Source organism: Bacillus sp. DX4.1 (genome assembly GCF_030348195.1).
Taxonomy (GTDB): Bacteria; Bacillota; Bacilli; order Bacillales; family Bacillaceae_G; genus Bacillus_A.
Genome location: NZ_JAUCFT010000008.1, coordinates 4,941,168 through 4,994,481 on the forward strand (window position 1 = coordinate 4,941,168; position 53,314 = coordinate 4,994,481).

A 53,314-nucleotide genomic window follows, 5' to 3' on the forward strand; every position below is an offset into this window, starting at 1 on the left:
GTTTTATTATCGGAAAATAATGGAGTAAGAGTCAAGAAAGAAACTACCACGAAGAATATTATATAAAAATAGGATGTTTTCTTTCCCTTCCTTTTCTGTATAAATACAAATTAAAAAACTGACATAAAACCCTTCTTTTTAGGTGGGAGAGAGCATCCGGCCATGCATAGAAGCGGTCAGATCCTTTTCCTGCCCCATGCCAAATGAAAACAAAGAGAGAAAACGAGTGCGGGTCACCTTTTGTTCTCCATAGCCGCGGCTATATGTCGAAAAATCAAAATGGATTTATATGCATTAAAAACTGTTCCGATTATATCGGAAATATTCCGTAAAGCTTGCACTTCAGCACCTGCTTTTCCCAATAACTTCCCCGATTTTTTGCTAGGCTACTTCAATTCCATTTTCTATTTCCTCTGATGAATGAAGATATCTTCAAATGAGAAAGCAGCACTTTCCTATTTTTCTTCATATAGATTTGACAATAGGATAGAAGAGTGCTAAAAATAAGGTAATATAATTACAGTCCTTTAACACAGCCCTGTGAGGTTGAGAAGGAAGTCGGAATATAGATATGTGTCTTTATTTATAAGGATACATATGTTTTTTGGCCTTCTCACAATAATAGGTGAGAAGGCCTTTTTATTATTCTTCCATAGCGACTGTATGAAACAATGAGGAGGAGTAATGATGAACGTAACAGGTGAAGTACAAGAAATAGCAGAAGAATCGAGAGCAAAACGATATAAAACGTTGCTTGGTTCTGCACTCGGTTATGCGGCAGAGGGCTTAGATATGCTGCTCTTATCTTTTGTACTCGTTTATATTTTGAAGGAGTTTCATTTAACACCAGTAGAAGGTGGTAACCTTATGCTAGCAACAACAATTGGTATGCTAGTGGGCTCTTATTTATTTGGATTTATCGCTGACTTATTTGGTCGTATTCGAACAATGGCATTTACTATTTTATTATTTTCATTAGCAACAGCACTTATTTATTTTGCAACAGATTATTGGCAATTATTAATTCTTCGCTTTTTAGTAGGCATGGGCGTTGGTGGGGAATTTGGAATTGGTATGGCTATTGTAACGGAAACATGGTCAAAGGAAATGCGGGCAAAAGCAACTTCTGCAGTCGCACTTGGATGGCAATTTGGTGTTCTAGTTGCCTCCTTACTTCCTGCTTTCATCGTTCCGCATTTTGGCTGGAGAGCTGTATTCTTATTCGGCTTAATTCCAGCTTTATTAGCAGTATACGTTCGTAAAAGTTTAAGTGAGCCAAAAGTATGGGAACAAAAGCAACAGTATAAAAAAGAATTACTGCAAAAGGAGTCACAAGGAAACTTAACGTCTAACGAAGCAGAACAGTTAAAACATATGAAAAAATTCCCGCTGCGCAAATTATTTTCAAATAAAAAAGTAACAATCACAACAATCGGTCTCATTATCATGTCATTTATCCAAAACTTTGGATACTATGGCATTTTCACATGGATGCCTACGATTTTAGCAAATAAATACAACTATACATTAGCAAAAGCAAGCGGTTGGATGTTCATTTCAACAATCGGTATGCTAATTGGAATTGCAACATTTGGAATATTAGCTGATAAAATCGGACGCCGCAAAACATTTACGATCTATTACATTGGCGGTACAGTGTACTGCTTGATTTACTTCTTCTTATTCACAGATGCAACATTATTATTATGGGGAAGCGCCCTGCTCGGTTTCTTTGCCAACGGTATGATGGGCGGCTTTGGAGCTGTCTTAGCAGAAAACTACCCGGCAGAAGCGCGTTCTACAGCTGAAAACTTCATTTTCGGAACAGGCCGCGGATTAGCAGGTTTTGGCCCAGTCATTATCGGCTTGCTCGCTACAGGTGGTAACCTACTAGGAGCTTTATCACTCATTTTCATCATCTATCCAGTCGGACTGATTACAATGCTCGTATGTGTACCAGAAACAAAAGGAAAGGTATTGGACTAAATTTGAACAGAGGAAACTTCCAACCGCTCCCCAAAGGGAATTGAAAAAATTGTGATTTTATGAATCCTTTCCTCTTATTTACCAATACATTCTTACTACTCATGAAATGGAACCAAATAAAAAAGCATTGAAATCCTTGATTTCAATGCTTTTTTAACAAATTACTCATGAAAGAAATTCGGTGTAAAGATTTCATTCGGATAAGGTTTATGATATATATGCGTCGTAGCTGGAGATAACGGTGGGATTAACCAGACCCAATTTCCTGTTACAACACGTCCACAAGCTGCTTCTTGCTTCTCAAACTGTTGAAATTGCTGGGCTGCCGTATGATGATCAACAATACTTACCCCTTGTTTTTTGAATGAATGTAATACAGCTACATTCAATTCGACTAACGCCTTATCTTTCCACAATGTACTGTTTCGAGAAGTATCTAAACTCATGATTTCTGCAACAGCGGGAAGCAAATTATAGCGATCATGGTCAGCTAAGTTGCGAGCACCAATCTCCGTTCCCATATACCAGCCGTTAAAAGGAGCAGCTGTATACGAGATACCTCCAATTTCTAAGCGCATATCTGAAATCATTGGTACACCATACCATCTTACACCTAATGATGAAAATGGGTATTCTGGATGTTCAATTTCGATCTCTTTTACGTCTTCTTTAGGAACTGGTATGCATACAGGCTCGTTTCCATCAATAGAAAATACGAGCGGCAATACATCAAAATGTGTTCCTTCACCATTCCAACCGAGCTCTTTACAAGACGTTGTAAACGAAATTGAATTAGAATCACCAATGACCCCCGCTGCTGTTTCGTACCCCGCATAGCGAATCAACTGATGATTATAAATTCGAATGTTATTTTTTTCCCCACTATGCTGCTTAAAAATGGTAATGGTCGGCTTAATCTTCCCATCATTTGTTGCATAGCGAATATGATGAATTAATGCGTTATATACACCTTCTGTATCGTTTACTTCACGGGCATCTAATATGTGCATTTTGTTCCAAAAAAGACGACCTATGCAGCGATTGCTATTGCGCCATGCCATACGAGCACCATGAACAAGCTCCTCAAACGTATGCTCATACGTTCCTGTCTCCAATATTTCCGCTTCTATTTGAACTAAGCGTCCTTCTATATCAAGATCTTTACCAAGCTCTTGATAGCAAACTGTAATAAATTTTGTTGCTTCCTCTATTAATTGTTTCATTGTAATCATAGAAAATCTCCTTCTATATAAATACAAATTAAAAAACCGACATAACCCCCCCTTCTTTTTAGGCGGGAAAGAGCATCCGGCCATGCATAGAAGCGGTCAGTTCCTTTTCCTACCCCACGCCAAGTGCAAACAAAGAGAGAAAACGAGTGCAGGTCACCTTTTGTTATCCATAGCCGCGGCTTATATGTCGAAAAACCAGAATGGATTTATATACTTCATAAAGACATTGTTACCTTACAGTATAGCAAAAAGGGAGGTGGTAACAAACAAAATGAAGTTGTTTCACCTTCTTCTACAACCAACAAAATGTACGAATTTTTCCATAAAATTAATATAATTATACGTTTTATTGTTGACTTATATGTCTTCATTTCATTTACCCAAATTTTCATATGACTATGATGAATTGGGGCTGTATATGGAGACACTAATTATTCGTATAAGGTAATTTAGTAATATGAAAGTAGTATCATCGAAATCCTCCATGTCCCTCGGGTTGCCGCCAGAAGATATATGAATGATTACTAAATTATATCAATGTAACGTTCTAATAAGTTGTATATGTCGCCCTTCAATTCTCTAAATTGAAATCCTAATGCTTCTGCTCGTGTATTATCTACAGTGCAATTCGTCAATCCATTATACGGAGCTACATTCTCTCCCGTTTCTTGGACGATAGCTTCCACTCCTGTATTCTCTTCTATAAAATGAATCACTTCCTGCATCGTAATAACCCCATTATTACATGCATTAATGGGTCCTCTTACATCTACTGTACTTAGCCATGCTAGAAATTCTCCCGCTTCTTTTGCGTGTATAAAAGACATTTCACCTTCTATATCTTCTACTACAAAAGGCTTTTGCTTCACAATGTTATCAACATAGAAGTACAATCTTTTTGTGTAATCATCACCTCCAATTACAACAGGAAAACGAACTGAAACAACTGGAAATGTAGCATGTGTAAACAGCACGGCCTCCGCTAACCTCTTCCCTTCGCTATAAGAAAAATCATGCCTATTTCCATAGATGATGGGATATGTATATGGATTGAAATCTTCTTCATTTAAATAACGTGCTGGCTTATAAATAGCCATCGAGGATGTAACGATATACTTTTTTACTTTGCCGTGTAATACATTGCATATTATCTTTGCAGTATTTGGACTATAACAAAGGTTATCATACACAACATCATAACTTTCCCCTGTTAATTTTTCTTTTAGTGCTTTCTCATCTTCTCGATCTACGATAATTCTCTTTACTCTTTTACCAAATTGATCTCCTGCAATTCCTCTCGTTGCAATTGTTATATCATGCCCATCTTGCAAGAGCCTTTCAACTAGTCTTTTTCCAAAAAATCTTGTTCCACCCAATACTAATATTTTTTCAAATTCACCATTCTCCTAATCATTTGAGTTGTTCATGATGACTGAATAAGTTGTTGTTACTTTATTATAATTGAATTTATTATCATTTATATATATAAAAACAGGGATCTCATTTATAAGATCCCTGCTTTTTGATTTCATTTAACCGCATTCTCTCTAAACCATTAAAATTCATTTGTACATTCATCTCTTTATGTTTAACGTTTTAACGTTGCTTTTAATTTAAAAGTAAGATAACCAAAATAGATAATAGAAAGGATTGATACATATACCCATGCTTCGTATACAAATGGAGTTTCCCATACCCCCATGAAATATAGAAGAGATGGAAGTGTTAGTGTCACCCACGACTGTACAAATGCTATCCTTCCCAGGTATTGATTTATATCCTTTCTTTGTACATTTAATACATAGAACAAATACCAAAGGAATGCCCACATAAACCACGTTAATGCATTAACGATATCATGAAATTGGACAATCGATACAATCATATAGAATAGCGCAATGATAGCTACCCATAAGCAAAACCAGCCCAATCCATTACTACTCATTCCTGCAATGAAGGTGATTCCTACATATAAGTAAGTCAAACCAAATAAGAAAGTTGCGGCATATGAATAAACCGTCCAATTGCTTTGATCAGAAACTACAATTAAATAAAACGGAATTACAATTTGTAACACTCCTACAAACAAATTAAAAATGCCTACACTCTTTTCTTCTGCCTTTCCTAGTATAACAAGGCTATTTAGAAACAGTGCTGCACCTGAAAGTAATAATCCAACATAACCCATATGCATTCGAGTGAAAAGCAATAGTGCTCCCCTCTGCCTCCTCATATTATAAATTCGTCTTAAAAAGAATATAACAACAAAAAATAACGCCTCAGCTCCGATAACATGTAACAGAGGCATTTCCTTTTGTTGTAGAAGTTTCGCTTTATACACGCTTTAAATAAAACGCTTACAAAAAAACTTAACATATCGAATATTAGGTAGATTCTCTCTTCATCTACTACTGATCTAAAACTTCTCCTGAAAACGATACCATCATCATAACAGCATCAACTCAAAAAATAAATACTAAAAATACTGGAATAAAACGCCATAAAGTGAAACTTTAATCAGCCCTCGCCAATCGGACTTTTTTACAGGTAATTTATCCTCTACCTAACTTCTTTGCTTTTTGCTGAACTTTGAGATGGGATTATTACTGCCCGCGAATAGCGGGATAAATAATGAAGTCTATGCTTATTTACAATGTACATAATTGTTACGAAATAATAATTCAATTTTTGATGCAATTTTTCATATGTCCAATCATATAATTTATCAAACAAAATATTTCATACTATCAACTTCATGGAGGGAGGTGACATGATGAAAACAAGAAGTGCATTAATTGGATTAATTGGTTTATGGTTTATTATTGCGCCATGGGCTCTTGGATTCTCCGATAATGACAAAATGCTTTGGTCTAGTATCATTATAGGTCTTATTCAATCCATTGTTTCACTTTGGGGTTATGGTAAATTCGGATGGAATTCCTGGCAACATTGGGTATCCCTACTGACAGGAATTTGGTTCATTATTTTTCCATTCACTTATTCATTATCAAGCGGTGAATTCTGGGCAAGTATTATTTTAGGGGCTATTACAGTCCTATTTAGTCTGTGGAATTTAGGCTCCGCTGAACAAAGTACAGATTTGGAGTAAATGTTTATCCCGCATTAACAGGCAGGAATCCCCACTAAATAAAAGTCCCACTTTATATTAGCCCCTCTGATGAAATAATAGAGGGGCTTTTTAATTTGTATTTTCCTATACTTAAACAAGTCGTTCACTCAACAGGTGTATTAACGCGGAAAAACCTACATACCTCTTCCTAAATTACGTAGAAGTAAACACATAAAAAGTGAGCTAAACTTCCAAGTAAAACAAAAATATGAAAAATTTCATGATGACCCATATATTTAAATTCTAACCATCTTGGTTTGGCACCATAAATGAATCCACCAATTGTATAGAAGATCCCACCAAGCACTAAAAGCATAATGCCATTGCTACTCAAATTTTGTGATAACGGCGCAAAGAAGAAGATAATTAACCATCCCATGACAAGATAAATAGCTGTCGATAACCACCTTGGACAACTAAACCAAAACATTTTAAAAGCAATTCCACATACAGCGGTTGCATAAACTAGCGTGAATAATAGTAAGCCGTGTTCAGCTTGTAATGTAATTAAACAAAAGGGTGCATATGTGCCCGCAATTAACATAAAAATCATGGAATGATCCAGTTTTCTAAAGAAATAAATAACACGTTCATTTGCCACAACCATATGGTATACAGTTGAAGCACCATAAAGAATCATCATCCCCACTCCAAACAGAATAACCGCTGAAATTGTAGGAACAGAAGGCATTTTCACAGAAACTTTTACGACCATGGCAAGAAGAGCAACAAATGATAAAACTGCGCCTCCTAAATGCGTAAACGCATTAACTGGTTCTCTTACATAAGTATTCACATTAACAACTCCTTATATAATTACATGTAGTTTTGATAACTACATGTAATTATATAATAATCAAATGCAGAGGTCAACATTTACAAGTAATTCGTTTCGTAATACTATAATTGGATATATAGTGGTAATTACAGAGAGTTATTCCCACTAACTAAATTCACATTATTCCTATAAAGGTGAGGGTTTCATATGGAAAACGTAAACGATTTACTGGAAACATTACATTTAGAAAAAAAAATTACACTTGAAGATATTCCTAACGTAGATTTATACGTGGATCAAGTCGTTCAGTTATTTGAAAACAACTACAATCTGGCGACGAGAACCGCTGATGAAAAAGTACTAACAAAAACAATGATTAACAACTATGCAAAAGGAAAGTTATTCATCCCTATAAAAAATAAGAAATACTCAAAAGAGCACATGATCTTAATTAGCCTCATTTATCAATTAAAAGGCGCGCTCTCCATTAACGACATCAAAAACTCTTTAGCTGGTCTCAATGAAAAATTAGTAAACGAAGACGATTTTGAACTAGATGCACTTTACAAAAGTTACCTTGATCTTACAGAAACAAATGTTGAAAACTTTAAAAAGGACGTTAACAATCGGATAGACGAAGTAAAAGCAGAGGCAGCTACTTTTGAAGATGAAGACCTTGAGAAGTTCTTATTACTTACCTCTTTCGTAACAATGAGTAATATGTATAGACGCTTAGCAGAAAAATTGGTTGATGATTTGAAAGAATCTTAAACATAAAAGAAAGCCACCTATTTCTAGGTGGCTTTCTTACGTTATTGTTCTGATGCTAACGCTCGTTTTAATATGTATGTTTGTACTATCGGTTTTTATGAAAGTTTCACGCACAAAATCAATGGTCCACCATTGGAATGAATATCGCTATCCAATGTGGTTTATGAACGTCACTGCATTATTCGAGCTAGCCGGGGTAATTGGAATGATTGTATCATTTTGGATTCCAGGCATCTTACCGTATTCTGCAGCCCTTTTTATTGTTCTTATGCTGGGTGCCTTGCATGCTCATCTCTTTCGGGCAAAACATAAGCCTGTTATGGCACTTAATGCTTTCATCATGCTTGTGCTTCCTATTGTGGTTATTTTGTTTTAGAAAGACAAAATATACGATGAATAAGTACATCCTATAATAAAAAAACTACCCACCTGTTATAGTGGGTAGTTTCTTTTACTTAATGGCCTCATGAACTTTTAACTGCTTACCTTTTATCGTCGTATTCTTCATTACCTTTAAGACAAGAGGGCCTTTACCATTTAATATATCAACATACGAAACATTATCCTGTATCGTAATAATTCCAATATCATCCGCTGCCACTCCCGGAATTTTTGCAATGGTTCCAACAAAATCTACCGCTCTAATCTTCTTTTTCTTTCCGCCATTGAAATAGAGTTTCATGATTTCTTTATTTAATCCTGCACTCTTATCTTTTTTAATCGTTGGTCTAGCGTTGATTTTCTCCTCAAAAGCAGCCTTTCCTTTTGTAACGTCCTCTTTTGACGGAGCATCCATTTGCGGGATTTCAAAACCAATATACCCTTCAATTTCTGCTAAAAATTTCTTTTCGTAAGGTGTTACAAATGTGATTGCTTTTCCACTTTTACCAGCTCTACCTGTTCTACCTGTTCGGTGTACATAGCTTTCTTTCTCTAATGGAATATCATAGTTGATAACATGTGTAATATTATCAATATCAATTCCTCTCGCGGCTACATCTGTAGCAACTAAATAGCGGAATTCTCCTCTTTTAAAATCGTTCATTACATCAAAACGATCTTCCTGAACCATACCTCCGTGAATTTTATCACACGGATAGTTTGAATGATTTAATTGTCTAAACACATGATCCACTTGTTCTTGCGTCCGGCAAAAGATAATACAGCTATCTGGATTTTCAACAGTTGTTACATCTTTAAGAAGAGAAAACTTAGCTTCTTCTCTCACTTCTAAAAGGGCATGTTCAATTTTATCTGTCGTAATTCCAGTTGCTTTAATCTCAATATTCATTGGAGTTTCCATGTATTTATGAGATAGTTTTTCAACATCTTCTGGTAATGTCGCAGAGAATAGCATCGTCATTCTATCCGTAGGTAATTCCTCAATAATTGCCTCTACTTGATCAATGAATCCCATATTCAACATCTCGTCCGCTTCATCAATCACAAGATATTGTAAACGATCTAAAGCAAGTGTTCCTTTTTCAATATGATCTAACACACGCCCTGGAGTCCCCACGACTACATGTGTCTTTTGCTTTAATTCTAATTTTTGTCTAGCAAACGGTGATTTTCCATACACAGCAGTCGCTTTAATACGTTTAAATCTTCCTATATTCGTGATATCCTCTTTCACCTGTGCAGCAAGTTCCCTAGTTGGTGTAAGGATTAACGCCTGTGGTTTATTTTCTTCCCACTCAACCAGTTCACAAAGCGGAATACCAAAGGATGCTGTCTTACCACTCCCTGTTTGTGATTTCACAACAAGGTCTTTTTTTTCTAGTGCAACTGGAATTACTTTCCCTTGCACCTCCGTTGGATGTTCATATTTCAAGCTAGCAAGTGCTCTTACAATTTCTTTACTTAATGCATAATCTGCAAAACTTTTTTTACTCATGTAGTAACCTCATTTTGTTATATATTCTTTTATTTATTTTTCACCATCTTATAAACATCATATGCGTTATTGCACCATATTTCATTATACTTGAGTCTACCTCTAAATTGGGATTAATATATATTTCAAAATAAAAAGCAGACTTATCATTAAGTCTGCTTTCCCGCCCTATACAGCTTCTTTCGTCTCCCTCAATACTTTCATATTAGAAATAGCTTCTGCATGTTTTACTTCATCAAATTCATTTTCACTCTTTGCAACAATCATTGTAGCAATTCCATTTCCAATTAAGTTTACAATCGCTCTTCCCTCACTCATAAAACGATCCACACCTAGAAGCAATGCTAATCCTTCTAAAGGAATAACCTTTAATGCCGCTAACGTAGAGGCTAATACAATAAATCCACTTCCTGTTACACCAGCAGCGCCTTTAGATGTTAGCATGAGCACTAAAATAATTGTAATTTGCTGCCCAATCGTTAAGTCTACACCAAATACTTGTGCCAAAAAGACAACCGCCATCGATAAATAAATAGATGTACCATCTAGGTTAAAGGAATAGCCTGTTGGAATAACAAGGCCCACAACGGATTTTGAACATCCATATCGTTCCATCTTATTCATCATTCTTGGTAATACAGATTCTGAAGAACTTGTTCCCAATACGATTAATATTTCATCTCGAATAAACTTTAAATAATTCCATAAACTAAATCCATATATCTTACAAATAATATTTAAAATGACAAACACGAATAAGAACATCGTAATATATACTGACATCATCAATTTTCCAAGTGGTACGAGTGAAGCAAGCCCAAAATGACCAATTGTGTAGGCCATTGCACCAAATGCGCCAAGCGGAGCTGCCTTCATTACATAACCAATAATTTTAAAGAATACATGTGAAAGTTTATCCAAGAAATCGATTACTGCTTTTCCTTTTTCTCCAAGAGCCGCTAGCCCAACTCCGAATAAAATCGAGAAAAATAATACTTGTAAAATGTCACCCTTAGCGAACGCATCAACCATATTAGAAGGAACAATATGAGTTACAAAATCGATCCAATTGATACCTTGTCCCCCGCCTTGTGTATATTTTGATACGTCTCCTTTAGCAAGCTCATTAAAATTAAGACCTTCTCCTGGCTTCATAACATTTACGACAATTAACCCAATAATCAATGCAAATGTTGTTACAACCTCAAAATAAATAAAGGCTTTTCCTCCAACTTTACCAACCTTTTTCATATCTCCCATTTTGGCAATACCAAGTACAATTGTTAAGAATATAATCGGTGCAATTACCATTTTTACAGCATTAATAAATGTGTCACCTAATGGCTTCATCTCTTTTCCTACACTTGGCCAAAGAAGCCCGACTAACACACCTAGTGCAATCGCCGTTAATACTTGAAAGGTTAAATTTTTGAACAGTCGTTTCACCTTCAACTTTTCTCCCCCTTTTGTTTTGAAAACTTTCCTATCCCTATGTTTTAAATAATGATAGCGTTTTCAGTTAAAAGTGAGAAGTTTATGGTCATAACGAATGTTTTGGTCATTTTGGTCTCATTTTTTCACTTCACGAAATACATAACGATTAATTGGCCTTCCAACTCCGCCATATTGAACCGCTAAATGAATCAAACCGCTTTTTTCTAGATAATCTAAATAGCGCCTAGCAGTTACTCTAGCTATCCCAATTGCACTTGCAACTTCTTCTGCCGAACGCGGTTCATCTTGTGTTTTTACATAATCCGCAATTTCATTTAATGTAAATTCATTTAATCCTTTCGGTAAGTTACTTTCTATTTTCTTAGATCGCCCAGAATATAATAATAAATCAAGCTGCTCCTGCGAAATCGCCCCAGATTCTTTCAAACTCATCCTATATTGCCGGTATTTTTCTAAAGCTTGCTGAATTCGATACAATTTAAATGGCTTAATAATATAGTCCATAGCCCCATTTTGAAGCATGAGTTTAATTGTTTCTCTATCTTTTGCAGCAGACACAACAATGACATCTGGTTCTAACTCTTGTTTTCTAAATTCCTGTAATACTTTAATACCATCTTTTTTCGGCATAAAAATATCTAAAATCACAAGGTCTGGATTCATTTCTTTTACGAGGTCAATTCCTTCCTCACCATTACTAGCAACAGCGATTACCTGAAATCCACTTACACTTCTTATAAACTCTTTATTTACTTCCTGAACCATTGGATCATCTTCAATTAACAGTACTTTGATTCCCGCTTTACCTGTCATACAATTCCACCCCTATCTCCATTGGAAAAGTAATGATAAAAGAAGTTCCCTCACCATAAAAAGATGAGACTCTAATTTCCCCTCTCCCTTTTTCAACAATTTGTTTTACTAAAAAAAGCCCATAACCTGTACCACTAATTTTATTTACAGTAAATCCTTTCTCATAAATCCTTGGTAAGTATTCCTCACTTATGCCGCATCCACTATCCTCAATCAATATCGCGCATACATCTTCTGACTGTTCAATACTAATATCAATTCTTTTATTCTCTACCTCAGTTTGCTCAAATGACCCGAAGGCATTTTCGATTAAATTTCCTAATAATACAACGAAATCATGTTGGTCTAATTGATATGGGAATTTTTCTAAATAACTATTTTGATCAATACTCACCTGAATCCCAAGCTCTTTTCCCCTGCTTACTTTACTTAATAAAAGACCTGCAACAGCATCATTTTTAATTGTCTCGTTTAGAAAATTAGTCACACTCTCCTGCTCTTCTGATGTGTTATATGCAAGCTGTAATGCCTTATCAGCTTTTCCAAGTTGAATTAACCCCGCTATTGTATGAAGTTTATTCATATGCTCATGGCTTTGTACCCGGAGTGCTTCTACAAATGTCTTCACCCCAGTTAGTTCCTCAGCAAGTTTTGTAACCTCAGTGCGATCTTGGAAGATTGCTACAGCCCCAATCAACTCATTATCCTTCTTAATTGGTATACGATTGCTTAAAATAACCTTGCCACTTACTTTTATCTCTTCATTGTATACTGGCTGATTCTTCTCCACGATTTCTGGAAGCCTTGTATCCTCTAGCACTGTACGAATCGGCTTTCCTACAACATCTCCATCCACACGAAAAACCTGCCTTGCTTTCTCATTGAAAATCGTAATAATTTCTTGATTGTCAATTGCAATCACACCCTCATTAATTGAATGAAAGGTTGCTGTTCTTTCTTCTAGCATTCTTTTAATTTCAAACGGCTCCAATTGAAACATTTGCTTTTTAATATGATTAGCTAGCATTAATGAACCTATTAATCCAAATATTAAAGTTAATATAACAATAAAAGAGATCTCTTCTGCCAGTCCCAGCATAATCTCCCAAAAGTTTGGTACCTTATTTCCTACAACGACAACCCCAATTTGATTTAAATTTTGATCTTTAACAGGCATAAATGCACGAATTACAGTACCTATTTCTCCCTTTGCTTTTGAGAAATAAATATGCTCAGCAAATGCCGGCTCTTCATCCGCTCCCTTTGAAGGTCTCCCAATCATTTCTTTTACGGGATGAGAATATCGAACATGCTCCATATTCATTACTACAATATAATCTGTTTCATTAATCACCCTAATATTTTCAACAACAGGATTTAATGTAAACCAACCGTGTTTTTCCTGAAGAGATTTCTTTACATCTGATAATTCAGCTACCGTCCGTGCTGTATTCATCGATCTAATCCGGAGCTCTTTCTCTTCTTTTTGTTGAATATTTGCGATGATAACAATACCACCTATAAGCAATGAAAAAATAACTACTACATAGGATAAAATTGTAATTTTCCAGCGAATCGGTAATTGTTTCATTAACCATCCCCCTTTCATCTAAAAGCACCTTTACGAATTAAAATCTTCTCGGTATGCTTACCATAACAACCTAAGAGGAGGTTTAAGATGAAAAAAACAGCTATTATCATACTCTTTTTCATCGCTTTCATTGCTAGCTCTTTCTTTGTAGGGTACCATAACTTTTTTTCTCAAGATGCCATTTCGTATGACGATGATCAAGAAGGACTTAAAGAACAAATTGTTTTTAAATTTAGCCACGTTGTTGCAGAAAATACCCCTAAGGGACTTGCTGCCAGTAAGTTTGCTGAACTTGTTAATGAAAAATCAAATGGCGATATAAAAATAGAAATTTTCCCCAACGGAAGCCTATATTCCGATATAGAAGAAATCCGCGCATTAAAGGCTGGACAAGTTCATTTTATTGCTCCCTCTACATCAAAACTCGGCATGTTATCTCAAGAATGGGGCGTCTTGGATTTACCATTTGCTTTTCCGAATTATGAAGCCATTCAAGAAGGCTTAAATGGAAAAATTGGAGAACAATTACTTCAGTCCTTACAAAAAGATAACATTAAAGGTCTTGCCCATTGGTCAAATGGATTTAAACAAATTACCTCGAATAAAGGACCTATTTATACCCCAAAAGATATACAGGGACAGTCCTTTCGCATTATGCAAAGTGATGTAATTCAATCTCAATTTGATTTACTAAAGGCTGACGCCCATCAAGATTCCTTTAACTCCACATATAAATTAATTGAAAGTGGTAAAGTTGATGGTGAAGAAAATACAATTTCAAATATCTACTCTAAAAAATTCTATAACGTTCAGAACTATTTGACAATTAGTAACCATGGATATTTAGGCTATGCCGTAATGATGAATCAAAAAACATGGAGTCAACAGACTGAGAAAACGAAGCGAATATTACTTGAAGCAATGAAAGAAGCCACCGCTTGGAACAATCAACAAGCCAATCGAATGAATGAAGAACAACTCGAGCTTATTAAACAAAATTCACCCATCCAAATTCATAAACTAACTGATGCAGAAAGGAAAGAATGGGAAAAGGCACTAGCCCCTATATATGAAGATCTTGCTCCTATCATTGGGGAGAAATTGGTGGAAGATATGAAGGAATTAAAACATAAATATGAAGTGGGAGCAGATGGGGAGTAATGCTCCTAAATAAAGTGAAACTTTAATCAGTGAGGTTTTCTTCATCCCCCACCTAACTTCATTGCCTTTGCTAAAGTTTGAGGTGGGGGTATTACTGCCCGCGAATAGCGGGATAAATTTGTTAAAATTTCGTTCTAATATAATTAAATTTCACACCTATATTTAATATATAAATGCTAAATACTTTGACTTACTGGGAAAAATAAGGTACATTATCAAATGAACGAACATTTTTAGTTATATACAATAAAACATTCGTATTTAGGGGTGTAAATGATGGAAAACGTATTCGACTATGAAGATATTCAATTAATCCCTGCAAAATGTGTGGTAAATAGCCGCTCTGAATGTGATACAACTGTAACTTTAGGTAAACATAAATTTAAACTACCTGTAGTACCTGCAAATATGCAAACAATTATAGATGAAAAGATCGCGATTTACTTAGCGGAAAATGGTTATTTCTATGTAATGCATCGCTTTGAACCAGAGAAACGTACATCTTTTATTAAAGATATGCACTCGCGTGGATTAATCGCATCTATTAGTGTTGGAGTTAAAGAAGAAGAGTATAGATTTGTACAACAATTAGCAGAAGAACATCTTTCACCAGAATACATTACAATAGATATTGCACATGGTCATTCCAATGCTGTAATAAAAATGATTCAACACATTAAAGAATACTTACCTGAAAGTTTTGTTATTGCAGGAAATGTGGGAACTCCAGAAGCAGTAAGAGAATTGGAACATGCTGGTGCTGATGCAACAAAAGTAGGCATTGGACCAGGAAAAGTATGTATTACTAAAATTAAAACTGGATTTGGCACTGGTGGTTGGCAATTAGCTGCGTTACGTTGGTGTGCAAAAGCAGCAAGCAAACCAATTATTGCCGACGGAGGCATTCGTACACATGGTGATATAGCTAAATCAATTAGATTTGGTGCAACTATGGTCATGATCGGTTCATTATTTGCTGGGCATGAAGAATCTCCAGGAGAAACAGTTGAAAGAGATGGAAAACTCTATAAAGAATACTTTGGCTCAGCTTCAGAATTTCAAAAGGGCGAAAAGAAAAACGTTGAAGGCAAAAAAATGTTTGTCGAGCACAAAGGCTCTTTAGAAGATACATTGATTGAAATGGAGCAAGATCTTCAGTCTTCTATTTCTTATGCTGGTGGAACTAAATTAGAAGCAATTCGTACTGTAGATTATGTTGTCGTTAAAAATTCAATTTTTAACGGTGATAAAGTATATTAAGGGTTATTCACTATTTTAAATGTAATCAATATTGATTGTTATATATAACAAAAAATGAGCAAGGTACTTTATTTAGTACTTGCTCATTTTTTGTTTAGAAGAGGTCCCTATTTAAGTAATTCTTTTTATGATTTCAGCAGAGGTAATGGGTTGGGATGAATTCGTCTAACTTACTCAATCCTGGCCATTTGCCTATCTATTTTCCAAATCTTTTGCGATATCCGCATTTTCTACATAGTTCCTCTACTGCAACTCTTCGTGAAAAACCATCTACAAGATTTGTTGCCCTATCATTTTCAATAATATCCGAGAATGAGGCATCATTAATATTTCCAAGGTTGATAATTCCCTCACCATCTAAACAACAAGGGATAACAGTTCCGTTTGCTAAAATGCCTGCTTGATTTCGAAGACCATGACAGAAGCCCTTTCCATCGTCCTCTTCTTCATGTAACGCAGGCCACTGAAATTCGTAATCTTGATTGATGAAGATGCGATCCGCAATTTTCACGCCACTTCCTGGTACGACCTTCTCTTCAATTTTATAGTTTAAATCAAATTCTTTCTCAATGATTTCTAGTAATTGTCTGTTTCTTTGTATTTCAACATTCGTCTTATTGTCTTGTGAGAGATTCCATAGCCTCAGCGAAACGATCATTTCTGATTGGCTCGTTGCTTCTTTAATAAAAGAAAGTATACTCCTTACATATCCTTCCTTATCTTTAGAACCAGCATGGCCATCAAAGCTATGAAGTGAAAAATTCATCTGCCTTATTGCAGGTTTATTTAATAATTTGTGCTTCCTTTTATTAATCAATGTTCCATTCGTTGTAATATTAACTTTAAACCCTTTTTCATGACTTAAATCTAACAATTGGTCTATTTTAGGATGAAGCAGTGGCTCACCTTTTACATGTAAATAAATGTAGTCTGTGTGAGGTTTAATTTGGTCTAATCTCTTAGAAAAATCCTCCACAGAAATAAATTGCTTCTGCCGTTCTGTTGGCGGACAAAAACTGCATGCGAGATTACATACACTTGTAATCTCTAAGTAAAACTTCTTAAACTTTTTCAACCTCAATTCCCCACTTCTTTGACTACTTAGAACAGGATGAAATATTGTTCTATCACTATTACAGCATAATTTTTCATAAATGGAAACATGCTTATTCAAGGAAACTAATATTACCATTTTCTCTGTTTGGAAGAATACAATTGTATTTTACTCATTACTTATCCTGCTACAATCTAAACAGGGATTCCTCCACTTATTACGACCTATATAAATCCATTTTGATTTTTCGACATACAACCGCGGCTATGGATAACAAAAGGTGACCTGCACTCGTTTTCTCTCTTTGTTTTCACTTGGCATGGAGCAGGAAAAGGATCTGACCGCTTCTATGCATGGCCGGATGCCCTCTCCCACCTAAAAAGAAGGATTTTATGTCGGGTTTTTAATTTGTATTAATATATTACTGTTTAGACAATATTTAGAAGACCATCGGGAAGTTTTCTCCAATGGTCTTCTAATGTTAGTGAACTAGTAGGTAACTATAATATTGTCGAAATTTTAACCAAAAATGTTCCACTATATATTGAATTATCCTAATTATTACGACAAATCTAAAGTGTGTTCCATTTTATACAGTCTTAGGAGATACCCTTACTTAAAAACCTCATTTACTTATGATAAGATTCACCGTACATCATCAAAGCACATAGCTAATTTTGAACATAATATATATTTTGTTTTAACAAACTTTTGAAAGTATATTAAGAAGTAATTTTCTTGGTCTTTCCCTCTTAAAACCCTTCTCACCTAGCTTATAAAGAAATTCTGTATTTTGGTATGCTATTGCATCTAAATAATCTTTTTCAAAATATCTTTGACATCTTTTATTTGATAAAGATTCTCTAATGGAATTATTTGTAACAAATTCGTTTATTTTATTCTTTATTTCTAATTTATCTAATCCACTATAAAACAAGTTAGTTAAGCATGTTTTAAATGTATTAAGAAGCATAACACTGATTCCGTTATATCTCCTTTGTTTACTATCTTGATAATATTCCTCAATAACCTCTTTTTGTATTTTATAACCGTTAACCATATCATCAAACAAATAAGACATGTATTTACTTGTAGTTCCACCTACTCTATAGTAATATAATGGCTTATCAATAATTTTTACTCTATTCGCTTTCAATAACATTTCCAAGTTATAGTAAAGGTCTTCTCCTAGAAAACATATTCTCTCTAAATACTTCCCACTAGTTATTAACAACTCTCTCTTATATAACTTTGCAAATAGATTTGCTGGAAATGGATATCCATGAAGGTATGCAACTGCTAACTCATTTTTTATTCTATCGTCATTGTATATCTTATCCTCTTTAAAATATCTACTCTCATTCTTTTGTCTGATGAGTGCATGATTTCCTATTACTTTGTACATATTACACACTGTAATATCAATATTATGATGAATGGCTTCATTATATAATATTTCAATCGTATTTTTATCAATCCAATCATCAGCATCAACAAACATTACATATTCAGAACTCGAAGCTATTACGCCCTTCCTCCTTGTAGCAATGCACCCTTCATTATTTTTGTTTATCAAGATTATTCTTTTATCCATCTTAATAAATTTATAACAAATATCTAAACTATTATCGGTTGAGCCATCATTGACTAAAATTAATTCAATATCCTTGAATGTTTGATTAATTACAGATGTTATACATTTTTCTAGTTTCTTTCCTGCATTGTAAATAGGTACAACCACACTTACTTTACTCATAAGAACCTCCGAATAAAACTTTAATTATGTGCTTACTTATGATACGGTTCACCGTTACACCTGCAACGGGGGTCATTTTATTTATTTCTTTTTTATTACCCAAAAACATATGTCAACATTTACTTCAAATGCTTTTCTTATCTTACTATTCATTTCATCAATTAAAGCTCTTTCACTATAAGTATCAACAGTATTATTATATTTTTTTAAAAAAATAAATAAATATATATTATTTATTTTTAGTACTAACTCTAACTTTTTTTAACTTCTTTTACATACTCCCATGTTTCTCCTTTATCTTTTGATTGATAAAGTGCGCTACTATTACCATTATAATCTCCATCTGATCCTTGCCCAACTAACAGATTAAAAACTCCATCTTTCTCATAAGGCATACCTGGAAAATCAAAAGGACTTATAGTGTGTCCGTTATCTAATTTTACTTCATGGCGTGTATAATTTACCTTTTTAAAAGATATGCCCCCATCATCTGTACGATATAATCCTCCCTCAGTACCAGACGGACTGGTTGCTCCTAAAAATCCAAGTTTATCATTTATAAAAGTTATTCCTGATGCACTACCAAGTGCTCCATTGAATGGGTCTTCATTTATAGCTTCCCATGTTTTACCCCCATCAATAGTCTTGCTTAGTGAATAAAAAGTACTACCTAATGCTTTATCTGTAATATTTAGTTTATAACCAACTTCTTTTGATAGGTAAAACTGTTCATTGTTATTAGTTAACTCTTGTTGCTTCTCTTTAGAACTATCTTGATTTGGATTAGTATTTGATTTACTCCAATTTAAGTTACCTATTAAGTTATATCTAGCAGGTATTATCTCTTTCTCTTTTCCAGGGACAAATATGGATACAGTATATCCAATTATTTCAGAAGTTGCTTCTTCAAGCTTATGCTCCTTACCATCCTCATTAATATTAATGATTCCCTCTGTATTGTATCCCCAATTTCTTTTTCCATAATAAATCAATCCATACTTGTTTTTATTCCACTTACTAACTGTTTGCTTAACTGGAATAGCCTTAACTGTTTTAATTAGAGGTTCTACTAGTTTATCATCAGCATAATCAGCATTTACATGTCCATTTAGTATTAAAGTAATATTTTGTGACTTATTTTTATCATAAGTTATTAAGTAACTTTCATCTTTCCCATCAGCATTTTTTCCATAAACAAATGTATCTACAGATGTAATTGTTCCATCTGAATTAAATTTAATGTCAAAATCACTTGCCACATATAATTTCTTTGGCAAAGTATATTCTTTATTTATATCTTCAAAAATACCTTCTACTCCATATTCATATATATTATTATGTTCAAATTCAACTGATCTTTCATTTTTTAATCTTTCTATAAACCATGCAAGTTTGCCGCCATAATTTGTTGCACTTTTATAAATCTTTACTCCATAAAATGATGTTATTGCAACAATAATTATAATAGAAATATATTTCCATGCCTTTAGATTAGTTAATTTTTTAGATTCATATTCTCTATCTTTTATAATTCTAATTGTAGTAAATGTAATTATAGATATTAAAAATACTATACATAATAATAAAATATAAATATTATTATTAGTTCTTCCATACATGCATAATGAAGCTAACTCATAACAAAAAATCCAGTATCCAATTATTAACAGTGGATTTGTTAATAATGATATAAATATCCTTTTTGCATTTCCCCTAAATATGTGAATCACCCCTAATTAAATTTAGTAATTATATTTATCTATATTGAGTATACTTTGTTTTACCAAATATTTGTATAATCCTTTGATCATCATATTATTTAATTACATACGAATTAAAGTTAAAATACTCGGAATTGATATAGGAATTAAAAGTAAATAAAAAAGCACTCCATCATTCAAAGATAAGTGCTAATTTCTTAATTATAATTTTCATTAAAATTATTCCGAGAGACCTAGAACAAAAATTCATTGTACTTATATCGCAGATACAGTCGCTCAAATAAGTGTTCTAAGGATGCTTAGTGCTGGCACACTAAGCATTATTACATCAGATTTTCATCTAAACTAAACAATTAATTTTTAAATTCAAATCACTATCCGTTACTTATGATACGGCTCACCGTAACAGTCAATTTAACGAAAGGAATTTTAACAAAAATAAATGAACTGCAGTTCTTTTGTATATGTATGTAAAAAATTAGCTAGAAGATAAGACAAATGAAGGATTTTTGTAAAATTAATGAAATTGCAAAACAATTTATTTCTCTTTAGTCATTAATCGTCCCAATGCAATAATAAAAATGGGTAACAAAGTTATATAAAAAAGGCTGTATGATTATACGTCCCAAAAAAAGCAAGCATACAATAGAACATCTACATCTGGGAGGTCAATTTAATATGGATTTAATTGAGAATAAACCTTACGTAGGTGTACATGTGCGTAAAAGGCGCATCGATAGATTCAATCAACAGAAATCTAATAAACAGAAAAGGGGTAGAAAAAGGTCTAAACTTCAAAAGATGAACCAAATTGCAAATACAAATTTATATTTTTTTCGGACAAGGGTGTGAATTTTGAACAAAAGCTTATAAATGGGACTTTTTTAATACAGAGGAAAAAAATGGACTCGAGCTGACTTCCCATTTCCAGATGTTTACTATAACCGTAGGTCATCCGGTTTAAATAAGGGAAATATTGTTCATAAAATTAGGAATACATTTGAAGAAATGGGCATTCCCATCATAAATACCCAACACTGTTTTGATAAATGGCATGTTAATCAACAATTAAGACAATATGAAGAATTACGACCTCATTTACCAGAAACAAGATTCTGTAAAAACAAAAAAGATCTAAAGCAAATGTTCAAACAAAGCTCTAGAGTTTTTCTTAAGTCCCTAAGTCAAAATAATGGAAGCGGAATTATGTGCGTAACTATGAACTCGGAGGGCTATGGATACACTCATTTTGGTAAATCATCTTTAAAGACTGCCACTTTTAAAAATTTTAATGATCTATTTAAGGCAATTAATTTATTTTATAATGGCAAGCCATTTATTATGCAAAAAGCCATTGACTTAATTCAATTAAATGATGGAACTGCGGACATAAGGTCTGAGATACAGCGTAATGGTCAGGGGCAATTAGAATATGTTGCGCATTATATACGATTAGGTACAGAAAATTCACCTATTACGAATACCCGTACACAATCGACGGTTTATCCATTCGATGATTTTTTCAAAAATAATATGGGTTATACAGATGATGAAACCACAAAATTGAAAAAACAGCTGGGGAAGCTTCTTCTCTATATTTACGAGAAAATTGAACTATCCTACGGTGCCTTTGGTGAAATTGGAATAGACATCGGGATAGATACGAAGGGACATTTATGGTTCATTGAATGTAATGCTAAACCCGGAAAAACTACATTACGGGTACATGATAAAGAAACGATTGATCGATTTGATGACTTCTTCACAAATAACATGGGTTATTCGGATGATAAAATAAGCGAGTTAAAGGGTAGATTAGAGAAATTCCTAGTAAATGTTTATGAGAAAATCGAGTCCGTATATGGTCGGTTTGGTGAAATTGGGATAGACATCGGGATAGATACGAAGGGACATTTATGGTTCATTGAATGTAATGCTAAACCCGGAAAAAATTCTTTATGGGTACAAGATGAAGAAACAATCGATAGAGCATTCCTCAACCCACTAGAATATGCCAAATTTATTACTAGAGAGAAGCAACAAAAATAATTATGAATTCCAATCTAACTTTTATTTTTTATGTCAGCATGTAGATTGGGGCCAGATTTAAAATGGTCTTACCCCTGTCAAGTAGACAGTAAAAGATTAGATGCCTTTTCATTAAGCAGCCTTAGTTCCAAATTCAGCAGGACTAAGGTTGTTTAATTTTTTTTGGAATCGTTTGTTATTGTAATACCTCATATATCTTCTAATGGCTTTGAAAACTTGCTCTTTTTCATGAAACTCATTTCTGTAAAAACATTCTGTCTTAAAATGACTAAAAAAACTCTCTACACATGCATTATCATAACAATTGCCCTTCCTAGACATACTTACATTCATTTTGTATTTTTTAAGTAATAGGTTGTATTTTTTGGACGTGTATTGATACCCTTGATCGCTATGTAATACTGTTCCGTGGACATTTCTTTTTCTTAAGGCCTTATTCACTGTGTCTATAACTAATTTTAAATTGTTGCTTTCGCTTACTTGGTAGGCTACAATTTCGTTATTATAAAGATCCATTATCACTGAAAGATACATACGCTTACCGTTAAAAGTGAGATAGGTTATATCTGTAACCCATTTTTCATTTGGCTTGCTGGCTGAAAATTCCCTGTTTAAACGATTTTTTGATACGACACATTGTTCTTTTAAGCCAAAATGCCTCCACTTTTTCTTTCGAATCTTAGCTTGTATCCCCATTTTCTTCATTAAACGGTACACTCTTTTATGATTTATCTGTAAACCACAATACTTTTTGAGCCATGTACAAACTCTTGGATAACCAAAACTACCATTTATATCTGGATCTAGTTCGCATTCCACTATTTTGGACATAATAAATTGGTCTTCCTTCATCTTTTCAGAGGGATTAGTTCTTCTTTTTTCCCATTTGTAATATCCACTTCTTGAGACCCCCGCAATTTCACAAAGAAACACAATTGGAAAGCTATGCTTTAATGTATGAATGATCTCGTATTCTATTGATTTGTCTCTTTTGACCTCATCTCCTTTTTCGCAGCTAAGAGCTTTTTTAAGTATGCATTTTCTACTTCTAATCGTTCTATTCTATCATCATGACTTGTTTTTATTGAACTTGCATTTGTTTGTCTAGATCTCCCTCGTTTTTCTTGTAGGCCAAGAATACCCTCACTATTGTAGTTTTTAATCCATCTGTCTATAACTGAATATGTAACTCCTAATTCCCTTCCAATTAATTTACTACCCATTCCTCTATGTAAGTACATTTCAATAGCTTTCATTTTAAAATCAATCGAAAAAGTTCTTCTAATTTTCCCCATAAAAAAATCCCCTCCATAATAAACAGTACAGTAACTTTCTTTCAACTGTCTACTATGAGGGGATAATACCAAAAAACAATGGTCACTCTTTACCACCCCTATACCTTTCTTATTTATGATGATTTAATATGATAATTATTTTTTCTTAATCACTTGTTAATGCGAGAAAAGTTTCTACCTTAATAGAACGAAATGCGATATTCGTGTATTTATTGGAATCCGTTTATACAATGCTTGGCAAATCTTTATATTTAAACTAAAGAAACAACGGACATTTGAATCTTTATTTACCCGTTGCTTCTTATAATTTGCCGTTACTTGTGATACGGTTCACCACGATTAATCCGAAATGCTCGATACACCTGCTCTAATAACACCAATCTCATCAACTGATGGGGTAATGTCATTTTCGAAAATGAAAGTGATTCATTGGAACGCTTCATCACGTCTGAGCTTAATCCGAGTGATCCCCCGATTACGAATGCTACTTTACTCTTTCCATATGTAGCAAGGCGATCAAGACTCTCTGCAAATTCTTCTGATGATTTTTGTTTTCCTTCAATCGCTAATGCAATAACATGCGTATCATCTGAAATTTTATCCAGTATACGTATACCTTCTTTATCTTTTACGATTAACATTTCTGCTTCGCTTAAATTTTCCGGCGCTTTTTCATCCGGTAATTCAATGACTTCTACTTTTGCGTAAGCAGATAATCGTTTTAAGTATTCTGCAATACCTTGTTTTAAATATTTTTCTTTTAATTTTCCGATTGAAATAATTGAGATATTCACACGTCTTCCCCACCTTACAAACACTTTATCCACAGAAGTTATCCACATATCCACATGCATTACCCACATATTGTGTGGGAATCTGTGTTCGATACAACATATGTCGCCTTATTTTGACAAAATTCACATTTTTTTTGTTCATTTTCACAGTTATCCACATTGTTGATAACTGGTGCTACTTCACACTCATCCACAATGATATCTAGTGCTAATTCTACATGTTCTAAACAACAAGGTAACTTCAAATTTTTCACCTCACTTTTCCACAATAGAAAACAGGAGGGCAACCCTCCTGTTTTTTTAATACTGTTGATTGCCTAACTTCACTGTTGTTGTTGCTCTTTTTGTACCGCGATAAAATGTAATCGTCATTTTATCATTGATTTTTTTATTATATAAAACAGTTCGGAATCCAATAATATCATGCACTGTTTTTCCATCTATAGCTACAATTACATCATGTTCTCGTAAACCTGCATCTGCCCCCGGTGATGGACTCTTCACATCTAAAATGCTCACACCGTCCGTTACATTGCTTGGTAAATGCAATGTTTTATCCCAGTAATAGGTCGGAATTTCATTTAAAGATCTTAGTTCAATTCCAACATACGGGCGGCTTACTTTCCCATGCTTTTCGAGTTCACTTATAACTGGAACTGCTCTGGTAACAGGAATAGCAAGTCCAATTCCTTCTACTTCTTTTGCAGCAATTTTCATTGAATTAATTCCAATCAATTGCCCAGCTTCATTTACAAGAGCTCCACCACTATTCCCTGGATTAATAGCAGCATCTGTTTGAAGCACTTCTACTTGCCAATCATAATGCCCATCTTGATCTAAATCTACAGGAACAATTCGTTCATTCGCCGAAATAATCCCTTGTGTAACGGTACCTGAAAATTGTAACCCAAGTGGATTTCCAATTGCAATGACAGCCTCACCACGGCGGACCTTTGTAGAATCACCGATTTCAATTACTTTCTTTACATGCTTGGCATCCACTTCTAAGACAGCTAAATCTGTAACAACATCACTGCCTAAGATTTTACCAGGAATTTTTTTACCATCACTTAAGCTCACTTCAATACGGTTTGCACCTGCGACAACATGATTGTTTGTAACGATATAAGCACGGCCATTTTCTTTCTTGTAAATCACACCTGATCCTGTTCCTGCTTCTGCATCTGCTTCAGAAAAACTATCGCGCTGTATGTTAATTACACCTACAACCGCTTCAGATGCACGATCAACAGCGTCAACAAATCCTGAACGACTTGTCTGCATTACACCTGATTGTGACTGCGCTACATATGTTTTCCCTTCACTTGCCTCTGCTTGTTGCACTGTTTTTGAACCAGGCTTAGAAAATATTGGAGCCCCAAATGCAAACAATGTAGCCCCAACAATTGTTCCTACTATACTAGAAATGAAAATACCTCTATGCTTCTGTTTACCTTTTCGTTTCATACGGAATTCTTCTTCATCAATAAAGGACATACTTGTTCACCAATCCTTCCGAAAACAACTGTATTCCCCTTTATTGTTTACTAAAAAAAAGAATTATACGTATTGAATTTTCGTTGGTGCTTTTGGATCCGTATCATGTATTTTAAATGCGTCTCCTGCGGCAAACCCTTTTTCTTCTAACACCTGTGCGACAGACATACGTGCTAGTTCTTTCATATTGTTATCTGAACTTAAGTGCGCTAAATAAATATGTTTCGTCTCATCTGTAATGACATCGGTCATCGCAAGTGCAGCATCTTCATTCGAAACATGACCTACATCACTTAAAATACGTCGTTTGGTGCTCCATGGATAGCGTCCCATACGGAGCATCTCCACGTCATGATTACTTTCAAAAACAAAAGCATTCGCACCTTTAATGATTCCCTTCATACGGTCACTTACATAGCCTGTGTCTGTAATATGAGCTAACTTTCTACCATTATGATGAAACGTATAAAACATCGGTTCTGCGGCATCATGAGAAACGCCAAATGATTCCACTTCAATATCGCCAAATGTTTTTACGTCTCCAATTGAGAAAATAAACTTTTGAGCTGTTGGAATATTGCCTATTGAATGTTCCATAGCATTCCACGTTTTTTCATTGGCATACACAGGCAAATGATATTTACGTGCTAAAACGCCAAGGCCTTTAATATGATCGCTATGCTCATGTGTCACGAGAATACCCGAGATATCACAAATATCTAATTCAGCTTGCTGAAATAAAGCTTCTGTCGCTTTTCCGCTTAAGCCTGCATCAACGAGCAATTTTTCTCGTTCTGTCCCCACATATAGCGCATTTCCCGTACTGCCGCTTGCAAGTACACTAAAATGCAAACTCATTTATGCTCACTCCATTATTTGTCCGTTTTCCTTCTCTTTATCCAGCTTAATAACTTGTCCTTCAATAGCATTTACGAAATAGTCTACTTTTCGATCCGTTCTTAAATTCCATGTTGGAGCAAGCACTTGTACATTGGAAGAGGAAGGCGCGACAACAGTTGCATATCCAATCTGTGCCACTTTAAAATTCGTGTTTTGTTTCAATTGGTTTTTCCCGTATAAAGTTTCTAAAGCATTTTGAGCTGTGATAATCTCTTGCTCTTTTGGCTTTCCATCGTCACCCATCTCTTTCAATTCAGTTAACATCGTTTGTGTATATGAAACAAACTCATTTTTTTCATTTAACTCTGCAACGATCATCCCATGATCATTGTAAAAGATCGGTTTATCTTTATACTTTTGAAAGAAATAGATTTTCATTCCCTCAGCTTTACCAAATTCATATTTCTGACCATCTAACACATAATTCTTTAAAAACTCACTATAGTTATCTTTTGAAAGTACTTTTGCACTTAACAATGGTTCTTTTAACTTACTTACAATTTTGTTTGAGTCCTGTAAAATAGGTGTTTGATTTTTTAAAGAACGAATATCCTCTTCTGTAAATGTCTTATTTCTCGCCGTGATAAACGAATCTTTCTTCGGCTCTTTTGGTAAGTTACCAATTGTAATTTTATCAGCTTTCAATTGATCACTAACATCTGTTTCCGTCATCAGTTCTAATTGATTACTATCTTGTTTTTGAATGAATTGAAAAACGAGAAAGAGATCTAAAACAAAAAAGGTAACAATAAAAATTGTTTTAATCCTGTTCCAGTCCAATTAGCTCTCCCTCCTTCTCCTCACTCCACTCATATACCAAATGATTCTCGCCATAAACCACATACCAAATCGGTTTTAAATTAACCGCTGCTACATTTCCGTTTATTCCAGTAACCGGTAAAAGTTTATAGCCGAATCTAATATCTTGAATTAACTTTTTATTGATTGATGGATTCTTTTCTAATGATTGAATAACAACCCATCCACTTGGAAGAGACGTAGGTTTATCGTCCCCTTTGTTAGTGAGCAACTTAAATAACGGACGTTTATAACTAATTAAATCCTCCGCACCCCACACTTGCGTTAATGTAGATAACCCTTCTTTGTTAAACACTGGCAAGTCACCCACATATAAACGAAATTGCGTCTCACCTGTCGAATCCATATAATCAAAATGGTAATCATCTGTTAAACCACTATGACTATTAATAAATTCAAAACTACGGTCCACGAGAAGAGATCCGTACATATGCCCACCATCTGCTACAGATGAATTTGTGTATTCTAACACTGGGCTATGCTTATTTACTTGCATAAGGCGAATACCATCCGTATATGTGTCCTCTGTTTCACCAGGGATTCTCTTCACATAACGAGGGTCTCTAAACAATGCATTTTTAAATGAATCTACCCCAATGTCAGTGGTCATATAAAACTTAGCTTGCATTTCTATTTGACCATCTGGTAAAAATATTTTTTTCATATCATTTATGTCGTATGCAAAATACGGTCTTGCTAGTTCCGAAAATTGATTTTGTGCATTTATCAAATCTCTAAGGGCAACACCGGTCAATGTCATTTTATATATTTTCCGATTACTATATGAAACAAAATTCACATCAATATTTTGATCACGGCTTCTAGAAGGATCCACAACAATACGATCAAAGGTATACTTTTCTAACTTTTTATCCTTAATTGTTAATACGCCTCTGATTGTATCAAATGGAATTTCTGTCGGGAAAATAATTTCCATCTTACCATCACCGTGCACATAAGAGAGGAACTCACTCTTAGGAATTGAACCTGAAATATCCTTAAAATCATGAAACTCCCCTCTCTCAAGTATTGTATATAGTAAGTCAATAAGTTCCTTCTTTTCACTTGCAAAATGCTTATTTTCCTTACTATCTTTATGAATAATCATAGAAGACGGCACAATGACATTGGAAACGTCTTGTTTTGTTGCCGTTGTATTCCCTTGTACAAACTTTGTACTTTGCAATGGATTAGATTCAGGTACATATGTCCATAAATTAAAAGTAAGAAATAAACTAATGACAACTAAATTAATTAGAACAATGGTTTTAAAGTTTTCCATATTCATTCCCATTCGTCCTCTTCTTCCTTCGCCATTGGAAGGATGAAATAAATAGTTGTCCCTTTTCCTTCCTCACTTTTTGCCCAAATAGATCCACCGTGTGCTTGAATCATTTCCTTAGCAATAGCTAAACCTAGACCCGTTCCACCCATCTGTCTGGAACGCGCCTTATCTACACGGTAAAAACGCTCAAAAATCTTATCTACATTTTCTTTCGGAATCCCCATTCCCTGGTCACTTACACTAATTTCCAGCATATCCTCTCGATCGCGCAAACGATATGTTACCGTTCCACCTTCTGGAGAGTACTTTAAGGCATTCGAAATAATATTATATAAAACTTGGGTAATTTTATCAGTATCCATGTCGATGAAACGAGATTTTTTAGAGAATGAGCGTTTAAAGATGACATTTTGTTCTTTTGACATTTCGAAACGATCGATTATGTTATTAAAGAAATCTGTGAAATCAACCCATTCTTTCATTAAACGATATTCTGTACTATCTAATTTAGATAATTGTAATAAAGCATTTACAAGTCGAATCATTCTTTCTGTTTCATCTTGTGTTACCGCTAAGAATTGCGGTGCAATATTCGGATCTTGCCATGCACCTTCGCTTAATGCTTCTAAATAACTGCGCATCGTTGTTAGCGGTGTACGAAGTTCATGCGAAACATTCGCGACAAATTCACGACGTTCTCGATCAATACGCTCTTGTTCTGTCACATCATACAACACAGCAATTAAACCGTTTGCTTTACCAGTGTCTTTTTGAATAACAGAAAAACTAGCCCGTAAAATATATGGCTCATCTCGCGTACTAAAATCTAATAACACAGAGTCTGGTTCTTCATATAAATGATCTAACGTAAATTCTTCTTGAATACCTAACACTTCTAAAATTGACTGATCTAGAGCTGTTTCACGTGAAACGTTTAACATTTTTTCAGAAGGATCATTTAATAAAATAATATCCCCTTTTCGATCTGTAGCAATTACACCATCTGTCATATGAGATAAAACAGATGACAGCTTACGTCTTTCACTTTCTGTAGAAGAACGTGCTTGTTGTAATTTTTTCGATAAATTATTAAATGATAAGGCTAACTGACCAATTTCATCATGACTATGCACTTTTACTTTACGCGAGTAATTTCCTTTCGCCATTTCAATCGCTTGTCTTCGCATATCCGAGATCGGTCTTGTAATTGTCTGAGCTAATAAAATTCCTAGGACTGCAGTCACTAATAAAGCAATCACTGTCCCAGTTGCAAAAATTTGATTAATATCTTTCATCTGCTTATAAACATCTTCCATAGAAGCAACGATATGGATAACACCAATTATTTTTCCGTTTTTCCCTTCAATCGGAGTTGCCATGACCTGGACACGCCGGCCCGTCTTGCCATCCTTCTCATCCTTACTATTCGTCTTTTTTTGTACAATTGCCCGCTGCACCGATATATCAGTTACCGTCTTACCTACCATATCTTGCCTAGACTGATCAGATGTTGCTAATAAACGTCGGTTCGGATCAATGACACGCACTTCTTGAATAGCTGTATTTCGATTCGAAGAAAATTCCTCTATAGACGTTTTAATAACATTTTCTAAAGGCGGATCTGTTTTCTCACGCTCTTTTGTAAACTCTTGTTTCAAATTGTAAGAGAGTAAATTCGTTTGCTGCGTTAGCGAATCTTTAAAGCTCTTTACAAGACTTTTTTCTAACTCCCGAACAAAATATACACCAATAACTTGCATGGCTATTAAAATTAATAGCATGTAGATGAGCACAAACTTTAAATGAATGGACTGAAAAAAGCCAACTTTCTTCATATATTATTCCTGCTCTGGATCACGCAAGTAATAGCCTACTCCACGTCTTGTTACAATTAAAGTTGGGTGACTTGGGTTATCTTCAATTTTCTCACGTAAACGTCTTACTGTTACGTCTACTGTACGTACATCTCCAAAATAATCGTAGCCCCAAACTGTTTGTAATAAGTGTTCACGCGTCATAACTTGTCCTAGGTGCTTTGCTAAATAATGAAGCAATTCAAATTCACGATGCGTTAGCTCAATACTTTCTTCCCTTTTTGTTACACTGTACGCATTTGAATTAATAACAATTGGTCCAATAACCATTTCCGTGTTTTCTTCTTTTTCTGCTGAACCACCTTGTTGATGGCGACGCAAGTTTGCTTTTACACGTGCAAGTAATTCACGCGTACTGAATGGTTTTGTTACATAATCATCTGCACCAAGTTCTAAACCTAATACTTTATCGATTTCAGAATCCTTTGCAGTTAGCATAATGATTGGCATTTCATGATTTTTTCGTATTTCACGACAAACCTCTAAACCATCTTTCCCTGGTAACATAATATCTAATAAAACCATATCTGGTTGTTCTTCATTTGCCTTTTCAATGGCTTCATCACCATCATGTGCCATTACAATTTCAAAACCTTCTTTTTCTAAGTTAAATTTTAAAATATCTGCAATCGGCTTCTCATCATCAACGACTAAGATTTTTTTTCCCATCATCGTTTGTTTCCTCCTAATAAAAATATGGTCAATCATCCTCAAACATACGTAGGCATCTATATGTAGTCTACATCCCACATATAGATGTTCAATACAAACACATCCACTGTCTGAGTATTTTCTCCTCTATTCTCATAGAATCATGTATGTTCTACTTACAAGCGGAACCTTATACGATCTACAGAAAAGCCTCTAGCTTCAACTGCTAGAGGCTCCTCATTCTATTGTAAAAGAACTGCTCTCATTTGTAAAATTGAACAATATAAAAAGGACATTAAGTGGGCCCACTTAATATCCTGAGAGTGGCTCGGGACGGAATCGAACCGCCGACACGAGGATTTTCAGTCCTCTGCTCTACCGACTGAGCTACCGAGCCAAAACATATATATAAAACCACTAATGGTGGTATAAACAAAAGTGGCGGTCCCGACCGGGGTCGAACCGGCGATCTCCTGCGTGACAGGCAGGCATGTTAACCACTACACCACGGGACCACAAAAAATATATATAAATAAAAATGACCCGTACGGGATTCGAACCCGTGTTACCGCCGTGAAAGGGCGGTGTCTTAACCACTTGACCAACGGGCCACGAAAAATTAAATGGTGAGCCATGAAGGATTCGAACCTTCGACCCTCTGATTAAAAGTCAGATGCTCTACCAACTGAGCTAATGGCTCATTCTCACCAACGTCATATTTTCGTGACGACAAGAGTTATCATATCATGAAGTGATTTATTTTTGCAATACTTTTTTTTATTTTTTATACAAAACTTAAAAAAAGAACCCATGTGAACATGGGCTCTCTACTAATATCAATAGCAATGATTAGATGCCGTATACATTACGAACAATGTTTGTTTGGTTACGGTCTGGTCCAACAGAGAACATAGATAATGGAATACCTGTTAATTGAGACACACGCTCTACATAATGTCTTGCATTTTCAGGAAGTTCAGCTAATGTTTTCATGCCTGTAATGTCTTCTGTCCAACCTGGAAGCTCTTCGTATACCGGCTCACATTTTGCTAAAATATTTAAGTTTGCTGGGAACTCATCGATTACTTCACCGTTATATTTGTATGCAGTACAAATTTTCACAGTTGGAATACCTGTTAATACGTCGATAGAGTTTAAAGATAAGTCTGTCAGACCACTCACGCGGCGTGCATGTCTTACTACAACACTATCGAACCAACCTACGCGGCGCGGGCGACCTGTTGTTGTACCATATTCACGACCAACTTCACGAATTTGATGACCAATTTCATCATTAAGTTCAGTTGGGAATGGACCATCACCAACACGGCTTGTATATGCTTTACATACGCCTACTACATGTTTAATTTTAGAAGGACCAACACCAGAACCAATTGTTACACCACCAGCAACTGGGTTAGAAGATGTAACGAACGGGTACGTACCTTGATCGATATCAAGCATAACGCCTTGTGCACCTTCAAATAATACACGGCGCCCTTCATCTAACGCATCATTTAAAACAACAGATGTATCGCATACATATTGTGCGATTTGTTGACCGTACTCATAATATTCTTCAAAAATTTCTTCAGCAGTGAAACCTTCAGCATCGTACATTTTTTCAAACAAACGATTCTTATCTGCAAGGTTACGCTCAAGCTTTTCTTTAAATGATTCACGATCTAAAAGATCAGCCATACGGATGCCAATACGAGCAGCTTTATCCATATATGCAGGACCGATACCTTTTTTCGTTGTACCAATTTTATTATCACCTTTACGCTCTTCTTCTAACTCATCTTGTTTTAAATGATAAGGTAAGATAACGTGTGCACGGTTACTAATACGTAAATTATCAGTGCTCACACCACGATCGTGTAAGTATTTTAATTCTACAAGTAATGCTTTTGGATCTACTACCATACCGTTTCCGATAACACAAATTTTTTCTTTATAGAAAATACCAGATGGAATTAAGTGCAATTTATACTTTACACCGCCGAAAACGATTGTATGTCCTGCGTTATTTCCACCTTGATATCGTGCAACTACTTCCGCATGTTCAGAAAGGAAATCAGTAATTTTACCTTTTCCTTCGTCGCCCCACTGTGTTCCTACAACTACTACTGAAGACATTATTCAAGCACCTCCGCAATTTTCAAACGATCTTTTCAAACAATATAATTGTACCAAAATGAAAAAAGAAGTCAATTTAAAAACGAACATTTTTTAAACTCTTATCATTTTCGTTCGTAAGAATTCTTTGTTTCCACTGTGAAAGCCCTATCTTTTATACACAAAAAAAGAAACACATCTTATTATAAGAAATGTGTTTCTTTTTTATACTTTCCCTATGCCGGCGGTGCATGTCCATCATCAAAACGGCGCTCTAAGTTTACGAATTTGTTAAATTCCTTCACAAACGCAAGCTCTACAGAACCTACCGGACCATTACGTTGCTTTGCAATAATAATTTCAATTGTATTTTTATTTTCCGTTTCACGATCATAGTAATCTTCACGATATAAGAACGCTACAATATCAGCATCCTGCTCGATACTTCCTGATTCACGAATATCAGACATCATCGGACGTTTATCTTGACGAGATTCAACGCCACGAGATAGCTGAGATAAAGCAATAACAGGCACTTGCAATTCACGTGCGAGTCCCTTTAGTGTACGTGAGATTTCAGATACTTCTTGTTGACGATTTTCACCTGATTTTCCGCTACCTTGAATCAACTGCAAGTAATCAATTAGGATCATCCCAAGGCCATGTTCTTGTTTTAATCGACGGCATTTTGCACGAATTTCACTCACACGAATACCTGGTGTATCATCAATAAAAATCCCAGCATTTGAAAGGCTTCCCATTGCCATTGTCAATTTTGCCCAGTCATCTGAATTTAATGAGCCCGTACGTAGCCGCTGTGCATCGATATTTCCTTCCGCACAAAGCATACGCATAACAAGCTGATCAGAACCCATCTCTAAACTAAAAATCGCAACATTTTCATCTGTTTTCGTAGCTACGTTCTGTGCAATGTTTAACGCAAAAGCCGTTTTCCCTACTGATGGACGGGCTGCTACAATAATTAAATCGTTACGCTGGAATCCCGCTGTCATTCGATCCAATTCAGTAAAACCAGTAGGGATACCTGTAATATCACCTTTTTGATTATGCAATAATTCAATTTTATCGTAAGCAGTTACGAGAACATCTTTAATATTTTGGAAGGCTTTTGTATTAGTTTGCTGTGATACCTCTAATATCTTTTTTTCTGCCTCATTTAAAAGCGCCTCTACATCGTCTTCCCGTTCATAGCCATCTGACACAATGTGCGTTGCCGTTCGAATCAAACGACGCAAAAGTGATTTTTCTGCAATAATACGTGCATAATACTCTACGTTAGCAGCTGTCGGAACAGCTTCTGCTAATTCTGCTAAATAAGAAACACCGCCAACTTCCTCTAATAGTCCTTGGTCAGCAAGTGCCGCTGTTGCCGTAACTAAGTCAATTGGTTCTCCCTTATCAGATAGTTCAAGCATAATTTGAAAAATCTTTTGGTGCGCTGTTCGATAGAAAGCCTCAGGCAGTAGCATTTCCGAAGCTGAAGTTAACGCTTCTTGATCGAGAAAAATAGCCCCTAAAACGGCCTGTTCAGCCTCTATATTATGCGGAGGGGTACGATCAGCAAATACGTCACTCATACGCAATCCTCCTTGCCTAAACCATTTTTATTGTTCACTAACATGAACTTTTACTGTCGCAGTTACTTGTGGATGTAATTTCACAAGTACATTTGTATATCCTAGTGCGCGAATTGCATCATCCATTTCAAATTTACGTTTATCAAGCTTAATGCTGTGCGCCTTTTGCATTGCATCTACAATTTGTTTACTTGTAATAGAACCAAATAAACGACCACCTTCACCTGATTTCGCTTTAATTTCTACTGTTAGCTTTTCTAAAGTCTCTTTTAACTTTTTAGCATTTTCAAGCTCAGCAGCTGCATCTTTTTCTTCTTTACGTTTTTGCGCATCTAATATTTTCATACTACCGCTTGTTGCTTCCGCAGCTAATCCTTGTTTTAATAAGAAGTTATTTGCATAACCATCCGGTACGTTTTTTACTTCTCCTTTTTTCCCTTTACCTTTTACGTCTTTTAGAAAAATTACTTTCATGATTGTGTGCCTCCCTGTAAATAATCATCAATAACAAATTGAAGTTTTTCTTCTGCTTCTTCTACGGTTACATTCTTCATTTGTGTGGCAGCATTCGTCAAATGCCCGCCACCTCCTAAGTTTTCCATGATTAGCTGCACATTCACTTCTCCTAAAGAGCGGCCGCTAATTCCGATGAAGCTTTCCCCACGTTTTGCAATGACAAAAGAAGCAATTACTCCTGTCATGGTCAGCAACGTATCAGCTGATTGTGCAATTAATACTTGATCGTAATATTCATCACCATCTACTTTGGCGATTGCAATTCCTTTTTTATAAATGTAAGCATTTTGAATTGTTTTTGCAACTTGTAAATAATGTTCCATATCTTCTTTTAACAGTTCCTGTACAAGAACTGTATCCGCCCCATGCGAGCGTAGATAGGAAGCTGCATCAAATGTACGAGCACCCGTCCGGAACGTAAAACTCTTCGTATCCACGATAATGCCAGCCAGCAAAGCAGTGGCTTCTAGCATTGTCATTTTTAAACGTTTTGGCTGGTATTCAAGGAGCTCTGTTACTAGTTCCGCTGTTGAAGACGCATACGGCTCCATATACACAAGGAGAGGATCCTCAACAAACTCCTCACCCCGACGATGATGGTCAATGACAACTACATTTTCAATCTTATGTAGCAGCTTCTCTTCCATCACCATCGAAGGCTTATGCGTATCTACCACGACGAGCAATGAATCGTCATTTGCAAATTCCATAGCCTGTTCTGGTGTAATAAAGCGAGACCATAAATCCTCATTCTGCTTCACTTTATCCATTAAACGTTTAATTCCTTTATCGGAGTCATTCTCATCTAACACAATGTATCCTTCACGCTCATTTAGCTGCGCTACCTTTAAAATACCAATTGCCGCTCCAATAGCATCCATATCAGGAGCACGGTGGCCCATTATAATGACATTACTGCTCTCTAATACTAAATCTTTTAAAGCATGGGATATGACGCGTGCACGTACACGTGTGCGTTTTTCAACCGGATTCGTCTTACCACCGTAAAATTTCACTTTACCAGTCGCCTGTTTGATCGCAACCTGGTCTCCACCTCTTCCTAATGCAAGATCTAAGCCAGACTGCGCCATCGCTCCAAGTTCCGATAAAGATAAATCACCCGATCCAACACCAACACTTAATGTAAGTGAAATGTTTCGTTTTGATGTTTCTTCACGCACTTGGTCCAAAATATCAAACTTACTTTTCTCCATTTGTGCCAAAATACTTTCATTTAGCACAGCGAAAAAGCGTTCAGACGAGGCACGTTTTAAATATGCACCATACTTTAAAGCCCATTCATTTAAACGGGATGTAACAAGACTCGTTATATTGGTACGCAATTGATCATCTAGTCCTTGTGTCACTTCATCGTAGTTATCCAAATAAATAACCGCCAACACCGTTCGTTGATCCTCATACATTTTTTCAATTTCAGTTTGTTCTGTTACATCGAAGAAATAAATCAGCTTTTCTTCTTTCCTTACAAACACACGAAATTTACGATTATTTAAAGAAACGATATCGTCCGCTGTTTCCCCTTTACTAAAGAGAAGGAGCGTTTCTGACACATCGTACAAATGCCAACCGGCCAAAGAATGCTGTCCTAAACAGGAAGACAAATAAGGATTTGCCCAGTCGATTCCATAATCCTTATTGTATAACAAAATACCAATTGGCATTTGATTAAACGCTTCGTTACTCACTTTCTTTACTCTTGTAATCATATCCGTTGTATACTTTTCAAAACTCCTTTGAAACGCAAGCTCGAATCTAATAACGAAAAAGAGAACAATACAAAAAATAAAAAAAGCGGTCATCCCCATAATCCAGTGAAAATAACCGAGAATGGTAATGAGCACAAACACAAAAAATGCCAATACATAAACAGGATATAAAAACCGCTGTTTCTTATAAAATTCAGGCATGTATCCAACTCCTATAAAGTAAAACTTCCATAAATGATTGAACCCTCGATTCCCGCTAATGGCTAGTTAAACGAATTAAGCTCTTCCAAGCAGCAATTTTCCAGGCCCTCTTCTTTACTATGATACAAGGACCTTACTACAAGTTAGAGCGACCATAAAAGCTGATATAATTGTCTTCCGTTCCTACTTATTTTGATTGTATTTTAGAACGCAATGCAAAGCCTAAATCAATTATACCTAAGATTGTCACAAGAGGAAACAGCATAGGAACAAACATCCCTATAACAAAGATAAAAATGGGAATAGCTTTCATATATCCTTTCACATGCGTAAAGAAAGAAATAAACGAAAACCCTTGAAAGAACAGCAGCAATGAAAAAATTGTATATAAATTAGAGAATGCCATATTTGCATATGAGTCTGATTCTACTTTCATAAATGTCGAAAGTAAAATAAACAAAACATAATACCAAACAAGGCTTTTTGGTAGTTGCAGATCTCGAAATTTAGGCCATGGCTGCACCTTGCATTTTAACCTTCTTAAAACATTCACTGCCATTAAAACTGTAATCCAGGAATATATGAAAGAAACCATTACAAGTAAACTCGGCGAAAGAATTCGAAGTGTATCACCCAGTTTTTCAAACATTTCTTTTTGTTCCGGATTTATCGGTGCACCTGCCACCTTCATCATTTTTTCACTTTGCTCCATTGCTTGTTTGAACATATCTTGCATTTCTTTAATGAAATCTATGTTGAAGAATTTTACACTTACAACATAAATTAATACAAAATTAATAAGATATACAAGTGTTCCTACTAATAATATTTCCGCCGGACTTTTTTGCTTTTTATACATATATCCTAAAGAAATACCAATTATGCCAGACATAAATGTATTTACAATACTGAGTGGTGAACTAATGATAACCGTAACTAACAGAGCTGCCCCCAAAAGCATACAAGCGCTCCGAAATGGGTATCTTATCATAAAAATAAGAAACGGTATTGGAAGTGCAAACATGACAACAGTACCAACAATAGGTATATACCGAGACACTAATAATAAAACCGCGTATATAGCTAATAACACTGCGCCATCTGTAATAAGTCGTGTCTGTTTCATCTTTTAACCTCTCTCTCAAAAAGAAAAGCATAGCAAAATGCACAGTAGAGTCTCACTCTACTGTGCATTTCATACGCTATTATTCACCAACATATGGTAAAAGTGCCATTTGACGAGCACGTTTAATTGCAACTGTTAATTTACGTTGATATTTCGCGCTAGTTCCTGTTACACGACGAGGTAAAATTTTACCACGTTCAGAAACAAAGCGTTTTAGTAAATCTACATCTTTATAGTCGATGCGAGTGATACCGTTAGATGTGAAGAAACACACCTTACGGCGTTTCGCACGTCCACCTTTGCGTCCTCCTGCCATGTTCATTTCCCTCCATTCTGTTTTAAAATAACCGATCTACACCATTAAAATGGTAAATCGTCGTCCGAAATATCGATCGGTTGACCTACATTTGAAAATGGATCGTCATTCTTCGTAAATCCAGAGTTACCTGAGTTACCCGAATTACCAGATTGACCACCAAATGGGTTAGAGCCTTGATTACCGTAACCAGCTCCTGAGGGCTGCTGATTGAATGAACCGCGTTGCTCACCACCGCTATTACGTGGCTCTAAAAACTGTACGTTCTCCGCAAGAACTTCTGTTACATATACACGTTTACCATCTTGTCCATCGTAATTACGAGTTTGAAGACGTCCATCTACGCCTGCTAAGCTACCCTTTTTCAAATAATTCGCCACGTTTTCTGCTTGTTTACGCCATATTACACAGTTAATAAAGTCAGCTTCACGCTCACCTTGCTGATTCGTAAATGCGCGATTCACAGCTAACGTGAAAGTAGCTACTGCAACACCATTTGGCGTGTAACGTAAGTCAGGGTCCTTAGTTAAACGACCAACGAGTATAACACGATTCATCAATCGAACCACTCTCCCTATATATCATAATTATTATTCTTCGATTTTAACAACGATATGACGAATGATATCTTCACTGATCTTAGCTAAACGATCGAATTCTTTAACCGCTTCTGCGTTAGAATTTACGTTTACGATCATGTAGAAACCATCACGTAAGTCGTTGATTTCGTAAGCTAAACGACGCTTACCCCAGTCTTTCGTGTTAATGATTTCTGCACCGTTCTCAGTTAAAACTCCTGCAAAACGTTCAACTAAAGCTTTTTGAGCTTCTTCCTCCATGTTTGGACGGACGATGTACATAATTTCGTACTTTTTCATTACACTTTCACCTCCTTTTGGTCTAAACGGCCCATATTGGGCAAGGAGCAATTAATTATAGTAATTACTCACGAGTTTAGATTATATCATAGTAGGTTAGATGAAGCAACTCACTAATATATAAAAGACTTGGCAAATATATTATATATTTGCCAAGTTAGTATTCATATCTTTCCTAGGAAATATAAAATTACACGTTAAAGCGGAAGTGCATAACATCTCCGTCTTTTACAATATATTCTTTTCCTTCTAAGCGTACTTTCCCGGCTTCTTTAGCAGCTGTCATAGAACCGTTCTCCATTAAATCAACGAATGAAACAGTTTCAGCACGAATAAATCCACGCTCGAAGTCTGTGTGAATAACACCTGCACATTGCGGTGCTTTCATGCCTTGCTTAAATGTCCATGCGCGTACTTCTTGTACACCCGCAGTGAAATAAGTAGCAAGACCTAATAAATCGTATGCAGCACGAATTAACTGATCTAAACCTGACTCTTCAATACCTAATTCTTCAAGAAATACTTTTTTCTCTTCGTCATCTAGCTCAGCAATTTCTGATTCGATTTTTGCACATACAACAATTACTTGTGAATTTTCTTTTGCAGCAAATTCTTTTACGATTTTCACGTATTCGTTTTCAGATGGATCCATGATGTCATCTTCACTAACGTTTGCCACATAAAGCATTTCTTTCGTTGTAAGTAAATGAAGACCTTTTACAAGTTTCATCTGCTCATCTGTAAACTCAACTGTACGAGCTGGCTTTCCTTCTTCAAACGCTTCTTTTAAGCGAACTAAAATTTCATGCTCATATACTGCTTCTTTATCTTTTTGTCTCGCTAATTTTGCTACACGATCGATACGTTTATCAACAGATTCTAAATCCGCTAAGATTAATTCTAAATTAATCGTTTCAATATCATCAATTGGATCTACTTTTCCTGAAACATGTGTAATATTTTCATCTTCAAAGCAGCGAACTACTTGGCAAATTGCATCTACTTGGCGAATGTGAGATAAGAACTTATTTCCTAATCCTTCACCTTTACTTGCACCTTTTACGATACCTGCAATATCAGTAAATTCAAATACAGTTGGAACGGTTTTCTTCGGTTCAACAAGTTCCGTTAATTTATCTAAGCGATCATCTGGTACTTCTACAATCCCTACGTTCGGATCGATTGTACAGAATGGATAGTTTGCAGATTCTGCTCCCGCTTGTGTAATTGCATTAAATAATGTCGATTTACCTACATTTGGTAAGCCAACAATCCCAGCCGTTAATCCCATATTTTTCACTCCTATGTCTCAATCTTCCATCATTATAGATAGTAACGAATAAAATGACAAGTTCCCTACAGGTTCAAAAAAATAACAGCTGCGAGGCGCAGCTGTTATTTTCTTCTTTATTCTTCGTGCTTTACAAGCACTTTTTTTACCTTACGATCAAACTCTCTTCGAGGAATCATTACCGAATGGTCACATCCCTCGCACTTAATGCGGATATCCATCCCCATACGAATAATTTTCCAGCGATTTTCACCGCATGGATGGGCTTTCTTCATTTCCACAACATCGTACAAGTTATATTGCTTTTGCTCCACTCTCTAAACTCCCCCTCGTCATTAATTTGCCTTTTGATTAACTGTCTCTTCACGATTATATAAAATCATATGCGGATATGGAATCTCAATGCCGTGTAAATCAAGGCGATTTTTAATTTCTTTACGAAGTGCTCTAGCGATAGGTGCATGCTGCATCGGTTCTACTTCAGCAATTACACGGAGCACAACTTCAGATGCACCAAGTGTTTGAACACCTAACAATTTTGGCGTTTCTACCATTTGCTCATATTTTTCTGGTAATTCTTCTAATAACTCTTCAATTATTCGTTCTGTACGTGCAATATCACTATCATAGGAAATTGATACATCAACAAATGCTACACTATTACTCATGGAAAAGTTTGTTACTTGTATAATACTTCCATTAGGTAAAATATGAATTTCCCCTGTCCAGCTTTTCATCTTGGTTGTACGTAATCCAATTTCTAGCACTACACCTTCAAATTGACCAATGCGCACATAATCGCCTACTGAAAATTGATCTTCTAACAAAATAAATAACCCTGTAATGACATCTTTCACTAAACTTTGAGCACCAAAGCCGACCGCTAAACCGATTACCCCGGCTCCAGCCAATAATCCAGATGTCTTTATACCAAATACATCTAAAATCGCAACTAACATGATAAACACAGCAACGTACGCTACAATATTTTCAAGCAATTTCGCTACCGTTAATGTACGACGCTCTGAAATTTGAATTGGCGAACGACTACCCATATGAAAAGCCTTTCTTACAATTGCCCTAGCAATTTTTACTACTATTGCACCAAGTACTAAAATAATTAATATTTTTAGCGTCGCCATTCCTATATGAGTCCAATCTATAGCATCAAACCATTTCATCAATAAATCCATATGCTTCTACCTCTCTAGTGAAAATTTCTGTTTATACCCTCTTTATTGTATCAGAATTTTTCCCTATCTCTGTAAAAAATTTATTACAGTATTTTTATTCACTCCATATAATCAAGGTATAAAATGGAAAGTTTTTATATATACTAGTACTATTATTTCCTACGTTATATTTCTAAACCTACCCGTTTCACATGTTTATGAATTTTCATTTCCTATCGATTCAAACTTTTAGTTTTTTTATGTCCAAATTTCGCGAACACGATTATTTAAAAGTTTCTCTATTATAGAACTTATCTAAATTTTATACAAAGAATAAGTATAGTAAAATTTATCAAAAGGATGGATGCTTCATGAATATCGGAAGTTTTCGCTTACCTTTTTTTGAAAAAGAATCGCAAAATGTGATGCACCATGACTTAGAAGCCTCTGAGACAATTAGTAATTTCCTACTCTCACATATACCTATCCAACAAACTACACCTCTCATTCTAATCTGCATCGGAACAGATCGTTCTACTGGTGATGCACTTGGACCATTAGTTGGGTCTAAATTAGAACAAATGGACATTCAAAACTTCCATACATTCGGCACACTTGACGAACCAATTCATGCATTAAATCTCGAAGAAAATATTCAGAATATACATTCTTCTTTTCCAGATTCCTTTATTGTCGCAATTGATGCCTGTCTTGGGAAATCCCAAAATATCGGTTCAATTACTGTTGGCGAAGGACCTAGTAAACCTGGAGCAGCAATGAACAAAAAATTACCTTCCATTGGTCAAATGCACATACATGGCATCGTTAACTTAAACGGTTTTATGGAGTTTTTTGTTTTACAAAATACTCGCTTAAATCTTGTTATGAAAATGGCAGACGTTATTGCACAAAGTATAAAAGAAACGGATCAAAAATTATCTGTATTGAAAAAAGCAAACCATCTATAAAAAAGATGGTTTGCTTTTTAATGTTTATCTGATAACAGTTCTAAAATGCGATTTAAATCTTCTTTATTGAAAAATTCTATTTCAATTTTTCCTTTTTCTTTCTTTGTTTCTTTAATTTTTACGCCTGTCCCAAATTTCTCTCTTAACAACGTTTCTCGCTCTTCAAAAAATATATTTCGTTCCTGTTTTGCTTTCTTTGTTTCACGTGAAACACGTTGATTCATCTGTTGAACAATTTGCTCTAGCTGTCTGACATTCAAACCTTCTTTTTCAATCCGCTTTAATAAACTGTTCAACTGCTCTTTATCTTTTACTGCAAGTAATGTCCTTCCATGTGCCATCGATAGTTTCCCTTTTTCAATCATTTCTTGTACGAATGAAGGGAGTGTAAGTAACCGAATATGATTTGCAATGTGTGGTCTACTTTTGCCAAGACGCTTTGCTAATTGCTCTTGCGTTATTTTCAACTCATCCATTATCATTTGATAAGCTACCGCTTCTTCCATGGGGTTTAAATCTTCCCGTTGCAAATTCTCTAACAACGCAAATTCCATCATTTGTTGATCATTTAATGCCCGAACAACGGCTGGAACCTTCTCAAAACTCGCCTCTTTTGCAGCACGATATCTTCGCTCTCCAGCAACAATTTCATATCCTTTAATACTTTTCCTTACAATCAGTGGCTGTAAAATACCGTGTTCCTTAATGGATGCTGCCAATTCTTGAATTGCTTCTCTTTGAAAGGTTTTTCGCGGTTGGTATGGGTTCGGACGCAATTCATTTACTGCAATTTCTTGAATTGTTTCTTCCTCTTTCACATCTAAATCTGGAAAAAACGCATTAATTCCTCTTCCTAATCCTTTAGCCACCTGCAATCACTTCCTCTGCTAAATCTATATATACTTCAGCTCCCCTTGATTTGGCATCATACTGCATAATTGGTTTCCCATGGCTTGGTGCTTCACTAAGACGGACATTACGTGGAATAATTGAACGATATACTTTATCTCGGAAATATTTTTTCACTTCATCTATGACCTGAATCCCTAAATTTGTACGTGCATCTAACATTGTTAGCAAAACGCCTTCAATTGCTAAGTTTTTATTTAAATGCTTTTGTACAAGTCGAACTGTATTAAGTAGTTGGCTTAATCCCTCTAGTGCGTAATATTCACACTGAACAGGAATAATAACAGAATCTGCTGCTGTTAATGCATTAATTGTTAACAAGCCTAAAGATGGGGGACAATCAATAATAATATAATCATACTCATTACGAATTGGTTGCAAGGCCCTTTGTAAACGAACTTCCCGGGAAATTGTTGGTACAAGTTCAATTTCAGCACCTGCCAATTGAATTGTAGCAGGTAGGACATCTAAGTTTTCTGTTGCTGTTTTCTGTATAATCGCCTGAACTTCCGCATCCTCTACAAGAACATTATAAATACATTGATTCAACTCAGATTTTTCGATTCCTACGCCTGTCGTCGCATTTCCCTGAGCATCAATATCAACAAGAAGTACTTTCTTCCCTACCTGCGCCAAGCCGGCCCCTAAATTAACGGATGTTGTCGTTTTTCCAACACCGCCTTTTTGATTAGCAATAGCAATGATTTTTCCCATGATGTCACCTACTTTCAACCTTTCTATCTTATTCTACAAATAATTATGTTTATTGTAACATGAAATAACCTTTTTCTTTTGCATCCTTATTAAACTTCAAAATTTATTCCCAAACTCCTTCTTCACTCAAAAGAAAAATATAGAAAAAAGACCTCTCCCAAGGGGTGAGATCTCTATCACATATTGATTACTTCTTTTTAGGAATTTTAATTGTGATCTGGTAATACTCATCAAATTCTTCTTCCTCAGAATTCACATTTAGACCACTGTTTGTAACCATTTGTAATGATTGTCTAATCGTATTCATTGCAATTCGCGTATCGCGACTTACTGCCTTTTGCTTAGCTTTTCGCTTTGGCTTCACTTCTTCCAACAGCTTTGCGATACGTTCTTCTGTCTGCTTTACATTCAATTGCTTTTCTACAATTTCTTGTAAAACTTTCAACTGCAATTCTTCATTTTTTAAAGGAATAAGGGCACGAGCATGACGTTCTGTAATACTCTTGTCTAATAACGCTCGTTTAATTTCTTCGGGCAACTTTAATAACCGCAATTTATTTGCAATTGTCGATTGTCCTTTTCCGAGTCGCTGTGCTAATGCTTCTTGCGTTAAACTATGTAACTCAATTAGTTTTTGATAAGCAACAGCCTCTTCAATTGCCGTTAGCTCCTCACGTTGCAAGTTCTCAATTAAGGCAACAGAAGCTGTTTCCGTATCATTTAAGTTTTTAATAATTGCCGGGACCTTTTCCCATCCTAATTTCGTTGCAGCACGAAAACGTCTTTCCCCGGCAATAATTTCATACTTATCTTCCTCATATTGCCTCACAACAATCGGTTGAATAAGTCCATGCGTACGAATAGTCAAAGCGAGTTCTTCAATACGAGCATTATCGAAAACTGTACGTGGCTGATAACGATTCGGAATGATGTTTGCTATTGGAACTTGTTGTATTTCTTCATTTATTTTTTCACTTATTTCTTCATGGCTTTCGTCTTGTAATTCCAATTCGCTCTCTTTATCTCCAAAGCCAAATAAACGAGAAAACGTATTTTTCATACATATTCCACCACCTTTGGGCCTATTGAATGTTCTACATAAAAATGTTTCCCATGAAACATTTTTGTTTCCATTTATATAATTTCATCTTACGTCTAATAAGATTTATTTTTCAATAGGTAATTTATTGGGTGTCCCTGGCTTACGCGGATATTTCTTTGGTGTTTTTCTCTTTTTCTCGATAGATAAGATATTACGTTCACTTTCTTCAAACGGTAATTGGAACGTATACATTCCTTTTAACTCGCCACCAAGCACTTGCAAAGCATGCTTACCTTTTTCAATTTCTTCTTGAGCAGCTGCGCCTTTCATGGCAATAAATGTCCCATCGACCTTCACAAGAGGTAAACATAATTCGCTCAGTACAGAGAGACGAGCCACTGCACGTGCCATTACAATATCAAAAGATTCACGTACGTCTTCTTTTTTTCCAAACGTTTCAGCACGATCATGACAGAATGCTACATCTTTTAGCTCTAATTTTGCAGCTAAGTGATTTAAAAAGTTGATACGTTTTTGCAGTGAATCAACAATTGTTATTTTCAAATGTGGAAAACAAATTTTCAAAGGAATACTTGGAAACCCTGCACCCGCACCCACATCACAAATAGAAAATGGCTTTGAAAAATCATAATAAAAAGCAGCTGTAATTGAGTCGAAAAAGTGTTTTAAATACACTTCTTCTTTCTCTGTAATAGCTGTTAAATTCATTTTTTCATTCCATTCTACCAATGTTTCAAAGTAAATTTCGAATTGCTCTAATTGCCGAGGAGAAAGGGCAATTCCTCTTTCTCCTAGCATAGATTGAAATTGTTCTATGTTCATCTTGCCATATCTCCTAACTATTTATTGGTTCGATACTCGCGCAATTTTTCCTTGTTCTAAATACACAAGTAAAATGGAAATATCAGCTGGGTTTACCCCGGAAATACGGGATGCCTGCCCCATGGACAGAGGACGAACATCTTTTAATTTTTGTCTCGCTTCAGAAGCGATTCCAGAAATTGCATCATAATCAATATTAACTGGGATCTTTTTGTTTTCCATTCGCTTCATTCGATCCACTTGTTGTAAAGATTTTTCGATATATCCTTCATACTTAATTTGAATTTCAACTTGCTCTGCGATTTCATCATTGATTTCCACTTCACTTGGCGCAAGAAGACGAATATGCTCATACGTCACTTCCGTACGACGTAGTAAATCACTTGCTCGTATACCGTCTTTTAATTCACTTCCACCAATGCTACGAATTAATTCCTGTACTTCAGGACGCGGTTTAATAATAATGCTCTCTAAACGTGCCTTTTCTGTCTCAATTGTTCCTTTTTTCACTGTAAAACGTCCATAGCGTTCTTCAGGAATTAAGCCAATCTCATGACCAATTTCCGTTAGGCGAAGATCCGCATTATCATGACGTAGCAATAAACGATATTCAGCACGAGATGTTAAGAGACGATATGGTTCATTTGTCCCTTTTGTAACAAGATCATCAATTAAAACGCCAATATAAGCATCCGAACGATTTAAAATAACCTCTTTTTTCCCTAAAGAACGACACGCCGCATTAATTCCAGCCATAATTCCTTGACCAGCTGCTTCTTCATAGCCAGATGTACCGTTAATTTGACCTGCTGTATATAAATTTTGTATTTTCTTCGTCTCGAGTGTTGGCCAAAGTTGGGTTGGTACAATTGCATCGTATTCAATTGCATAACCTGTACGCATCATTTCCACATTTTCTAAACCAGGAATCGTTCTTAACATTTCGCGTTGTACATCTTCCGGTAAACTTGTCGACAAACCTTGTACATATACTTCCTGTGTATTACGTCCTTCTGGTTCTAAGAAAATTTGATGACGCGGTTTATCATTGAAGCGTACTACTTTATCTTCGATTGAAGGACAATAACGTGGGCCTGTTCCTTTAATCATACCAGAATACATAGCCGAACGATGTAAATTTCTATCAATTAAACGATGTGTTTCTTCACTCGTATATGTGAGCCAACATGGAATTTGATCCATGATAAATTTTGTTGTTTCAAAAGAAAAAGCACGAGGTTTCTCGTCACCTGGTTGAATTTCTGTTTTGCTATAATCAATCGTATTACTATTTACACGAGGAGGCGTACCTGTTTTAAATCGAACAAGATCAAAACCTAGTTCTTCTAAATGCTCAGATAATGTGATAGAAGGTTGTTGGTTATTTGGACCACTTGAGTATTTTAGATCCCCCATAATAATTTCACCGCGTAAAAACGTACCCGTTGTAATAACAACCGTTTTCGCTGTATATTCAGCACCTGTTTGTGTAATTACACCTTTACATACATTGTCCTCTACAATTAGACGTTCTACCATACCTTGACTCAATGTTAAATTGGTTGTTTCTTCAATTGTTTTTTTCAATTCATGTTGATAGGAAAATTTATCTGCTTGTGCGCGAAGGGCACGTACAGCTGGTCCTTTTCCCGTATTTAACATACGCATTTGAATATGAGTTTTATCGATATTACGTCCCATTTCGCCACCTAATGCGTCAATTTCACGAACAACAATCCCTTTTGCAGGTCCACCAACAGAAGGGTTACATGGCATAAAAGCCACCATATCTAAATTAATTGTTAACATTAATGTTTTTGAACCCATACGTGCTGCTGCAAGACCAGCTTCACATCCTGCATGACCTGCACCGATTACTATGACATCGTAAGAACCGGCATTGTATCCCATTATTTATTCCTCCTAAGATCATCTATCCTTTTAAAACGTGTATATTTTACTTTCCTAAGCAGAATTGAGAAAATAATTGGTCGATTAAACTTTCATGGACAGTGTCCCCAGTAATTTCGCCAAGTATTTCCCACGTCCTTGTTACGTCAATTTGAACCATATCAATTGGAACACCACTCTCAATTGCCTCAATCGCATCTCCAATTGTCTTTTCTGCTTGCGTCAATAAACCGATATGCCTTGCATTAGAAACATACGTTATATCCGCCGACTCAATTGCTCCTTCAAAGAAGAGGTCTGCAATAGCAGTTTCTAGCTCATCTATCCCTTTTTCCTCAATTAAGGACGTTGTAATTATACGATTTGAACCCGCTAGCTGTGTAACACGTTCCATGTCAATTTGCTGTGGTAAATCTGTTTTATTTACAATGACAATAAAATCTTTTCCTTGTACAGCACGGAATAACCCTTCATCTTCGTCTGTTAACACTTCACTATAGTTCACAACGATTAAAACTAAATCAGCCTGCTCCATCGTTTCCTTTGAGCGCTCTACACCAATTCGCTCAACAATATCTTCCGTTTCACGAATTCCAGCTGTATCAATCAGCTTAAGCGGTACACCACGTACATTAACATACTCTTCAATTACATCACGAGTCGTTCCTGCTATATCTGTTACAATCGCTTTTTTCTCTTGTACGAGACTATTTAACAACGAAGACTTTCCGACATTCGGTCTTCCGATAATTGCCGTTGCAATACCTTCGCGTAAAATTTTTCCTTGCTTAGACGTTTCCAATATCTTTTTAATTTCGCTACGAACATGGGTAGCCTTTTCAATTAAAATATTGTGCGTCATCTCTTCTACATCATCGTATTCTGGATAATCTATATTCACTTCTACATGAGCTAATGTTTCTAAAATTTCTTGACGAAGACGACCGATTAAATTAGATAATCGCCCTTCCATTTGATTAATTGCAACGTTCATTGCCCGGTCCGTTTTTGCACGAATTAAATCCATCACGGCTTCTGCTTGAGACAAATCAATGCGTCCATTTAAAAATGCACGCTTTGTAAATTCTCCTGGCTCTGCTAAACGAGCTCCTTGAGCCAAAATAAGTTGTAATACTTTATTTACAGAAACAAGACCACCATGGCAGTTTATTTCTACTACGTCTTCACGCGTAAATGTCTTTGGCGCCCGCATAACGGACACCATTACTTCTTCGATAATTTTATCCGTATCTAAATCAACAATATGACCATAGTGGATCGTATGAGAAGGAACTTTCGTCAGATCTTTCCCTTTAAAAATGCGATTGACTTGCTCAACCGCATTCTCTCCACTTACTCGAACAATGGCAATTGCTCCTTCCCCAAGTGCCGTGGAAATTGCAGCAATTGTATCAAAATCCATGTCCTTTCACCTCACTTGTTTATTTCTCTCTATTTCAACATGATTTTTTCCTTCACTAAACTATTAGGATACCATAATGAACTTATCTGCAAAAGAATAATAACTCATTTTATTATGTCCTCATGTAAAAACCACTAAACTTATTCACAGTGGATAAGTTTAGTGGTTTTTAGTTATCCACATTTCATTTTTCTTTTTCAAAAAAACCGGTACTCAAATGAGCAACCGGTTTATTTGGAAGATATTACAACATGTCGATGTGGCTCTTTACCTTCAGAAGTTGTAATTATGTTCGGATGATTAGATAATGCTTGATGAATTATTTTTCGTTCAAAAGAAGGCATAGGTTCTAGTACAATATTCTTCTTTGTAGCCATTACTTGTTTTGCTAATCGATAAGAAAGTGATTCTAACGTATCTTTTCTTTTATTACGATAGTTTTCAGCATCAATTGTCACGCCAATATATTGCTTTGTACTACGATTCGCAACAAGTTTTGTTAAATATTGTAAAGAATTTAATGTATGACCTCTTTTTCCAATTAATACGCCAACGTCATTCCCAGAAAGTGTAAATTTGATTTCTCGGCCTTTTACTTCTTTCGTAATCATCACATCCACGCCCATTTCCTGCACAACACTCTGTAAGTACTGCTCAGCTTCTTGGATAGGATCTTTTTTCAATACAACTTCTACGATAGCCGGACGGCTTCCTAGAAATCCTAGAAACCCTCTCTTACCCTCATCAATAATTTTCACATCTACTTGATCTCTTGAGACTTCTAATTGTGTTAATGCATCTTGTACTGCCTTCTCGACTGTTTGCCCTTTAGCAGTAATTATACTCACTTGCTTGATCCTCGAGCCTTACTAGCCTTAATTTCAGGCCCTTTGATCATATACATTTGAGCAATACCAAAAATGTTACCGACTACCCAATATAGGGATAATGCTGCTGGGAAGTTAATTGCAAAGACTAAAATCATAATCGGCATAAGCCAAATCATCATTGCCATTTGCGGATTTTGTCCAGCAGTCCCCGCCATCGCAAGCTTTTGTTGAATAAATGTTGTAATTGCCGCAACGATTGGAAGGATATAGTACGGATCTGCCTGTCCTAAATCAAACCATAAGAAACTATGTTGTTTAATTTCCGCCGTTCTCATAATCGCATGATAAAATGCGAATAAAATTGGCATTTGAATAAAGATTGGTAGGCAACCCGCTAATGGATTTACACCGTGTGTTTTGTACAACTGCATCATTTCTTGTTGTAACTTTTGCTGCGTCGCTTGGTCTTTAGAGCTATATTTCTCTTTCAACTTCGCCATTTCTGGTTGTAACGCTTGCATTGCCTTCGTACTCTTCGTCTGTTTAATCATTAGTGGTAATAATGCAAAACGAATAATAAGAGTTGTGACAACAATCGCTAAACCATAATTACTACCAAATAAGTTTGCAAAATACGTGATTAACTGAGAAAGCGGGTATACGAAATATTCATTCCAAATTCCCGTACTTTTCGGTGTAATCGGCTGATTCGTTTCACTACAGCCAGTAGCAATTGCCATTAAAGCAACAACCATGACTAGTAAACCTATCTTTTTTTTCACAGCCTGCTCCTCCTTGTTTCGGTATGTATATAGTGTAATTCATTTCCTTTTTGCCGCGCTACTTGTTTGTCATTTTAACTCCCGAGCGCTTTAGGGCATGAATTAAGCTTTTCTTCAATAGTTCATATGTCATATCTGCACAAGGCTTTCTTGCTATTATAACAAAATCTTTTCCAGAATCTATTTCATCTTTTAATTCTGTAATCGCTTGGCGAATCATACGCTTGATTCGATTACGTACCACTGCATTTCCTAACTTTTTACTAACTGAAAGACCGATTCGAAAGTATGGTTGTTTTGCTTTTTCAAGCTGATACACAACAAACTGCCGATTTGCATTCGATTTTCCATTTTGAAAAACAGCCTGAAACTCATCATTCTTTTTTATACGATTCTTTTTCTTCATATCAATTGACACTCCTGTATTTCATCAGCGGAAATTCATTATTACTAGAAAAAAAGACCACTGAACGATCAGTGGTCTACGCAGATAATACTTTTCTTCCTTTACGACGACGAGCTGCTAGCACTTTACGTCCGTTCGCTGTGCTCATACGGCTGCGGAAACCATGTACTTTGCTGCGCTTACGTTTATTTGGTTGGTAAGTTCTTTTCATTATATGACACCTCCCTGAGGAATATCTGTTAAAGACAGTCTAATAAATTATAGTTAATTACCTAGGAAAATGTCAATGGTTCTCAAAATTTTCATCAAATATTCATTTTGAACCTATTCACACTTTTTTTCACAACCACTTCATTTCATTGTGGATAATATATTTTTCGTGTTTTTATATCCACAAATTTTTTTTTTGCTTTTACACAGTATATCGTATTGTGGACAAGTTTATTCCACAAGGTATTGATTTTGTGGATAACTTTTTGAAATACATTGCTATCGCTACCTTTTTTTGATATTATAGTTGTGTTTTCACCTTGGACAAGTTTTCCACATTACTATCTTATCCACAAATTGTGCATAACATGTGGACAGATATAATCACATGTGGGTAAATAGTTGTCCACATATGTGTTTTTTGTCGAAAACTCTATCTCGTATACAGACGACGTTTTTAGGTTTTAAAATACGTTTCGTATAAATATACAATGTTACTTTCCGAGGTTGTACATTTGTTGCACAACCTTATTCTTCTACCATCTTTGTAAAGGAGGGACACCT

At 35.5% G+C, this 53,314-nt stretch carries 50 protein-coding genes and 4 tRNA genes; 8 read left to right on the top strand and 46 right to left on the bottom strand.

Annotated elements, in window-relative coordinates; translation table 11 throughout:
- The first annotated feature begins 687 nt into the window (after window positions 1-687).
- Window positions 688-1,986, top strand: a complete 1,299-nt coding sequence (locus QUF99_RS28100) for an MFS transporter (RefSeq protein WP_289374475.1) — start codon at window positions 688-690, stop codon at window positions 1,984-1,986.
- 161 nt (window positions 1,987-2,147) lie between these two features.
- Here the strand turns inward: QUF99_RS28100 and QUF99_RS28105 are convergent, their stop codons facing one another.
- From QUF99_RS28105 to QUF99_RS28115, 3 genes are all read right to left on the bottom strand, one after another.
- Complete coding sequence (locus tag QUF99_RS28105) at window positions 2,148-3,218, bottom strand: nitric oxide synthase oxygenase (RefSeq protein WP_289374476.1); 1,071 nt, start codon at window positions 3,216-3,218, stop codon at window positions 2,148-2,150.
- Window positions 3,219-3,742: 524 nt separating this feature from the next.
- The gene (locus QUF99_RS28110; RefSeq protein WP_289374779.1) at window positions 3,743-4,603 is read right to left on the bottom strand and encodes an NAD-dependent epimerase/dehydratase family protein; all 861 of its coding nucleotides are present in this window, start codon (window positions 4,601-4,603) and stop codon (window positions 3,743-3,745) included.
- Window positions 4,604-4,806: 203 nt separating this feature from the next.
- Window positions 4,807-5,406, bottom strand: a complete 600-nt coding sequence (locus tag QUF99_RS28115; RefSeq protein WP_289374780.1) for an AmiS/UreI family transporter — start codon at window positions 5,404-5,406, stop codon at window positions 4,807-4,809.
- A gap of 585 nt (window positions 5,407-5,991) precedes the next feature.
- Here QUF99_RS28115 and QUF99_RS28120 point away from each other — a divergent pair.
- The gene (locus tag QUF99_RS28120; RefSeq protein ID WP_289374478.1) at window positions 5,992-6,327 is read left to right on the top strand and encodes an SPW repeat protein; all 336 of its coding nucleotides are present in this window, start codon (window positions 5,992-5,994) and stop codon (window positions 6,325-6,327) included.
- Between the two features lie 169 nt (window positions 6,328-6,496).
- Here QUF99_RS28120 and trhA read toward each other — a convergent pair whose 3' ends face one another.
- Window positions 6,497-7,144: a PAQR family membrane homeostasis protein TrhA gene (gene trhA, locus QUF99_RS28125; RefSeq protein ID WP_289374480.1), complete on the bottom strand. Its 648-nt coding sequence runs from the start codon at window positions 7,142-7,144 to the stop codon at window positions 6,497-6,499.
- A 189-nt stretch (window positions 7,145-7,333) separates the two neighbouring features.
- On the opposite strand from trhA, the gene QUF99_RS28130 reads away from it, so the two are divergent.
- Together QUF99_RS28130 and QUF99_RS28135 are read left to right on the top strand one after the other, a co-directional pair.
- A complete protein-coding gene (locus QUF99_RS28130; RefSeq protein ID WP_289374482.1) occupies window positions 7,334-7,897 on the top strand; it encodes a DUF1836 domain-containing protein in 564 nt (187 codons plus the stop codon).
- Window positions 7,898-7,949: 52 nt separating this feature from the next.
- Window positions 7,950-8,273: a DoxX family protein gene (locus tag QUF99_RS28135; RefSeq protein WP_289374484.1), complete on the top strand. Its 324-nt coding sequence runs from the start codon at window positions 7,950-7,952 to the stop codon at window positions 8,271-8,273.
- 75 nt (window positions 8,274-8,348) lie between these two features.
- On the opposite strand, the gene QUF99_RS28140 is transcribed toward QUF99_RS28135, so the two are convergent.
- From QUF99_RS28140 to QUF99_RS28155, 4 genes are all read right to left on the bottom strand, one after another.
- Entirely contained in the window at window positions 8,349-9,794 is a 1,446-nt protein-coding gene (locus QUF99_RS28140; protein ID WP_289374486.1) for a DEAD/DEAH box helicase, read from the bottom strand.
- A 168-nt stretch (window positions 9,795-9,962) separates the two neighbouring features.
- On the bottom strand, window positions 9,963-11,240 hold the full coding sequence (gene dctP, locus QUF99_RS28145) for a C4-dicarboxylate transporter DctP (RefSeq protein ID WP_289374781.1): 1,278 nt from the start codon (window positions 11,238-11,240) through the stop codon (window positions 9,963-9,965).
- 123 nt (window positions 11,241-11,363) lie between these two features.
- Complete coding sequence (locus QUF99_RS28150) at window positions 11,364-12,062, bottom strand: response regulator (protein ID WP_289374488.1); 699 nt, start codon at window positions 12,060-12,062, stop codon at window positions 11,364-11,366.
- On the bottom strand, window positions 12,052-13,653 hold the full coding sequence (locus QUF99_RS28155) for an ATP-binding protein (RefSeq protein ID WP_289374490.1): 1,602 nt from the start codon (window positions 13,651-13,653) through the stop codon (window positions 12,052-12,054). The genes QUF99_RS28150 and QUF99_RS28155 overlap by 11 nt, the downstream gene beginning before the upstream one ends.
- 87 nt (window positions 13,654-13,740) lie before the next feature.
- Here QUF99_RS28155 and QUF99_RS28160 point away from each other — a divergent pair, with 87 nt between their 5' ends.
- On the top strand, window positions 13,741-14,814 hold the full coding sequence (locus QUF99_RS28160) for a TRAP transporter substrate-binding protein (protein ID WP_289374492.1): 1,074 nt from the start codon (window positions 13,741-13,743) through the stop codon (window positions 14,812-14,814).
- Between the two features lie 276 nt (window positions 14,815-15,090).
- The gene (gene guaC, locus QUF99_RS28165; RefSeq protein WP_289374494.1) at window positions 15,091-16,074 is read left to right on the top strand and encodes a GMP reductase; all 984 of its coding nucleotides are present in this window, start codon (window positions 15,091-15,093) and stop codon (window positions 16,072-16,074) included.
- A 196-nt stretch (window positions 16,075-16,270) separates the two neighbouring features.
- Here the strand turns inward: guaC and QUF99_RS28170 are convergent, their stop codons facing one another.
- The 3 genes from QUF99_RS28170 to QUF99_RS28180 form a co-directional block, all read right to left on the bottom strand.
- Window positions 16,271-17,149, bottom strand: a complete 879-nt coding sequence (locus QUF99_RS28170; RefSeq protein ID WP_289374497.1) for a radical SAM/SPASM domain-containing protein — start codon at window positions 17,147-17,149, stop codon at window positions 16,271-16,273.
- 679 nt (window positions 17,150-17,828) lie between these two features.
- Complete coding sequence (locus QUF99_RS28175) at window positions 17,829-18,884, bottom strand: glycosyltransferase family 2 protein (RefSeq protein WP_289374499.1); 1,056 nt, start codon at window positions 18,882-18,884, stop codon at window positions 17,829-17,831.
- Between the two features lie 251 nt (window positions 18,885-19,135).
- Entirely contained in the window at window positions 19,136-20,614 is a 1,479-nt protein-coding gene (locus tag QUF99_RS28180) for a WD40/YVTN/BNR-like repeat-containing protein (RefSeq protein WP_289374500.1), read from the bottom strand.
- Window positions 20,615-21,613: 999 nt separating this feature from the next.
- Between QUF99_RS28180 and QUF99_RS28185 the strand changes: the two genes are divergently transcribed.
- Entirely contained in the window at window positions 21,614-22,654 is a 1,041-nt protein-coding gene (locus QUF99_RS28185) for a YheC/YheD family protein (protein ID WP_289374503.1), read from the top strand.
- Window positions 22,655-22,765: 111 nt separating this feature from the next.
- Here the strand turns inward: QUF99_RS28185 and QUF99_RS28190 are convergent, their stop codons facing one another.
- The 25 genes from QUF99_RS28190 to QUF99_RS28310 all read right to left on the bottom strand — a co-directional run bounded on the left by QUF99_RS28190 (window position 22,766) and on the right by QUF99_RS28310 (window position 42,733).
- Window positions 22,766-23,707: an IS3 family transposase gene (locus QUF99_RS28190; RefSeq protein ID WP_353958373.1), complete on the bottom strand. Its 942-nt coding sequence runs from the start codon at window positions 23,705-23,707 to the stop codon at window positions 22,766-22,768.
- A complete protein-coding gene (locus QUF99_RS28195) occupies window positions 23,629-23,949 on the bottom strand; it encodes a helix-turn-helix domain-containing protein (RefSeq protein WP_289368028.1) in 321 nt (106 codons plus the stop codon). The genes QUF99_RS28190 and QUF99_RS28195 overlap by 79 nt, the downstream gene beginning before the upstream one ends.
- A 314-nt stretch (window positions 23,950-24,263) precedes the next feature.
- Window positions 24,264-24,743, bottom strand: coding sequence for a 23S rRNA (pseudouridine(1915)-N(3))-methyltransferase RlmH (gene rlmH, locus QUF99_RS28200; protein ID WP_286122983.1), 480 nt, complete (start codon window positions 24,741-24,743; stop codon window positions 24,264-24,266).
- A gap of 59 nt (window positions 24,744-24,802) precedes the next feature.
- Entirely contained in the window at window positions 24,803-24,988 is a 186-nt protein-coding gene (locus tag QUF99_RS28205; RefSeq protein ID WP_289374505.1) for a CxxH/CxxC protein, read from the bottom strand.
- A gap of 55 nt (window positions 24,989-25,043) precedes the next feature.
- Window positions 25,044-26,240, bottom strand: coding sequence for a S1C family serine protease (locus QUF99_RS28210; protein WP_289374507.1), 1,197 nt, complete (start codon window positions 26,238-26,240; stop codon window positions 25,044-25,046).
- A gap of 63 nt (window positions 26,241-26,303) precedes the next feature.
- A complete protein-coding gene (locus QUF99_RS28215) occupies window positions 26,304-27,098 on the bottom strand; it encodes an MBL fold metallo-hydrolase (protein ID WP_289374509.1) in 795 nt (264 codons plus the stop codon).
- 6 nt (window positions 27,099-27,104) lie between these two features.
- Window positions 27,105-27,920: a two-component system regulatory protein YycI gene (locus QUF99_RS28220; RefSeq protein ID WP_289374511.1), complete on the bottom strand. Its 816-nt coding sequence runs from the start codon at window positions 27,918-27,920 to the stop codon at window positions 27,105-27,107.
- Window positions 27,901-29,247, bottom strand: a complete 1,347-nt coding sequence (locus tag QUF99_RS28225; RefSeq protein WP_289374782.1) for a YycH family regulatory protein — start codon at window positions 29,245-29,247, stop codon at window positions 27,901-27,903. Before QUF99_RS28225 ends, QUF99_RS28220 begins: the two co-directional genes overlap by 20 nt.
- Window positions 29,244-31,079: a cell wall metabolism sensor histidine kinase WalK gene (gene walK / locus QUF99_RS28230; RefSeq protein WP_289374512.1), complete on the bottom strand. Its 1,836-nt coding sequence runs from the start codon at window positions 31,077-31,079 to the stop codon at window positions 29,244-29,246. Before walK ends, QUF99_RS28225 begins: the two co-directional genes overlap by 4 nt.
- 3 nt (window positions 31,080-31,082) lie before the next feature.
- Window positions 31,083-31,790, bottom strand: a complete 708-nt coding sequence (walR, locus tag QUF99_RS28235; RefSeq protein WP_289374514.1) for a cell wall metabolism DNA-binding response regulator WalR — start codon at window positions 31,788-31,790, stop codon at window positions 31,083-31,085.
- 303 nt (window positions 31,791-32,093) lie between these two features.
- A tRNA-Phe gene (locus tag QUF99_RS28240) sits at window positions 32,094-32,166 on the bottom strand.
- 42 nt (window positions 32,167-32,208) lie between these two features.
- Window positions 32,209-32,284: transfer RNA gene (locus QUF99_RS28245), tRNA-Asp, on the bottom strand.
- A 24-nt stretch (window positions 32,285-32,308) separates the two neighbouring features.
- Window positions 32,309-32,380, bottom strand: a tRNA-Glu gene (locus QUF99_RS28250).
- A 13-nt stretch (window positions 32,381-32,393) separates the two neighbouring features.
- A tRNA-Lys gene (locus tag QUF99_RS28255) sits at window positions 32,394-32,469 on the bottom strand.
- 149 nt (window positions 32,470-32,618) lie between these two features.
- A complete protein-coding gene (locus QUF99_RS28260) occupies window positions 32,619-33,908 on the bottom strand; it encodes an adenylosuccinate synthase (protein WP_289374516.1) in 1,290 nt (429 codons plus the stop codon).
- Window positions 33,909-34,123: 215 nt separating this feature from the next.
- Window positions 34,124-35,485 (bottom strand): replicative DNA helicase, encoded by a 1,362-nt coding sequence (gene dnaB, locus QUF99_RS28265; protein ID WP_289374518.1) that lies wholly within the window; start codon window positions 35,483-35,485, stop codon window positions 34,124-34,126.
- A gap of 27 nt (window positions 35,486-35,512) precedes the next feature.
- Window positions 35,513-35,959, bottom strand: coding sequence for a 50S ribosomal protein L9 (rplI, locus tag QUF99_RS28270; protein WP_286122993.1), 447 nt, complete (start codon window positions 35,957-35,959; stop codon window positions 35,513-35,515).
- Window positions 35,956-37,929 carry a DHH family phosphoesterase gene (locus QUF99_RS28275; RefSeq protein WP_289374519.1) on the bottom strand — a complete coding sequence of 658 codons (1,974 nt, stop codon included), beginning with the start codon at window positions 37,927-37,929 and terminating at the stop codon, window positions 35,956-35,958. Before QUF99_RS28275 ends, rplI begins: the two co-directional genes overlap by 4 nt.
- Window positions 37,930-38,116: 187 nt before the next feature.
- The gene (locus tag QUF99_RS28280) at window positions 38,117-39,055 is read right to left on the bottom strand and encodes a YybS family protein (RefSeq protein ID WP_289374521.1); all 939 of its coding nucleotides are present in this window, start codon (window positions 39,053-39,055) and stop codon (window positions 38,117-38,119) included.
- A 79-nt stretch (window positions 39,056-39,134) separates the two neighbouring features.
- Window positions 39,135-39,371, bottom strand: coding sequence for a 30S ribosomal protein S18 (gene rpsR, locus QUF99_RS28285; RefSeq protein ID WP_020059677.1), 237 nt, complete (start codon window positions 39,369-39,371; stop codon window positions 39,135-39,137).
- A gap of 44 nt (window positions 39,372-39,415) precedes the next feature.
- Window positions 39,416-39,931, bottom strand: coding sequence for a single-stranded DNA-binding protein (gene ssb, locus QUF99_RS28290; protein ID WP_289374528.1), 516 nt, complete (start codon window positions 39,929-39,931; stop codon window positions 39,416-39,418).
- A gap of 30 nt (window positions 39,932-39,961) precedes the next feature.
- Entirely contained in the window at window positions 39,962-40,249 is a 288-nt protein-coding gene (gene rpsF, locus QUF99_RS28295) for a 30S ribosomal protein S6 (RefSeq protein ID WP_286122997.1), read from the bottom strand.
- 190 nt (window positions 40,250-40,439) lie between these two features.
- Entirely contained in the window at window positions 40,440-41,540 is a 1,101-nt protein-coding gene (gene ychF, locus QUF99_RS28300; RefSeq protein ID WP_289374530.1) for a redox-regulated ATPase YchF, read from the bottom strand.
- A 116-nt stretch (window positions 41,541-41,656) separates the two neighbouring features.
- Window positions 41,657-41,854 carry a DUF951 domain-containing protein gene (locus QUF99_RS28305; protein ID WP_286122999.1) on the bottom strand — a complete coding sequence of 66 codons (198 nt, stop codon included), beginning with the start codon at window positions 41,852-41,854 and terminating at the stop codon, window positions 41,657-41,659.
- Window positions 41,855-41,875: 21 nt separating this feature from the next.
- Window positions 41,876-42,733, bottom strand: coding sequence for a mechanosensitive ion channel family protein (locus QUF99_RS28310; RefSeq protein ID WP_289374534.1), 858 nt, complete (start codon window positions 42,731-42,733; stop codon window positions 41,876-41,878).
- A 350-nt stretch (window positions 42,734-43,083) separates the two neighbouring features.
- Here QUF99_RS28310 and yyaC point away from each other — a divergent pair, with 350 nt between their 5' ends.
- Complete coding sequence (gene yyaC, locus QUF99_RS28315; RefSeq protein WP_289374537.1) at window positions 43,084-43,680, top strand: spore protease YyaC; 597 nt, start codon at window positions 43,084-43,086, stop codon at window positions 43,678-43,680.
- 17 nt (window positions 43,681-43,697) lie between these two features.
- Here yyaC and QUF99_RS28320 read toward each other — a convergent pair whose 3' ends face one another.
- The 10 genes from QUF99_RS28320 to rpmH all read right to left on the bottom strand — a co-directional run bounded on the left by QUF99_RS28320 (window position 43,698) and on the right by rpmH (window position 52,751).
- Window positions 43,698-44,549 (bottom strand): ParB/RepB/Spo0J family partition protein, encoded by an 852-nt coding sequence (locus QUF99_RS28320; RefSeq protein WP_353958417.1) that lies wholly within the window; start codon window positions 44,547-44,549, stop codon window positions 43,698-43,700.
- Entirely contained in the window at window positions 44,542-45,303 is a 762-nt protein-coding gene (gene soj, locus QUF99_RS28325; RefSeq protein WP_289374540.1) for a sporulation initiation inhibitor protein Soj, read from the bottom strand. The genes QUF99_RS28320 and soj overlap by 8 nt, the downstream gene beginning before the upstream one ends.
- 187 nt (window positions 45,304-45,490) lie before the next feature.
- Complete coding sequence (noc, locus tag QUF99_RS28330; RefSeq protein ID WP_289374542.1) at window positions 45,491-46,363, bottom strand: nucleoid occlusion protein; 873 nt, start codon at window positions 46,361-46,363, stop codon at window positions 45,491-45,493.
- 105 nt (window positions 46,364-46,468) lie between these two features.
- The gene (rsmG, locus tag QUF99_RS28335) at window positions 46,469-47,188 is read right to left on the bottom strand and encodes a 16S rRNA (guanine(527)-N(7))-methyltransferase RsmG (RefSeq protein WP_289374544.1); all 720 of its coding nucleotides are present in this window, start codon (window positions 47,186-47,188) and stop codon (window positions 46,469-46,471) included.
- A gap of 21 nt (window positions 47,189-47,209) precedes the next feature.
- The gene (mnmG, locus tag QUF99_RS28340) at window positions 47,210-49,099 is read right to left on the bottom strand and encodes a tRNA uridine-5-carboxymethylaminomethyl(34) synthesis enzyme MnmG (RefSeq protein WP_289374546.1); all 1,890 of its coding nucleotides are present in this window, start codon (window positions 49,097-49,099) and stop codon (window positions 47,210-47,212) included.
- A gap of 46 nt (window positions 49,100-49,145) precedes the next feature.
- The gene (gene mnmE / locus QUF99_RS28345; protein WP_289374548.1) at window positions 49,146-50,522 is read right to left on the bottom strand and encodes a tRNA uridine-5-carboxymethylaminomethyl(34) synthesis GTPase MnmE; all 1,377 of its coding nucleotides are present in this window, start codon (window positions 50,520-50,522) and stop codon (window positions 49,146-49,148) included.
- A gap of 230 nt (window positions 50,523-50,752) precedes the next feature.
- The gene (gene jag / locus QUF99_RS28350; protein WP_289374550.1) at window positions 50,753-51,370 is read right to left on the bottom strand and encodes an RNA-binding cell elongation regulator Jag/EloR; all 618 of its coding nucleotides are present in this window, start codon (window positions 51,368-51,370) and stop codon (window positions 50,753-50,755) included.
- Entirely contained in the window at window positions 51,367-52,134 is a 768-nt protein-coding gene (gene spoIIIJ / locus QUF99_RS28355; protein WP_289374552.1) for a YidC family membrane integrase SpoIIIJ, read from the bottom strand. The genes jag and spoIIIJ overlap by 4 nt, the downstream gene beginning before the upstream one ends.
- A gap of 58 nt (window positions 52,135-52,192) precedes the next feature.
- On the bottom strand, window positions 52,193-52,540 hold the full coding sequence (gene rnpA / locus QUF99_RS28360; RefSeq protein ID WP_289374556.1) for a ribonuclease P protein component: 348 nt from the start codon (window positions 52,538-52,540) through the stop codon (window positions 52,193-52,195).
- A gap of 76 nt (window positions 52,541-52,616) precedes the next feature.
- Entirely contained in the window at window positions 52,617-52,751 is a 135-nt protein-coding gene (rpmH, locus tag QUF99_RS28365) for a 50S ribosomal protein L34 (protein ID WP_000831901.1), read from the bottom strand.
- Between the last annotated feature and the right edge of the window lie 563 nt (window positions 52,752-53,314).

Bases quoted from the DNA above. Each gene is read 5' to 3' on its own strand.
- QUF99_RS28100 (WP_289374475.1), top strand. From the start codon at position 688: ATGAACGTAACAGGTGAAGTACAAGAAATAGCAGAAGAATCGAGAGCA.
- QUF99_RS28105 (WP_289374476.1), bottom strand. From the start codon at position 3,218: ATGATTACAATGAAACAATTAATAGAGGAAGCAACAAAATTTATTACA.
- QUF99_RS28115 (WP_289374780.1), bottom strand. From the start codon at position 5,406: ATGGGTTATGTTGGATTATTACTTTCAGGTGCAGCACTGTTTCTAAAT.
- QUF99_RS28120 (WP_289374478.1), top strand. From the start codon at position 5,992: ATGAAAACAAGAAGTGCATTAATTGGATTAATTGGTTTATGGTTTATT.
- QUF99_RS28130 (WP_289374482.1), top strand. From the start codon at position 7,334: ATGGAAAACGTAAACGATTTACTGGAAACATTACATTTAGAAAAAAAA.
- QUF99_RS28135 (WP_289374484.1), top strand. From the start codon at position 7,950: ATGCTAACGCTCGTTTTAATATGTATGTTTGTACTATCGGTTTTTATG.
- QUF99_RS28140 (WP_289374486.1), bottom strand. From the start codon at position 9,794: ATGAGTAAAAAAAGTTTTGCAGATTATGCATTAAGTAAAGAAATTGTA.
- QUF99_RS28150 (WP_289374488.1), bottom strand. From the start codon at position 12,062: ATGACAGGTAAAGCGGGAATCAAAGTACTGTTAATTGAAGATGATCCA.
- QUF99_RS28155 (WP_289374490.1), bottom strand. From the start codon at position 13,653: ATGAAACAATTACCGATTCGCTGGAAAATTACAATTTTATCCTATGTA.
- QUF99_RS28160 (WP_289374492.1), top strand. From the start codon at position 13,741: ATGAAAAAAACAGCTATTATCATACTCTTTTTCATCGCTTTCATTGCT.
- guaC (WP_289374494.1), top strand. From the start codon at position 15,091: ATGGAAAACGTATTCGACTATGAAGATATTCAATTAATCCCTGCAAAA.
- QUF99_RS28175 (WP_289374499.1), bottom strand. From the start codon at position 18,884: ATGAGTAAAGTAAGTGTGGTTGTACCTATTTACAATGCAGGAAAGAAA.
- QUF99_RS28185 (WP_289374503.1), top strand. From the start codon at position 21,614: ATGGGCATTCCCATCATAAATACCCAACACTGTTTTGATAAATGGCAT.
- QUF99_RS28195 (WP_289368028.1), bottom strand. From the start codon at position 23,949: ATGGGGAAAATTAGAAGAACTTTTTCGATTGATTTTAAAATGAAAGCT.
- QUF99_RS28210 (WP_289374507.1), bottom strand. From the start codon at position 26,240: ATGTCCTTTATTGATGAAGAAGAATTCCGTATGAAACGAAAAGGTAAA.
- QUF99_RS28215 (WP_289374509.1), bottom strand. From the start codon at position 27,098: ATGAGTTTGCATTTTAGTGTACTTGCAAGCGGCAGTACGGGAAATGCG.
- QUF99_RS28225 (WP_289374782.1), bottom strand. From the start codon at position 29,247: ATGAATATGGAAAACTTTAAAACCATTGTTCTAATTAATTTAGTTGTC.
- walK (WP_289374512.1), bottom strand. From the start codon at position 31,079: ATGAAGAAAGTTGGCTTTTTTCAGTCCATTCATTTAAAGTTTGTGCTC.
- walR (WP_289374514.1), bottom strand. From the start codon at position 31,790: ATGATGGGAAAAAAAATCTTAGTCGTTGATGATGAGAAGCCGATTGCA.
- QUF99_RS28260 (WP_289374516.1), bottom strand. From the start codon at position 33,908: ATGTCTTCAGTAGTAGTTGTAGGAACACAGTGGGGCGACGAAGGAAAA.
- dnaB (WP_289374518.1), bottom strand. From the start codon at position 35,485: ATGAGTGACGTATTTGCTGATCGTACCCCTCCGCATAATATAGAGGCT.
- rplI (WP_286122993.1), bottom strand. From the start codon at position 35,959: ATGAAAGTAATTTTTCTAAAAGACGTAAAAGGTAAAGGGAAAAAAGGA.
- QUF99_RS28275 (WP_289374519.1), bottom strand. From the start codon at position 37,929: ATGCCTGAATTTTATAAGAAACAGCGGTTTTTATATCCTGTTTATGTA.
- QUF99_RS28280 (WP_289374521.1), bottom strand. From the start codon at position 39,055: ATGAAACAGACACGACTTATTACAGATGGCGCAGTGTTATTAGCTATA.
- rpsR (WP_020059677.1), bottom strand. From the start codon at position 39,371: ATGGCAGGAGGACGCAAAGGTGGACGTGCGAAACGCCGTAAGGTGTGT.
- rpsF (WP_286122997.1), bottom strand. From the start codon at position 40,249: ATGAAAAAGTACGAAATTATGTACATCGTCCGTCCAAACATGGAGGAA.
- ychF (WP_289374530.1), bottom strand. From the start codon at position 41,540: ATGGGATTAACGGCTGGGATTGTTGGCTTACCAAATGTAGGTAAATCG.
- QUF99_RS28310 (WP_289374534.1), bottom strand. From the start codon at position 42,733: ATGGATTTATTGATGAAATGGTTTGATGCTATAGATTGGACTCATATA.
- yyaC (WP_289374537.1), top strand. From the start codon at position 43,084: ATGAATATCGGAAGTTTTCGCTTACCTTTTTTTGAAAAAGAATCGCAA.
- soj (WP_289374540.1), bottom strand. From the start codon at position 45,303: ATGGGAAAAATCATTGCTATTGCTAATCAAAAAGGCGGTGTTGGAAAA.
- noc (WP_289374542.1), bottom strand. From the start codon at position 46,363: ATGAAAAATACGTTTTCTCGTTTATTTGGCTTTGGAGATAAAGAGAGC.
- rsmG (WP_289374544.1), bottom strand. From the start codon at position 47,188: ATGAACATAGAACAATTTCAATCTATGCTAGGAGAAAGAGGAATTGCC.
- mnmG (WP_289374546.1), bottom strand. From the start codon at position 49,099: ATGGGATACAATGCCGGTTCTTACGATGTCATAGTAATCGGTGCAGGT.
- mnmE (WP_289374548.1), bottom strand. From the start codon at position 50,522: ATGGATTTTGATACAATTGCTGCAATTTCCACGGCACTTGGGGAAGGA.
- rnpA (WP_289374556.1), bottom strand. From the start codon at position 52,540: ATGAAGAAAAAGAATCGTATAAAAAAGAATGATGAGTTTCAGGCTGTT.
- rpmH (WP_000831901.1), bottom strand. From the start codon at position 52,751: ATGAAAAGAACTTACCAACCAAATAAACGTAAGCGCAGCAAAGTACAT.